General features: G+C 70.1%; 54 protein-coding genes and 1 pseudogene (1 of these 55 running past the window's edge). 35 read left to right on the forward strand and 20 right to left on the reverse strand.

Going from position 1 to position 55,565, the window contains the following annotated elements; translation table 11 throughout:
- The 3 genes from C693_RS0114835 to C693_RS0114845 all read left to right on the forward strand — a co-directional run.
- A partial coding sequence (locus C693_RS0114835) for a 3'-5' exonuclease (protein ID WP_198506882.1) occupies positions 1-837 on the forward strand: 837 nt, incomplete at its 5' end.
- Between the two features lie 88 nt (positions 838-925).
- On the forward strand, positions 926-1,264 hold the full coding sequence (locus tag C693_RS0114840; RefSeq protein ID WP_017463061.1) for a hypothetical protein: 339 nt from the start codon (positions 926-928) through the stop codon (positions 1,262-1,264).
- Positions 1,265-1,357: 93 nt separating this feature from the next.
- Positions 1,358-2,578 (forward strand): J domain-containing protein, encoded by a 1,221-nt coding sequence (locus C693_RS0114845; RefSeq protein WP_017463062.1) that lies wholly within the window; start codon positions 1,358-1,360, stop codon positions 2,576-2,578.
- Positions 2,579-2,603: 25 nt separating this feature from the next.
- Here the strand turns inward: C693_RS0114845 and C693_RS0114850 are convergent, their stop codons facing one another.
- Genes C693_RS0114850 through C693_RS0114860 form a run of 3 tightly spaced genes read right to left on the reverse strand, consistent with a single transcriptional unit; the run spans position 2,604 to position 5,770 of the window.
- Positions 2,604-3,857, reverse strand: coding sequence for a heme biosynthesis HemY N-terminal domain-containing protein (locus C693_RS0114850; RefSeq protein WP_017463063.1), 1,254 nt, complete (start codon positions 3,855-3,857; stop codon positions 2,604-2,606).
- Positions 3,854-4,966, reverse strand: coding sequence for a uroporphyrinogen-III C-methyltransferase (locus tag C693_RS0114855; protein ID WP_017463064.1), 1,113 nt, complete (start codon positions 4,964-4,966; stop codon positions 3,854-3,856). Before C693_RS0114855 ends, C693_RS0114850 begins: the two co-directional genes overlap by 4 nt.
- 36 nt (positions 4,967-5,002) lie before the next feature.
- Positions 5,003-5,770, reverse strand: coding sequence for a uroporphyrinogen-III synthase (locus C693_RS0114860; RefSeq protein ID WP_017463065.1), 768 nt, complete (start codon positions 5,768-5,770; stop codon positions 5,003-5,005).
- Between the two features lie 136 nt (positions 5,771-5,906).
- On the opposite strand from C693_RS0114860, the gene C693_RS0114865 reads away from it, so the two are divergent.
- From C693_RS0114865 to C693_RS21900, 6 genes are all read left to right on the forward strand, one after another.
- A complete protein-coding gene (locus C693_RS0114865) occupies positions 5,907-6,401 on the forward strand; it encodes a YiiD C-terminal domain-containing protein (RefSeq protein ID WP_017463066.1) in 495 nt (164 codons plus the stop codon).
- 74 nt (positions 6,402-6,475) lie between these two features.
- Positions 6,476-6,892, forward strand: coding sequence for a hypothetical protein (locus tag C693_RS0114870; protein ID WP_017463067.1), 417 nt, complete (start codon positions 6,476-6,478; stop codon positions 6,890-6,892).
- A gap of 91 nt (positions 6,893-6,983) precedes the next feature.
- Positions 6,984-7,424, forward strand: a complete 441-nt coding sequence (locus C693_RS0114875; RefSeq protein ID WP_017463068.1) for a rhodanese-like domain-containing protein — start codon at positions 6,984-6,986, stop codon at positions 7,422-7,424.
- Positions 7,425-7,625: 201 nt separating this feature from the next.
- Entirely contained in the window at positions 7,626-8,048 is a 423-nt protein-coding gene (locus tag C693_RS0114880) for a hypothetical protein (protein ID WP_017463069.1), read from the forward strand.
- 102 nt (positions 8,049-8,150) lie between these two features.
- Positions 8,151-8,990 (forward strand): alpha/beta hydrolase, encoded by an 840-nt coding sequence (locus C693_RS0114885; RefSeq protein WP_017463070.1) that lies wholly within the window; start codon positions 8,151-8,153, stop codon positions 8,988-8,990.
- Positions 8,991-9,107: 117 nt separating this feature from the next.
- Positions 9,108-9,650 carry a DUF1579 family protein gene (locus C693_RS21900; RefSeq protein WP_017463071.1) on the forward strand — a complete coding sequence of 181 codons (543 nt, stop codon included), beginning with the start codon at positions 9,108-9,110 and terminating at the stop codon, positions 9,648-9,650.
- Positions 9,651-9,823: 173 nt separating this feature from the next.
- On the opposite strand, the gene C693_RS23790 is transcribed toward C693_RS21900, so the two are convergent.
- Positions 9,824-10,468, reverse strand: coding sequence for a hypothetical protein (locus tag C693_RS23790; protein WP_157798640.1), 645 nt, complete (start codon positions 10,466-10,468; stop codon positions 9,824-9,826).
- Between the two features lie 155 nt (positions 10,469-10,623).
- Complete coding sequence (locus tag C693_RS0114900; RefSeq protein WP_017463073.1) at positions 10,624-11,676, reverse strand: 2Fe-2S iron-sulfur cluster-binding protein; 1,053 nt, start codon at positions 11,674-11,676, stop codon at positions 10,624-10,626.
- A 64-nt stretch (positions 11,677-11,740) separates the two neighbouring features.
- Between C693_RS0114900 and C693_RS0114905 the strand changes: the two genes are divergently transcribed.
- The 5 genes from C693_RS0114905 to C693_RS0114925 all read left to right on the forward strand — a co-directional run bounded on the left by C693_RS0114905 (position 11,741) and on the right by C693_RS0114925 (position 15,296).
- Complete coding sequence (locus tag C693_RS0114905) at positions 11,741-12,184, forward strand: hotdog fold thioesterase (protein WP_017463074.1); 444 nt, start codon at positions 11,741-11,743, stop codon at positions 12,182-12,184.
- Positions 12,185-12,197: 13 nt separating this feature from the next.
- Positions 12,198-13,145, forward strand: a complete 948-nt coding sequence (locus C693_RS0114910) for a serine/threonine protein kinase (RefSeq protein WP_017463075.1) — start codon at positions 12,198-12,200, stop codon at positions 13,143-13,145.
- Between the two features lie 128 nt (positions 13,146-13,273).
- The gene (locus C693_RS0114915) at positions 13,274-13,711 is read left to right on the forward strand and encodes a hypothetical protein (RefSeq protein WP_017463076.1); all 438 of its coding nucleotides are present in this window, start codon (positions 13,274-13,276) and stop codon (positions 13,709-13,711) included.
- A gap of 38 nt (positions 13,712-13,749) precedes the next feature.
- Positions 13,750-14,085: a VOC family protein gene (locus tag C693_RS0114920; protein WP_017463077.1), complete on the forward strand. Its 336-nt coding sequence runs from the start codon at positions 13,750-13,752 to the stop codon at positions 14,083-14,085.
- A gap of 38 nt (positions 14,086-14,123) precedes the next feature.
- The gene (locus C693_RS0114925) at positions 14,124-15,296 is read left to right on the forward strand and encodes a class I SAM-dependent rRNA methyltransferase (protein ID WP_017463078.1); all 1,173 of its coding nucleotides are present in this window, start codon (positions 14,124-14,126) and stop codon (positions 15,294-15,296) included.
- 31 nt (positions 15,297-15,327) lie between these two features.
- On the opposite strand, the gene C693_RS0114930 is transcribed toward C693_RS0114925, so the two are convergent.
- Positions 15,328-17,172, reverse strand: a complete 1,845-nt coding sequence (locus tag C693_RS0114930; RefSeq protein ID WP_198506884.1) for an aspartyl protease family protein — start codon at positions 17,170-17,172, stop codon at positions 15,328-15,330.
- Positions 17,173-17,341: 169 nt separating this feature from the next.
- Here C693_RS0114930 and rmuC point away from each other — a divergent pair, with 169 nt between their 5' ends.
- Positions 17,342-18,772, forward strand: a complete 1,431-nt coding sequence (gene rmuC, locus C693_RS0114935; RefSeq protein WP_017463080.1) for a DNA recombination protein RmuC — start codon at positions 17,342-17,344, stop codon at positions 18,770-18,772.
- Positions 18,769-19,359: an FUSC family protein gene (locus C693_RS21905; protein WP_017463081.1), complete on the forward strand. Its 591-nt coding sequence runs from the start codon at positions 18,769-18,771 to the stop codon at positions 19,357-19,359. The genes rmuC and C693_RS21905 overlap by 4 nt, the downstream gene beginning before the upstream one ends.
- Here C693_RS21905 and C693_RS0114945 read toward each other — a convergent pair.
- Positions 19,356-20,201, reverse strand: a complete 846-nt coding sequence (locus C693_RS0114945) for a hypothetical protein (protein WP_017463082.1) — start codon at positions 20,199-20,201, stop codon at positions 19,356-19,358. The two genes, C693_RS21905 and C693_RS0114945, sit on opposite strands and share 4 nt — an antisense overlap.
- A gap of 186 nt (positions 20,202-20,387) precedes the next feature.
- Here C693_RS0114945 and folE point away from each other — a divergent pair, with 186 nt between their 5' ends.
- The 8 genes and pseudogenes from folE to C693_RS0114985 all read left to right on the forward strand — a co-directional run bounded on the left by folE (position 20,388) and on the right by C693_RS0114985 (position 26,755).
- Positions 20,388-20,987 carry a GTP cyclohydrolase I FolE gene (gene folE / locus C693_RS0114950; protein WP_017463083.1) on the forward strand — a complete coding sequence of 200 codons (600 nt, stop codon included), beginning with the start codon at positions 20,388-20,390 and terminating at the stop codon, positions 20,985-20,987.
- A 2-nt stretch (positions 20,988-20,989) separates the two neighbouring features.
- Positions 20,990-21,343, forward strand: coding sequence for an EF-hand domain-containing protein (locus tag C693_RS0114955; protein ID WP_017463084.1), 354 nt, complete (start codon positions 20,990-20,992; stop codon positions 21,341-21,343).
- A 69-nt stretch (positions 21,344-21,412) separates the two neighbouring features.
- Positions 21,413-22,751: pseudogene (locus C693_RS21910) on the forward strand (TCR/Tet family MFS transporter).
- A complete protein-coding gene (locus tag C693_RS0114965; protein WP_017463086.1) occupies positions 22,748-23,254 on the forward strand; it encodes a DUF1993 domain-containing protein in 507 nt (168 codons plus the stop codon). The pseudogene C693_RS21910 and the gene C693_RS0114965 overlap by 4 nt, the downstream one beginning before the upstream one ends.
- Before the next feature lie 65 nt (positions 23,255-23,319).
- Positions 23,320-23,622, forward strand: a complete 303-nt coding sequence (locus C693_RS0114970) for a hypothetical protein (RefSeq protein WP_017463087.1) — start codon at positions 23,320-23,322, stop codon at positions 23,620-23,622.
- Between the two features lie 343 nt (positions 23,623-23,965).
- The gene (locus tag C693_RS0114975; RefSeq protein ID WP_017463088.1) at positions 23,966-24,190 is read left to right on the forward strand and encodes a hypothetical protein; all 225 of its coding nucleotides are present in this window, start codon (positions 23,966-23,968) and stop codon (positions 24,188-24,190) included.
- A 212-nt stretch (positions 24,191-24,402) separates the two neighbouring features.
- Complete coding sequence (locus C693_RS0114980; protein ID WP_017463089.1) at positions 24,403-26,034, forward strand: NAD(P)/FAD-dependent oxidoreductase; 1,632 nt, start codon at positions 24,403-24,405, stop codon at positions 26,032-26,034.
- 70 nt (positions 26,035-26,104) lie between these two features.
- Positions 26,105-26,755 (forward strand): DsbA family oxidoreductase, encoded by a 651-nt coding sequence (locus tag C693_RS0114985; protein WP_017463090.1) that lies wholly within the window; start codon positions 26,105-26,107, stop codon positions 26,753-26,755.
- Between the two features lie 7 nt (positions 26,756-26,762).
- On the opposite strand, the gene C693_RS0114990 is transcribed toward C693_RS0114985, so the two are convergent.
- Entirely contained in the window at positions 26,763-29,702 is a 2,940-nt protein-coding gene (locus tag C693_RS0114990; protein ID WP_017463091.1) for an EAL domain-containing protein, read from the reverse strand.
- Between the two features lie 132 nt (positions 29,703-29,834).
- Here C693_RS0114990 and dinG point away from each other — a divergent pair, with 132 nt between their 5' ends.
- From dinG to C693_RS0115020, 6 genes are all read left to right on the forward strand, one after another.
- Positions 29,835-31,940 carry an ATP-dependent DNA helicase DinG gene (gene dinG, locus C693_RS0114995; RefSeq protein WP_017463092.1) on the forward strand — a complete coding sequence of 702 codons (2,106 nt, stop codon included), beginning with the start codon at positions 29,835-29,837 and terminating at the stop codon, positions 31,938-31,940.
- Complete coding sequence (locus C693_RS0115000; RefSeq protein ID WP_017463093.1) at positions 31,937-32,500, forward strand: HutD/Ves family protein; 564 nt, start codon at positions 31,937-31,939, stop codon at positions 32,498-32,500. The genes dinG and C693_RS0115000 overlap by 4 nt, the downstream gene beginning before the upstream one ends.
- A 48-nt stretch (positions 32,501-32,548) precedes the next feature.
- Positions 32,549-33,127 (forward strand): NnrU family protein, encoded by a 579-nt coding sequence (locus tag C693_RS0115005; RefSeq protein WP_017463094.1) that lies wholly within the window; start codon positions 32,549-32,551, stop codon positions 33,125-33,127.
- A 45-nt stretch (positions 33,128-33,172) separates the two neighbouring features.
- The gene (locus C693_RS0115010; protein WP_017463095.1) at positions 33,173-33,373 is read left to right on the forward strand and encodes a hypothetical protein; all 201 of its coding nucleotides are present in this window, start codon (positions 33,173-33,175) and stop codon (positions 33,371-33,373) included.
- A 263-nt stretch (positions 33,374-33,636) separates the two neighbouring features.
- Positions 33,637-34,203 (forward strand): lipocalin family protein, encoded by a 567-nt coding sequence (locus tag C693_RS0115015; protein ID WP_017463096.1) that lies wholly within the window; start codon positions 33,637-33,639, stop codon positions 34,201-34,203.
- A gap of 73 nt (positions 34,204-34,276) precedes the next feature.
- Complete coding sequence (locus tag C693_RS0115020; protein WP_017463097.1) at positions 34,277-34,669, forward strand: YchJ family protein; 393 nt, start codon at positions 34,277-34,279, stop codon at positions 34,667-34,669.
- A gap of 7 nt (positions 34,670-34,676) precedes the next feature.
- On the opposite strand, the gene ligB is transcribed toward C693_RS0115020, so the two are convergent.
- From ligB to C693_RS0115040, 3 genes are all read right to left on the reverse strand, one after another.
- Positions 34,677-36,371: an NAD-dependent DNA ligase LigB gene (ligB, locus tag C693_RS0115025; protein WP_017463098.1), complete on the reverse strand. Its 1,695-nt coding sequence runs from the start codon at positions 36,369-36,371 to the stop codon at positions 34,677-34,679.
- Positions 36,372-36,514: 143 nt separating this feature from the next.
- Complete coding sequence (locus C693_RS0115030) at positions 36,515-37,279, reverse strand: NRDE family protein (protein ID WP_017463099.1); 765 nt, start codon at positions 37,277-37,279, stop codon at positions 36,515-36,517.
- A 259-nt stretch (positions 37,280-37,538) separates the two neighbouring features.
- Positions 37,539-38,408, reverse strand: a complete 870-nt coding sequence (locus C693_RS0115040) for a methylglyoxal synthase (RefSeq protein ID WP_017463101.1) — start codon at positions 38,406-38,408, stop codon at positions 37,539-37,541.
- Positions 38,409-38,577: 169 nt separating this feature from the next.
- Between C693_RS0115040 and C693_RS0115045 the strand changes: the two genes are divergently transcribed.
- Positions 38,578-39,945 (forward strand): hypothetical protein, encoded by a 1,368-nt coding sequence (locus C693_RS0115045; protein WP_017463102.1) that lies wholly within the window; start codon positions 38,578-38,580, stop codon positions 39,943-39,945.
- A 167-nt stretch (positions 39,946-40,112) separates the two neighbouring features.
- Here the strand turns inward: C693_RS0115045 and C693_RS0115050 are convergent, their stop codons facing one another.
- Positions 40,113-41,537, reverse strand: coding sequence for an FAD-dependent oxidoreductase (locus tag C693_RS0115050; protein WP_017463103.1), 1,425 nt, complete (start codon positions 41,535-41,537; stop codon positions 40,113-40,115).
- Between the two features lie 100 nt (positions 41,538-41,637).
- Positions 41,638-46,083, reverse strand: coding sequence for a glutamate synthase large subunit (gltB, locus tag C693_RS0115055; RefSeq protein ID WP_017463104.1), 4,446 nt, complete (start codon positions 46,081-46,083; stop codon positions 41,638-41,640).
- 294 nt (positions 46,084-46,377) lie between these two features.
- Here gltB and C693_RS0115060 point away from each other — a divergent pair, with 294 nt between their 5' ends.
- Both C693_RS0115060 and C693_RS0115065 read left to right on the forward strand, forming a co-directional pair.
- Positions 46,378-47,499 carry a murein hydrolase activator EnvC family protein gene (locus C693_RS0115060; protein WP_241762683.1) on the forward strand — a complete coding sequence of 374 codons (1,122 nt, stop codon included), beginning with the start codon at positions 46,378-46,380 and terminating at the stop codon, positions 47,497-47,499.
- 121 nt (positions 47,500-47,620) lie between these two features.
- A complete protein-coding gene (locus C693_RS0115065; protein ID WP_017463106.1) occupies positions 47,621-48,967 on the forward strand; it encodes a S41 family peptidase in 1,347 nt (448 codons plus the stop codon).
- Between the two features lie 10 nt (positions 48,968-48,977).
- Here C693_RS0115065 and C693_RS0115070 read toward each other — a convergent pair whose 3' ends face one another.
- The 5 genes from C693_RS0115070 to C693_RS0115090 form a co-directional block, all read right to left on the reverse strand.
- A complete protein-coding gene (locus C693_RS0115070; protein ID WP_017463107.1) occupies positions 48,978-49,445 on the reverse strand; it encodes a cupin domain-containing protein in 468 nt (155 codons plus the stop codon).
- Positions 49,446-49,449: 4 nt separating this feature from the next.
- Complete coding sequence (gene tatC / locus C693_RS0115075) at positions 49,450-50,214, reverse strand: twin-arginine translocase subunit TatC (protein ID WP_017463108.1); 765 nt, start codon at positions 50,212-50,214, stop codon at positions 49,450-49,452.
- Positions 50,201-50,641, reverse strand: coding sequence for a Sec-independent protein translocase protein TatB (tatB, locus tag C693_RS0115080; RefSeq protein ID WP_017463109.1), 441 nt, complete (start codon positions 50,639-50,641; stop codon positions 50,201-50,203). Before tatB ends, tatC begins: the two co-directional genes overlap by 14 nt.
- Positions 50,642-50,662: 21 nt before the next feature.
- A complete protein-coding gene (tatA, locus tag C693_RS0115085) occupies positions 50,663-50,914 on the reverse strand; it encodes a twin-arginine translocase TatA/TatE family subunit (protein WP_017463110.1) in 252 nt (83 codons plus the stop codon).
- Between the two features lie 64 nt (positions 50,915-50,978).
- Complete coding sequence (locus C693_RS0115090; protein ID WP_017463111.1) at positions 50,979-51,668, reverse strand: lipid-binding SYLF domain-containing protein; 690 nt, start codon at positions 51,666-51,668, stop codon at positions 50,979-50,981.
- A gap of 118 nt (positions 51,669-51,786) precedes the next feature.
- Here C693_RS0115090 and hemH point away from each other — a divergent pair, with 118 nt between their 5' ends.
- Complete coding sequence (gene hemH / locus C693_RS0115095) at positions 51,787-52,905, forward strand: ferrochelatase (RefSeq protein ID WP_017463112.1); 1,119 nt, start codon at positions 51,787-51,789, stop codon at positions 52,903-52,905.
- Positions 52,902-53,753 carry an alpha/beta fold hydrolase gene (locus C693_RS0115100; RefSeq protein ID WP_017463113.1) on the forward strand — a complete coding sequence of 284 codons (852 nt, stop codon included), beginning with the start codon at positions 52,902-52,904 and terminating at the stop codon, positions 53,751-53,753. The genes hemH and C693_RS0115100 overlap by 4 nt, the downstream gene beginning before the upstream one ends.
- A 205-nt stretch (positions 53,754-53,958) precedes the next feature.
- On the opposite strand, the gene C693_RS0115105 is transcribed toward C693_RS0115100, so the two are convergent.
- Together C693_RS0115105 and C693_RS0115110 are read right to left on the reverse strand one after the other, a co-directional pair.
- On the reverse strand, positions 53,959-55,164 hold the full coding sequence (locus C693_RS0115105; RefSeq protein WP_017463114.1) for an ABC transporter permease: 1,206 nt from the start codon (positions 55,162-55,164) through the stop codon (positions 53,959-53,961).
- Positions 55,161-55,565, reverse strand: the 3' portion of a protein-coding gene (locus C693_RS0115110) for an ATP-binding cassette domain-containing protein (RefSeq protein WP_017463115.1). The gene runs 330 nt beyond the window's last position; only the last 405 of its 735 coding nucleotides appear in the window; the start codon falls outside the window, past its right edge; it ends in the stop codon at positions 55,161-55,163. The genes C693_RS0115105 and C693_RS0115110 overlap by 4 nt, the downstream gene beginning before the upstream one ends.

Below are 55,565 nucleotides of genomic sequence, written 5' to 3' on the forward strand. Positions count from 1 at the left end.
ACAGGCTCTCGCAATGATCAAGAGCCCCCCTCACCCTACCCTCTCCCCCAAGCAAGCCTGGGGGAGAGGAATGAACAAAGCCTCACCCTGGCCGAGCAGATGGACCACGCCATCAGCCACACCGGCCTGCGCGACTTCTACGAGAAGGACAGCCGCGGCAACGCCGAGTCGCGCACCGAGAACCTGGACGAGCTGGTCAACGTGGCCAGCCGCTTCGAGCCGACCGCCGAAGACATCGACGCCGGCCTCACCGAGCTGGCCGCGTTCCTCTCGCACGCCGCGCTGGAGGCCGGCGAAGGCCAGGGCGAAGCCTGGGACGACTGCGTGCAGCTGATGACCCTGCACTCGGCCAAGGGCCTGGAATTCCCGGTGGTATTCCTGGTCGGCATGGAGGAAGGCCTGTTCCCCAGCCAGCGCTCGGTCGAGGACGAAGGCCGGCTGGAAGAGGAGCGCCGGCTCGCCTACGTCGGCATCACCCGCGCGCGGCAGAAGCTGTTCCTCACCCATGCCGAATCGCGACGCATGCACGGCACCGAGATGCTGGCACGACCCTCGCGCTTCCTCGCCGAGATGCCGGCCGAGCTGGTCGACGAGGTGCGCCCGCGCGTGCAGGTGAGTCGCCCGATGTACAGCGGCGCGCCGCGCTACGGTGGCAGCGCCTCGCTGGAAGAAGCCTTGCCGGTGAAGCTGGGCCAGCGCGTCAGCCACCCCACCTTCGGCGAGGGCGTGGTGCTCAGCGCCGAGGGCGCCGGTGCGCACGCGCGGCTGCAGGTGAACTTCGCCGACGCCGGCAGCAAGTGGCTGGTGGCGGCCTACGCCAACCTCACCCCGCTCTAGGGCGGGCCTGATCCGCCCCGAGGAACTCGTCGCGTCCACGTGGTCCAAGGCTCCGGTTTCCCCGGAGCCCACGACCGGAGCGCGCCCCATGCGCCGACAAGATCCCGCCAGCCGCCTGCTGGACTACGACCTGTGCGTGCACATCTTCACCGCCTCGGCGGGCATGGTCGGCGTGTGCCTGACGGTGATCGGCATCATCCGCGTGGTGATCTCGCTGCGTAAGGCCGACCTGTTCGTCGACGACCTGCTGGCCGGCGATGCGATCCTCTACCTCGCCGCCTGCCTGCTCGCCTACTGGGCGCTGCGCACCCGCCACCACAAGCGCAACCACCGGGTCGAGCGCACCGCCGACGTGGTGTTCCTGGTCGCGCTCACCCTCACCGCGGTCAGCGCCGGCCTGATCACCTGGGCGATCTCGGTGCGCTGAGGGCAACGCCGAAGCCCGGAGCCGCGCCCGCCACTGGGCGAGCGCCCCGGCGTCGCGCTAGCCTCGCATCACCTTCGCAAGCCAGACGAGCACATGGACGTCCCCTGGTATCTCCAGCACCTCGGCCTGCCCGCCGATGCCGACCAGCGCGCGATCAAGCAGGCCTATGCCAGGCAGCTCAAGCGGCTCGATACCGCCAACGACATCGAGGGCTTCACGCGCCTGCGCCAGGCCTACGAGGCGGCGCTGCGCGCGCTTGAAGGGGAGCCGGTGGCAGCGCCTGCCGCGCCCTCCCCTCCGCCGACGGGCACAGCTGCGTCCGCTTCCGGCGCACCTGCCGCACCGCTGGAGAACCCGATCGTCACGCAGGCCCGGCAAGCCCTGGCAAGGCTGCAGCAGGCCTTGTCATCCGGCACCCCGCCGACCGCGGCGCTGACCGACGTACTAGCCGCGGTCCGCCGGGGCCACCTGCAGCTTCCGGCCATCTTCGAGTGCTTGCTGATCGATGCTCTCGCCTCCGGCGCGCTGGATGCACCGCTGGAGGTGTTCAACGCGGCACGCGAGGCCTTCGACTGGATGGACGTGACCCGGCTGGCCCAGCTCGGCCCGCGCGGCCAGTGGCTGCAGCAGGTGATGCACGAGCAGCGCCACTGGGAACAGGCCACCGCACCGTGCCAGGGCGCCGGCTGGTTCGAACGCCTGATCCGCGGCGACCGCTCGCCGCCGGACCCCGACATGGCAGCGCAATGGCCGTTTGTCCTGCAGGCGCTGCGCCTGTTCCCCAACCTGATCCCACTGCGCGCGGGCCGGCCGATGCTGGAGGCCTGGCAGCAGGCATTCGCCGCGTTGCCGGAGCTTCAACGGGGACTGGCCGAGGAGCGGGCCAGTGCCGTGCCGGCCTCGCCGGCCGCCTATCGTCGCGCACAGCCTCGGCAACGCTCTCGCCAAGGCTTCCCCGGATGGGCGTTCGGGGTCGCCGTGTTCTTCGCGCTGCGCATGCTGCTCGATCTGGTGGGCAGTCATTCGTCACAGATAGCGTCGATCTGGAGTCCGCCCCCTCACCAGGTCGCCGAGCAGACCGCCGACGTGCCCCGACCCGTGTCATTGCTGGTCTCCGCACCACCGGCAACGGTCGACGGACCGGACTGCCAGCGCGTCGAATCCCGCGTACACGGACAGGGCTGGACGCCCCCGGCGTCCGACGACGAAAAGCGTCGACTCGGACACTACATCCGCCAGTGCGTGCAGTTGGGCTACTGGCCACACTGGCGCATGGCCGATCCCCGGCTGGCCAGTCTCGGCGTGGTGCTGTAGCGGACCCGCTCGCGAAGCGCGTGCGCTACTCGCGCAGACGCGGCATGCCGTGCTCGTTGCGGTCCTCGATGGCGATCGGGCGGGTGTCGATCGCACCCAGCGATGCCGTCGGCACGTTCAACACCGAGTCGCCGCGGGTCAGCGCCAGTGCGTTGCGGTAGCAGCGCTGCGCCATCACCGCGTCGCCCTGGCCGGTCCACATCTCGGCCAGCGCTTCCCATGCGCCGGCACTGGGGACGAGCGCGATGGAACGCTCCAGGTGCTTGCGCGCCTGGCCCCACAGCTTGAGCTTCACGCACAGCCGGCCCATCGCCAGCAGCAGGCCGGCATCGTTGGGATGCGCGTCGAGCCAGCCTTCGGCGCGACGCAGGCGCGCTTCCAGGTCCTCGTCACCCAACGCACCCCACACCTGCACCAGCGAGGACGACCACTCGCGGCGCAGCGCAGAGTCCAGTTCGTCCATCGCCGGCAGGATCATGCCCAGCGCCGCAGCACGACGGGCATAGGCCTCGATCACCGCCGGCGTCCGTCGCTGGTTCTTCGGCAGCTGCGACCACAGCTGGTTGAGCGCCGCGGCATCCGGCGCGGCGGCCACGCTGGCGACCAGCACCTGGGTCTCCAGCGCCTGGTAGCTGCGGGTGCCGAGCGCCGAACTCTTCTGTAGCGGAGCCAGCGCGGCGCGGGCACGACGGGTATCGCCGGCGGCCAGTGCAGCAAGCGCGAGCTCGCGCCAGCCGCCCGGGGTCAGCTTGCCGTTGTCGGCTTCCGGCGCCAGCAGGGCGACCGCCTCGGCCGGCTTGCCCTCACGGCGCAGCAGCGAGGCGCGCAGCACGCGCGCGGCCGGCGGGACATCCTGTGCGGCCTGGTCAAGGAATTCGCGGGCCCGCGTGGTCTCGCCGCGGCGGGCGGCGGCTTCGGCGGCGGCGAGCAGCGCCGGGCCGCGCAGCGCATCCAGCCGCGAGGCGCGGGCCAGGTCGCGCTCGGCGTCGCCGTGACGGCCTTCGGCCAGTGCCACCAGGCCATCGGCCAGCCGGCGCCGACTGACCCGGCGATGCCGCCGGGTGAACGCGCCCAGCGGCCAGCGCACGAGCTGCCACAGCGCGCCCAGTACGGCCCACAGCAGCAGCAGGATGACGACCGCTGCCAGCACGGTGGTTTCGGCATACCAGCCACGGATGCGCACCAGCACGTAGCCGGGGTCTTCGGCGACCCAGTGCCAGCCGAACGCCGCCAACGCGGCGATCAGCACCAGCAGGAGAATCCAGCGCCACAGCTTCACGGGCGTGCTCCGTTCGCGGCGGGCTTGGCCGGGGCGGCGCCAGCCGCCGGCTTGAGCGCGTGCACCGCACGCAGATTGCGCAGCTCGGTGAGCGCCTCACCCAGTTCCACCGGCGTGCCGGGCGCGGCGTCCTTGATGAGGCCGGCCAACGTGTCGCGTGCCGCCTTCACCGTCGCATCGGCGGCGTCGAACTGGCCAGCCAGGCTGGTGTCGGCCCGCTGCAGGGCGGCGCGATAGGCCGTGCCGTCGTGCGCGAGCAGTGCGGCCTCGGCCTGGGCCAGGTCCAGCGCCACCAGCTCGCGCGACAGACGCGCGTCAGCCACGGCCATCGGCGCGCCGTTGTCGCGACCGATCCGCACCACGCCGGACAACGCCTGCCCGATCCGCGCCCACGTGCCACTGCTCGACGACGAGGCCGGGGCGTCCAGCGGACGCAGCGGCAGGCCACCGATCTGGCCACGCAACTGCTGCAGCCTGGCCAGCGCCGCGCCGTCGTGGCTGGCGGCGGCACGATCGAGCGCCTCATGTTCGGCGGCCACGCTCTGGCGCAGGCCATAGAACGCGGCGTCGTCCACGCCGGACAGCGCCTGGTCGGCCAGGCCGTAGGCGGTGGCGGCGCCCGCGGCGTCGTGGAACAGCTCGTAGCGCTCCTTGCCCATGCGCAGCAGCGACTCGGTCTCGTCCAGCAGCATCGCGTCGTGGCTGGACAGGCTCTTTTCCGACAGCTTGGCCACCGCGTCCTCGAGGTTGCGCAGGCGCTCGTTCTGGCCGAGCACCTCCTCGCGCAGGCCGCGGTTCACGTCGTCGGCGTCGCGCAGGCGCGCGCTGAGCGAGCGGCGATCGTCATCCAGCGCCTTCAGGCTGGTTTCCAGCGTGGCGACGCGGGTATCGAGCTGGGCCACGGTACCGGCGGCAGCGGCATCGCCGCGGGCCCGCTGCCACTGCTGCCAGCCGACGTAGGCCGTGCCGGCGATGGCCAGCAGGGCGAGCAGGAGCGCCAGGGCAAGCGCGCTGCCGCCGCCCTTCGGCTCGGACGGACGCGACGCGACGGGGCGCGAGGAAGCGGGGACGACCTTGGCGGTCTCGTTCGGAGCGGCATCGTTGTTCATGCGCGCATGCTAGCAGCGGCGGCCCACCGGGCCGTATCAAGGCAACGTGAAGTCCCCGCCGGCGGCCGCCAGCAGGTCGGTAGCGCCGGCCGAGCGGGCCAGCGCCATGCGGGAAAATCCGGCCTTGCGGGCGGCCTCGGCCAGCCGCTCGCTGCTGACCACGGCCACCGCCCGCTGCAGGACCGCCCAGGCCTCCGGCGGCAGCGAACGGGCGAGGTTGTGCAACGCCTCGGCGCTGGACAGCAGCACCCGGGCGTCGGCCGGCAGGGCGTGCACGGCCGCGATGTGGCGACGATCCAGCCGCGGCGCGCCGCGCGTGTATACGTGCACCTCGTCCAGCCGCGCACCGCGCGCCAGCAGCGTTTCGCGCAGCAGCCCGCGTCCGCCGGCCGCGCCGACCAGCGCCACGGGCCGGCCGGTCAGCGCCTGCAGCGCCGGCAGCACCAGCACGCCCTCGCTGTCCTGCCGGGCCGGCGATTGCGGGTCGGTCACGCCGGCCCGCCGCAGCGCGCGTGCAGTGCCCTGGCCCACGCCGATCGCCGCGCAGTCGGCCGGGATCGGTGCCAGTGCCGCCGCAAAGCGCACCGCGGCCGGACTGGTGAAGACCACCGCCGCCGCCCGCAGCGCCCGGACCAGCGCCGCCCGCGTCGCCTCATCGTCGATCGCATGCAGCGACAGGCCCGGCAGCAGCAGCGGCCGGCCGCCCTGCGCACGCACCCGTCGCGCCAGGCTGGCACCGGTGCCGGCCGGACGGGTGATCACCACCACGCGACCATGCAGCGACGGGACAGGCGATCGGGACATGGCGATGGGTTCCTCGCGTTCGGGGGAGGTCGGCGACGATGCGCGGCAGGGTCGCAGTCTAGCGTTGCCGCCACTTACACTGGCCTGCCCCGCCCGGCGCGCCGGGCTGCTGTCCTCCCTGCACCACGAGATATCGATGTCGACTTCCTCCCCCGTGCCCTCCCGCGCCCGCGACGCCACCGCCGAGGCGCTGGTGCAATTCATCCGCGACGAGATCCCGCTGGCCCGCGCGATGGACCTGCATCTGGACACCCACACCCCGGATCGCCTCAGCCTAGCCGTGCCGCTGGCACCCAATGTCAACGACAAGGGCTGCGCCTTCGGCGGCAGCCTGGTCAGCCTGATGACGCTGGCCGGATGGGCGTTGGTGGAACTGGCGCTGCGCGAGCGTGGCGAGGAGTGCGATGTGTTCGTCGGCGAGTCCACCGTGCGCTACCTGGCCCCGGTGTGGTCGGATTTCCGCGCCGACGCCGTGCTGGCGCCCGAATCGGACTGGGCCACCTTCTTCGCCACCCTGGCCGCGCGCGGCCGCGCCCGCATCGAGGTGAGCTGCGCCGTCCCGGGCGAGGACGGCAAGCCCGCCGCCACGCTGGCCGCGCGCTTCGTCGCCAAGCGCCGCTCAGGTTGCTGAGCCGTCGTGCGGGCTTGCCCGCACGGCGTCATCCGGCACAATGGCCGACGCCCATTCTGCGAAGAGAACGCGCCATGCGCCGTATCGCCCGCATCACCGCCGTCGCCGCCCTGCTACTGGTGGCCGGCTGCGCCACCGACCAGCGCAACCAGACGCTGACCGCCACCCTCAACGCCTACGCCAGCACGGTCCGCTGGGGCAACCCGGCCAACGCCGAGCAGTTCGTCGACCCGGCGATCCGCAAAGAGCACCCGCTCACCCCGATCGAGCTGTCCCGGTTCACCCAGTACCGGGTGAGCGACTACGACGACGGCTCCGGACCGGTTCCCACCGGCGAGAACGAGGTCAAGCAGGTGGTGCGCATCGGCATCGTCAACGTGCACACCCAGGTCGAGCGCACCCTCGTCGACCGCCAGACCTGGAAGTACGACCCGCAGGCCAAGCACTGGTGGCTGACCACGCCCCTGCCCGATTTCGCTCCCGCGGAGTGATGCCGCAGGGGCAGGTTCGCCGCTTGCCCCTATAATCGCGATCCTTTCCGCATCCCCAGGCGACCCGAGCGGTCGCGCCAATCGAGTCCCGATGAACGATTTCCTGCACAAGCTGCCCACCTTCCTGGGCAACCACCTCGCGCTCTCTGCGCTGTTCGTCCTGCTGCTGCTGGCGCTGATCGTCACCCAGCTGATGACCCTGCTGCGCAAGTTCAAGGAGCTGACGCCGGCCGGCCTCACCCTGCTGATGAACCGCGAAAATCCGCTGCTGGTGGACATCTCCCCGCGCGACAGTTTCGAGAAGGGCCACATCCCCGGCGCCAAGCACGTGCTGATGAGCCAGTTCGACCCGGAGAGCAAGGACCTGGCCAAGGCCAAGGAACTGCCGGTGGTCGTCATCTGCCGCTCCGGCCAGACCGCCCAGGGCGCCGCCCAGCGCCTGGTGAAGGCCGGCTTCCAGAAGGTGTTCTACCTCGGCGGCGGCATGGGTGCATGGACGCAGGCGCAGTTGCCGGTGGTGAAGGGGAAGTAGCACGACGGCCGATCGAACCCCGCGTCGGTCCAATATCGGCCGGCACAGGAGACCCGCCGAGGCCACCGGGCCGAAGCGGGTTTCTTTTTGGGCGCTGTACGGCTGACACTGCCGCTGGCGCCCTGCGGTGATGCCGCAGCAGAGGCCGACCCGCAGGTGCCGTCGCTACCGTCTTTCCGCTCGCCCGGACATTCCGCCAGCATGCCCATCGTCACCGGCACCTACGCATTCGCGCCCGCACTGGGACCCGACGGCAGCCGCGTCCGCCGCGACGGCACCACCACCGACGGGTGGTTGATCGTGCGTTTCGATCGCGAGGTCGGTCGCTACCTGCGCCATCTCTACCGGCTCGCATCGCCCGCCGAAGCCGCCATCAGCGAGCCGCTCTGGGGTCCGCATGTCTCGATCGTCCAGGGCGAGCAGCCCCCGAACCTGCAGCACTGGAAAGACCGGGAGGGACAGCCGGTGGAGATCGAGTACGCGCAGGATCCACGCGAGACGGACGGCTACGTCTACCTGCCCGTCGCCTGCGAGGCGGCGCTGGCCTACCGCGAGCTGCTCGGCCTGCCGCGGGAACCGCGCTGGCCGCTGCACCTCACCATCGGCAACCGCAAGCGTGGCTGATCTCCCGTCCGCATCCGCCCCGGCGCACCCGCGAGGGGCCAACCGGGCCGCACGATATCCGGTCAGAGCCGCGCGAGGCCGGAACCGCCAACCGGACCGGCCGTGAAGCTGCGCGCACTCCTGCTCGCAGCGATAACGCTCCCGGCAAGCTATTTCGCCGCAGGCGCTTGTGCGTTGCGGTTCGCGCTCGACCCGCTGGTATTCCTTCATATCGCCCCCTCCGGCCACGCGGCGACTCCGCCGCTCTTGCGCATCCCCGGTCCCGGCGGGAGCGCGATGCTGTTGCGTCGCTACGGCACAGCGGAAGTGGGCTGCGTGCTCTTTTTCCCCGGTCGGCACGGTCTTCTTCCCGCTTATGAGAAAGGGCTGTTCGAGGCGCTCACCACGCATGGCATCGCCGTTCTGGCCGTCGCCTACCCTGGCCAGAACGGCGCGCCGGGTAATACGCACCTGTCGGACATAAGCGCGCTGGCGACGCAGGCAGTAGTTGCCGCCCGGTCAGCCTGTCCGGGGCACCAGGTCGTGGTCTACGGCCGCTCCCTGGGCTCGATGGTCGCCGCCTATGCCGCCGGGCAGTCCCATCCTGCCGGACTCGTCCTGGAGAGTGCCGCGCCATCGCTATCGTCGGCGATCCGTCTTCGCCTCCGCGAGCACTGGTATCTGGCACCACTCGCATTACTGCCGCTCTCCCGGATCATCCCGCACGACTTTTCGCTGACCGAAGCCCTGTCGGATACCCGCCGGATGCCCTCGATCGTGTTCCAGGGAACAGCGGACATCGTGACCCCTCTGCCCGCCCTGCGCGCCGGCGGCATACCACCGGGCCTGCAGCTGGTTACGGTTCCCGGGGGCGGCCACTCGAACACCTACGTGCTGGCGCAGGACCGTATCGTCCGGACCGTACGCTGCATGCTCCTGGCGCCACACACCGGCGCGAAGTAAGGCCGGAACACACCGGTGACACGGAAAGGCTTTTTCCCGATCATCGTATGGACAACGTCTCGGTGCCCGGCCACGCCGGACCGATCAAACCAGGCATGGATCGCGGGGAGCGTTTCGATGCGCAAATTTGCAGCCCTGGGCTTGCTGACCTATCTCGTGTCGAGCGTCGCCATCGCGCAGAGCCACCCGGAGATACCGAAGAGGCCGCAAGCACTGAGGGAACTGGACGGCCACTGGATCATGTCCGGTGACGTGATGGGCAAACCGGTCACCTACCGGATGACCGCGGGCCCGACCCTGCAAGGGGCCTTCACCGAAATGCACATGAACGACGTGCAGCGGCCATCGCAATACGAGGCGCGCGTACTCATCGGCTACGACCCGAAAGCTGACCGCCTCATCGTCCACTGGATAGACAGCTTCGGCGCCGCCTATTCCATCCCGCACGGCAGCGGGAGCATCGACGGCAACACCCTCCGCTTCACCTTCGCCTACCCCAGCGGGCCGTTCCGGGACACGCTCGCCTTCCACCCCGGCTCGAAGACCTGGACCCTGGTGATCGAGGCATCGAAGGCGGATGGCAGCTGGCAGCATTTCGCGCGTTATGACATCCGGCGGGAACCAGCGAAGCCAGCCGGTCCGTCCGGAAAGCCGCACTGAAACGCGCGGACGGAGGCTTAATTACCTCCGCCCCCTTTTAGCCACTGAATGAGGAAGCCCTTGAAGGAGAAGGCTGGCTACTGGCCACGCGCGGATCCGTTGCATAAGTTGATCGCGCCGCTGGTTACGCAAAGCGCAACAAGGCAGGTCACTCGGTTTGCTTGAGCTAAGCGCTAGTCATCGAGGTAGGAAAGAAGCAAGTCGATGTCGTCCGAAATCGGGCTCAGGCAGCCGTACAACAAGTTATGCGCCTGACCGCTTTCGCATGCTTTGCGAAACCTCGCAGGGTCTGATACGACAACCCGGAAAATCGCTTCCTTCAACATCACAACCTGTCTTCTAAGAGCTTCCCGAGCATCGATTGCAGTGATGGCAACGCGAGGATCACCATGGCCGGTGAAAGCCATCATCCGCTGACCGACTCGATCGATGACCTCAACGATTCCGCTCAGCGAGCTCTTAAGCCCTTCGATCCTCCAATCCATTTGGTCGGCGTCCGCTGGCAACGTGCCATCGACACTCTTTGCATGCCGGAGCGCCCCTTCGAGGTGGCTCTCGATTTCTCGCAGGGATATCTCGATAAGGCGAGCAGAATCTTGTCTGGACGCTGTCGCTTGTCTGTTAGCAAGGTAAGCGGCTCCAGCTATGGTCAAAACTGCTCCACCAGCAGCCCCCAAAATATTCGCAGCACTATCTTCGAGCGGCGGGAGGAGTGGAAGATGCATCGCTGCACCGACAAGAACCCCAAGCGCGAAGCTGAAATAAGCCGCCGGATTCTTTTCAAGACTACGGACAGTCTTGGCGACGATCTTATTCATGCTGGGCCCTTAGTTTCATCGTGAGTCAAGTATGACTTGATGCGACTGCCATGCAGAACTTGCCCTAGCCGAAAAGGGCCAAGCGTCCGAACAGGATTAGGTTCATTTAATCAAGCAAAGTGGCGATTGGACGACTGGATCCAATGTAGCCCCCCTCACCCCTTCGCCCGGATTCCCGCCCGTCCCGCCAGGATCTGCGCCAGCACGTCCGGCGCGTACTCGAACGAGTCGTAGTAGAGCCGGTCTTCCGGCAGGCCGGCGTCGACGAAGCGGTGGCGGGCGCTGTCGATCATGGCGGGCGGGCCGCTCATGTAGAGGTCGTGGGCGGAGAGGTCCGGATGGTCGGCGAGCACGGCTTCGTGCACCAGACCCGTGCGTGCGCTGGCGTCGCCGGCTTCGGACAGCACCGGGATGAAGACCAGGTCGTGCGCGTCGCGCTGCCACTGCTCGGCGAGCTCGCGCAGGTACAGATCGCCGCTCTGGCGCGCGCCCCAGTAGACGCTGATGGCGCGGCGGGTGCCGAGCGCGAGGAAGTGCTCCACCACCGCCTTGACCGGCGCGAAGCCGGTGCCGCCGGCCATGAAGATCATCGGCCGCTCGGAATCCTCGCGCGGCACGAAGGTGCCCAGCGGGCCCTCGATGCGCAGCGTGTCGCCCACCTGCGCCCGGTCGCTGACCCACGAGGTGAAGCCGCCGCCGGCGACATGGCGCACGTGCAGCTCCAGGCTGCCGTCGGGTGCGGGCATGTTGGCGATGGAGAACGGGCGACGCTTGCCCTCCTCCAGCAGCACGTCGAGGTACTGCCCGGCCAGGTGGCGCAGCGGGCGCTCGCCGGGAGCCGGTTCCAGCCGCAGGCCGATCACCTCCGGCGCAAGCCGGCGCTTGTCGACGATGCGCACGTCGAGCGCGCGGCGGGCGATGTCCTCCACCGAGGTGACCTCGCGCGCGGCGATCAGCAGGTCGCTGGTGGCTACCGCCTGGCACAGCAGCACGGCGCGGTGCGCGCGCTCGCCGGCGTCCAGCGCCAGCGGCGGATGGCGCGGATAGTCCACCTGGCCCCCCAGCAGAATCGCCTTGCAGCTGCCGCACACGCCCGAGCGGCAGGAATACGGCAGCGCGATGCCGGCGCGCTGCGCCGCTTCGAGCACGGTTTCCCCCGACTGCGCCGCGAAGCGGTGGCCGGTGGCCTGGAGGGTGATGGTGAACACTTGCGAGATTGTCGCCGCGACGGGTGTCAGCCGACAATGCGGGTTCGTCATACGGGGTTCAAGCATGGGTATCTGGAAGCAGGACATCAGCGTCGACACCATCAACGACTGGTCGAAGCACACGCTGATGGAGGCGCTGGGCATCCGCATCACCGAGCGCGGCGAGGATTTCCTGCGCGGCACGATGCCGGTGGATGCGCGCACCCACCAGCCCTACGGCCTGCTGCACGGCGGCGCCTCGGTGGCGCTGGCCGAGACGCTGGGTTCCACCGCGGCGATGCTCACGCTGGACCCGACGCAGGAACTCACCGTGGGCCTGGACATCAACGCCAACCACGTGCGCGGCGTGCGCAGCGGCACCGTCACCGGCACCGCGCGGCCACTGCACATCGGCCGCACCACCCAGGTGTGGGAGATCCGCATCGAGAACGAGGACGGCTCGCTGGTGTGCATCTCGCGCCTGACCATGGCGGTGGTGCCAGCCCGCGTGATCGGCAACAAGGGCTGAGCCGCCCGCCCCGATGCCGAACGAAGCGCCCTACGCACAACTCACCCCCGACCTGGTGCTGGATGCCGTCGCCGCCTGCGGACTGTGGCCGGACGGCCGCCTGCTGGCGCTGAACAGCTACGAGAACCGCGTGTGGCAGGTCGGCATCGAGGATGCCGCGCCGGTGATCGCCAAGTTTTACCGACCCGGCCGCTGGAGCGACGCGGCGATCGAGGAGGAACATGCCTTCGCGCAGGAGCTGATGGACGCGGAGATCCCGGTGGTCGCACCGCTGCGCTTCGACGGCCGCAGCCTGCTGCTGCACGGCGGCTACCGCTATGCGCTGGCGCCGCGCCACGGTGGGCGCGCGCCGTCGCTGGAATCGCGCGACCAGCTGGAGTGGCTGGGCCGCCTGATCGCCCGCATCCACGCGGTGGGGGCGCGCACGCCGTTCGCGCATCGCGGCCGGCTGGACCGCGCCACGATGATCGCCGCGCCGGTCGCCGCCGTGCTGGCCTCGCCGCTGCTGCCGCCGTCGCTGGAAGGCGCCTACCGCGCCGCCACCGGGCGGCTCGACCGGGCCGTGGCCGACCGCCTCGATGCGGTCGGCCCGGTACGCACACTGCGCCTGCACGGCGACTGCCACCCCGGCAACGTGCTGTGGACCGACGCCGGCCCGCACTTCGTCGACCTCGACGACGCGCGCACCGGCCCGGCGGTGCAGGACCTGTGGATGCTGGCCAACGACGAGGCGGCGATGGAGGCCCTGCTCGAGGGTTACGCCACGATGCGCGACTTCGACCCGGCCGAGCTGGCGCTGGTGCCGGCGCTGCGCGCGATGCGCCAGGTGCACCACGCTGGCTGGATCGCCCAGCGCTGGCACGATCCGGCGTTCCCGCTGGCGTTCCCGTTCGTCGCCGAGCCGCGCTGGTGGGAGCAGCACGTCACCGACCTGCACGAACTGGCCGACGATCTGGAATGATTCGCTGCCTCGGGTAGGAGCGCCCTCGGGCGCGATGCTGTTGGCGCTTGTTGTCTCAGCAACCGCAAGAGCATCGCGACCGAGGTCGCTCCTACAGAAACGATTTCCCACTTGTTCTGGAGCACTGCATGCGTTCGTTCCTGTTCCGCCTGATCGGCATCATCGAAGTAGCCGGCGGCTTCCTCGGCGTGGTGGCGATGATCCGCCGGCTGCTGCCGCTGGGCTCCACCTACGAAACGCTGATGGCGGTGATCGGCCTGGCGCTGTTCGGCTTCATCCTCGTTGCCGGCGTGCTGCTGCTGGAAGGCAGCGAGCGCGGCGTGTCGCTGTCGCGCGTGGCGCAGCTGCTGCAGCTGCCGCTGATCGCCACCCCGGTGTTCAGCTACGCACTGCATGCGGGTGGCTTCGTCAACGTGTTCGCGGTGATCCACGACGGCATGCGGCTGGGGCTGGACTACCACATCGGCTCGCACGGCTTCGTGCTGGCGGTGGCTGGCCCCGGCGTGTCACGGATCGGCCTCAACCTGCTGGCGCTGCTGTCCTGGCTGGTGCTCAAGCTGCGCTGATCTTCCGGAACGATCGTCAACCACCAAGGAGAGGTTTCATGGCACGACCCTGCTACATCGAGCTGCCCGCCGCCGACATCGCAGCGTCCAAGGCCTTCTACACCCAGGCCTTCGGCTGGGCGCTCGCCGACTTCGGCCCAACCTACGCGGCAACCACCACCGGCGACGTCGACGTCGGCCTGCAGGGCGACGCCAGCGAGGCACCGGCCGCGCCGCTGCCGGTGATCCAGGTGGACGATCTCGAGGCCGCGCTGGCCGCCGTCACCGCGGCCGGCGGCACCGTGGTGCGGCCGATTTTCGGTTTCCCCGGCGGCCGCCGCTTCCAGTTCCGCGACCCGCATGGCAACGAACTGGCGGTGATGCAGGCCGACTGATCCAGCCGGCCGGTGGGCCCTGCCGGTAGAATGCGGCGATGAATACACCCGCCACGCTCCCCGTCATCCAGCTCAAGTCCGACCGCACGCCCGGCCACCCGTGGGTGTGGTCGGCGCAGGTGCACAAGCCGGAGGGCAGGCTGCCGCCGGGCAGCGTGGTGGAGGTGGTGGACGCCAAGGGCCGCTTCGTCGGCCGCGGGTTCTGGAACGGTCACGCGCGCATCGCGCTGCGCCTGCTCACCAACCAGCCCGACGAGTCCATCGACGCCGACTGGATCGCCCGCCGCATCGGCGAGGCGGTGCAGCTGCGCCGCGACTGGCTGCAGCTCGATGGCGCCAGCGATGCCTGGCGGGTGGTGCACAGCGAGGGCGACGGCCTCTCCGGCCTGATCGTCGACCGCTATGCCGACATCCTGGTGGTGGAGTATTTCGCCGCCGGCATGTGGAAGTTCCGCGAGGCGATCCACGCTGCCCTGCTGGCGCACTTCCCGGGCGCGCGGCTGTACTGGTTCGCCGAGAACCACGTGCAGAAGCAGGAATCCTTCGACTGCCGCAGCCCCGAGCCGCCGCAGCCGGTGCAGGTGCACGAGCACGGCCTGGCCTTCCACGCCGCGCCGGGGCTGGGCCACAAGACCGGCTTCTTCGCCGACCAGCGCGACAATCGCCGCCGCTTCGCCGAACTGGCGAAGGGCCGCCGCGTGCTCGACCTGTGCTGCAACGCCGGCGGTTTCGCCGTGCACGCGATGGCGGCCGGCGCGCAGTCGGCGATCGGCGTGGACATGGACGCCGGCATCCTGGAGATCGCCCGCGCCAACGCCGCGGCAAACCACTTGGACATCGCCTTCGAGCAGGCGGACATCTTCGACTGGGTGCGCGCGGCGGTGGCCCGCGGCGAGAGCTACGACGCGGTGATCCTCGACCCGGCCAAGCTCACCCGCGACCGCAACCGGGTGATGGACGCGCTGAAGAAATACTTCGCGATGAACCGCATGGTGCTGGACGTGATCCCGTCCGGCGGCCTGCTGCTCACCTGCTCGTGCACCGGCCTGGTCGGCGAGGCGGATTTCCTGGAGATGCTGCGCCGGGTGTCGCTCAACGCCGGCCGCGAGATCCAGATCCTCGACGTGCGCGGCGCCGGCCCGGATCACCCGGTGCGCGCCGACGTGCCGGAAAGCCGCTACCTGAAGGCGGTGTTCTGCAAGGTGCTGTGAGCACCGCCGCGCACTCGCGGCGGCGCGTCGTTCAACGCGGTGGCGGCACCCGGTCGGTCAGCACCAGGTCGAGCTCTGCCGCGCGCCCGCCGCGCAGGTAGTCCATCCGCAGCCGCGTGCCCGCTGGCAACTGGCGCAACCGCTGGCGCCAGGCGTCCAGGCTGCGTCGGCCGACCGGCTCGCCACCGATCGCGGTGATCCGGTCGCCCACGGCCAGCCCGGCAGCTGCCGCGGCCCCGGTGACCGCCATCACGTCCAGCCGGTCCCCGTCGGCAAGCAGCCAGCAGCCGCAGCGGTCATAGTCGTCGGGGCGACGGGCGTCCGCATTGGGTTTGAGGTACATGCGGCTGTGTGCGTAGTCGAACGCCACGGTGAAGCGGCGCAGCAGCCCACCACCCACATTGGCGTCGATGTCCGGATCGGCGAAGGCGCCGCTGTCGCGCACGTAGATGTCGCCGACCAGGCCGTCGAGCGGGATGCCGCCCAGGTCAAGCCGACCCAGCCGCGCCGGGCGCCCATAGGAGGCCCCGCCGATGCCCCACCCCACCACCGCCTCGGCCGCCGCGTGGTAGCGCGCGACCAGGTCGTGGCGGCGCGCGAACGGCGCATGCAGGGTCACCGTGGAGCGCGAGCCGGTGTCGATGCTGACCCGCATCGGCACGCCGTCGAGCGTGCCGTGGACCAGCGGGATGCGCTCTTCCAGGGTGAACGGCAGCATCGCCGACCCCGCCGGCGGCTTGAAACGGTCCGGCCGGACCAGCGTCAACGTGCGCGCGGCGTAATCGATGGTCACACCGAACCGGCGGAACAGTTCGTAGCCGACCAGGCCATCGACCCGCGTGCCCTCGACCTGGTCGAGCTGACCCAGGTCGATCACGTAGAGCACCGGCTTTTCCATCAGCGCGTCGCCCAGCCGCAGCGTGTCGGCACGCGCCAGCGCGACGTCGGTCTGCTTCTGGCCGGCGCCGCGACCGCGCATCCGCCCCTCGGTCGCCAGACCCAGTCGGCGCGCGGCGGCGGGCGTGAGCAGGTTGAAGCCACCGGTGTCCACCAGCAGGTGTACCGGCTGGCCGTTGATGCGGGCGTCGACGAACAGGTGGTTGTTGATCACCTGCAGCGGCACCGTGGCGACACCGCGGGCGTTGTCGATGCGCACGCTGTCGTCCATCGACGGCGTGGCATAGAGCGCGTCTCGCACCGGGCGATGAATCGCCACTTCGCGCAAGGTCAGCCGCTGCACCGTGCGCGGGTCGCCGCGATCTTCCACGCGGCGGAACGGCAGCCGCAAGCCGTCCACCGTACGCCAGTCGGCGTAACGGGTGGTGCGCATGTCCAGCCCCTGCTTCATGCGCGTGCGCACCAGCAGGCCGCTGGCCCGATCGAACCACAGCTCCACCGCCACGCCGTCGCGTGGGGTGGCGTGGATCACCTCGTAGCGATGGCCGTCCTCGCTGCGCGATTCGGCGGCGTCGAGCTGCGCCGGCCAGCGCGTGGGGAACCAGTAGCCGCGCGCAACCAGCCAGGCTTCCGTGCGGGCACGGGCCTGCTCACTGGCGCTGGTGGCAAGACTCACTTCACCGCCCGGGTCGCGCTGCCACGCGCTGCTGCCGTCGTAGCCCTCGGCCAGCTGCAGCTGGCCGAGCCGGCCGCGGCTGGCCCAGCGCCCGGTGCGCGGGTCCTGCCACTCGGTCACGTCGCCGGCCAGGCCACTGGCCACGAGCCGGCCCCGCATCTCGATGCCCCCCACCGTGTTCCAGCGGTCGCCGCCGCTGGCCGCCCTGGCGCGGGCCAGCACCGCCGCGGTATCGGTGGCATGCAGCGGCATCGCCACCGTGCAGATGGCGACCAGCGCCCAGTTCGACCAGCTTCGCGACACGCCATGGCTCCGATTCACCCGTTCGGGCGGGACGCGCAGCATCGCTGCCGGCATGCGATGGCCGCATCGGCCCAAAGACACAGCGACCAACGGCACATGCCGACCGGCCGTCTCCGGATCCGAGACGGCAGCGCGTAGACTTCGCGTCTCGTGCTCCATGGAATCGCCGATGTCTCCCGAACGGATCCTCCTCGTCGCCCTGCTGCTGGTCGCACTGGCCGGGCTGGTGCTGCAACTGGTGCTGCTCCTGCGCGGACGGGGCGACACCGACCTCGCCGCGCGGCTGGACGCGCTGAAGGACGACAACGAGCGCCTGCAACGCGTGCTGCGCGAGGAGCAGCGCGCCGGTCGCGAGGAGCTGCAGCAAGGCTTCGACCGCTTCCGCGGACACGTGGGCGAGCAGCTCGGCGCCGCGTCGCTGCAGCAGCTGGAGCGCATCGATGCATTCGGCCAGCGGCTGGCCACACTGACCGACCGCACCGAGCGCGGCCTGGACGCCCTGCGCAACGGACTGGCCGAGGACGCCCGCAAGTCCCGCGAGGATCAGCGCCAGACCCTCGGCCAGTTCGGCGAGCAGATGCAGGCGCGGCTGGCTGCGGTGGCCGAGGGCAACGAGCGTCGCATGGTCGAGGTGCGCGGCACCCTCGACGCCCAGCTCAAGGCGCTGCAGCAGGACAACGCGCAGCAGCTGGAGAAGATGCGCGCCACCGTCGACGAGAAACTGCATGCCACGCTGGAGACGCGACTGACCGAGAGCTTCGGCAACGTCACCAAGATGCTGGCGCAGGTGCACCAGGGTCTGGGCGACATGACCAAGCTCGCCGCCGACGTCGGCGGCCTGCAGCGCGTGCTGACCAACGTGAAATCGCGCGGCGTGTTCGGTGAGGTGCAGCTGGCCGGCCTGCTCGAGCAAGTGTTCACGCCGGACCAGTACGCCGCCAACGTGGCCACCGTGCCGGGCAGCGCCGAGCGGGTCGAGTTCGCGGTGAAGTTTCCCGGCTCCAGTCCGGAAGCGCCGGTGTGGCTGCCGATCGACGCCAAGTTCCCGCGCGAGGACTACGAGCGGCTGCTCGACGCACAGGAGCGCGCCGACGCCGACGCCGCCCGCGCTGCGGGCGACGCGCTGGAGCGCCGCGTGCGCGAGGAGGCCAAGCGGATCCGCACCAAGTACGTGGCGCCGCCGCACAGCACCGAGTTCGCCGTGCTGTTCCTGCCCACCGAGGGCCTGTACGCCGAGGTGCTGCGCCGGCCCGGCCTGTTCGAGGCGATGCAGCGCGAGCACCGCATCACCCTGGCCGGCCCGACCACCCTGCTGGCGCTGCTGACCAGCCTGCAGGTGGGCTTCCGCACGGTGGCGATCGAGAAGCGCTCGTCGGAGGTGTGGCGCATCCTCGGCGCGGCCAAGACCGAGTTCGGCAAGTTCGGCGACGTGCTGGACAACGTGAAGAACAAGCTCGACCAGGCCAGCAAGCAGATCGACCAGACCGGCGTGCGCACGCGCGCGATCGAACGCAAGCTGCGCGACGTGGAATCGCTGCCGGGCGAGGATGCCCCGGGCCTGCTCGGCAACGGCGAGAGCGAAGCAGACAACGACGCATGAGCGAGACCCCGCGCCCGCTGGCCGAGCTGCTCCGGCGCGTCGAGCAGGTGGGCGAGGAGGTGGCGCAGCTGCGCCGCGCGCTGTCGCGGCGCGACCGGCTGCTGACCGGGCTGGCCTATGCGTTGCGCGCCGTCGCCGCCGCCGCGCTCGGCTACTACGGCGCGCTGGCGGTGGGGCTCACGCAGGGCTTCTGGGCGGCGATCACCGCGATCTCGGTGACCCAGGCCAGCTATGCGGAAGTGAGCCATTCCTCGCGCGACCAGTTCATCGGGGCGATCATCGGCGGTGTGGTCGGCATCGCCGCCGCGGCGCTGGTGCACAACCAGTTTCCCGCCTACGCGCTCGCGCTGGTGGTCGGCCTGACCCTGTGCTGGATACTCGACCTCGGTGCCGCCGGACGCGTGGCCGGCGTCACCGTCACCATCGTGATGCTGGTGCCGCACGAGGGCACCTTCCTGCAGTTCGCGCTGTTCCGGCTCGGCGAGGTGGTGCTGGGCGCCGTCGCGGCGCTGCTGGTCACCCGGCTGTCCGCGCCGATCGAGCGGCGACTGCTAGGGCCAACCGGCCTACCGGGCGACCACCGCTAGCTGCCCATCGGCGACTTGAGGCGCAGACCGGCACCCAGGGTCTGCGTGCTGCCGTTCGGCACTGCATCGGGCGCACCCCCGGCCAGGCGCTTGCCAGCCCACGGCGCCTGCTCACGCGGGCCGGGGATGTAGCGCTGCCAGTGACCGTACGCCAGATCCTTGCCGGGGCCACCCTCGCCACCCAGGTTGAAGTGCACAGGTATGCGCGCGACCCAGAACGGCGCGCCGGCCCGGGGCCCGACGGTAGGTATGCGGAATGTCCACGCATGGGCGGCATCCAGCGATGCATCCGCCAGCAGTCGGCGGAAATAGCGCATCTGCAGTTCGGTGCCGTACTGGTCGAGATTCACCTGTTCGGCGATGGCATCGAGCACGTGGCCATCCCGTCCCACCTGCACCAGAAGATAGACGGTGCCCGAGACACCTGCTTTGGCGGCGCCGCGCGGATAGATGGGTGCCCTGCGCGTGAGCAGCGCAACCGCCTCGCCGGAATTGGGCGGACCACCGAACGAGCTGCCCGCGATGGTCAGCTTGTAGCTTCCGTCATCCTGAGGGCGCGCCAGTACCCGCAGGCTCATCGACGAATCGACCACCTGACTGTCCGAACCGGTGGGCTGAAACGTCCAGTGCGGCAGCAGTTTGCCGATCAAGGCCTGCACCGGTGCCGGCAAGGCCTGCCAGTGATCGATGGTGTAGCCCTGCATCGTGCCATCCGGCTTCACCTGAACATGGCCGGTCACCAGCATGCTGGCCTCGGCGGTCCTGCGCACGGCACGGGCATCGGCATGCGCGACACCGCACGCCACCAGGGAACCAAGCAGGATCAGAGCAGTACGCTTCATCATCGACTCCTTTCGTGGATGAGCCGCAAGTCTAGGCTCGCCCGACGGTAGCGACAACGCGTCGTTTCGCATCCGACCAGCAACGCCCCACGTATGCCTCCAGCCCGCCCCTCATTCGGCCCCGGCCGACCCCGGTTCGAAGGCATCCCGCTAAACTCTCCCGCTTGATCTGACCCAGGAACACGCATGAGCGACCATCCCACGCGCAACGACGTCACCCGCGAGCAGGCCGAGGAAGCCGTGCGCACCCTGCTGCGCTGGGCCGGCGACGACCCGTCGCGCGAGGGCCTGCTGGACACGCCCAAGCGCGTGGTGAAGGCGTACGGCGACTGGTTCTCCGGCTACGTGGAAGACCCCGCCGAGTACCTCAAGCGCACCTTCGAGGAAGTCGAGGGCTACGACGAAATGGTGGTGCTGCGCGACATCGAGTTCGAGAGCCACTGCGAGCACCACATGGCGCCGATCATCGGCCGCGCGCACGTCGGCTACCTGCCGACCGACCGCGTGGTGGGCATCAGCAAGCTGGCCCGCGTGGTCGACGGCTACGCACGCCGCTTCCAGGTGCAGGAAAAGATGACCGCGCAGATCGCCCAGTGCATCAACGAGACACTGCAGCCACGCGGCGTGGCGGTGGTGATCGAGGCCAGCCACGAGTGCATGACCACCCGCGGCGTGCACAAGCGCGGCGTGTCGATGGTCACCAGCCAGATGCTCGGGGTGTTCCGCGAGGATCCGCGCACGCGTGCCGAGATCCTGCAGTTCCTCGGCATCCAGCGCACCTGCTGAGGATGCGCCAGCACGCCAGGTATCTCGCCATCGCCATCGCCATCGCCATGGCCGTGCTGGCCGCGGCCGGCGCACGGGCGCAGTCCTCGCGCAGCGCCTACCTGGCGATGTTCGACCGCAACGGCGACGGCCGGGTCAGCGAGGCCGAATACGTCGGCTATCTGGACCGCGGCTTCATTTCCATGGACGCGAACCACGATGGCACGCTCGAACCTTCGGAGCTGCCCGGTGGCCGCGGCCGCGCGGTGACCCTGGCACGGCACGAGGCGGATCTGCGGCGGCAGTTCCGCCGACTGGACCGCGACGGCGACGGCTTTCTCGACGCCCGCGAACTGACCGCTCCGCCCGGACCCTGAACCCCGGCACTGCCCGCGCACCCGGCGCTGGGCTATCGTGCGCGCTTTGACCCTGCCTCCCCGGACGCCTTGGATACCGCTTCCGCCTCCCCGCGTCGCGCTGCGCTCGCCTTCATCTTCGTGACGGTGCTGCTGGACATGCTGGCTTTCGGCATCATCATCCCGGTGCTGCCGCACCTGGTGGAGCAGCTGATCGGCGGCGGCACCGCCCGCGCCGCCTGGTGGGTCGGCGTGCTCAGCACGGTGTTCGCGATCACCCAGTTCATCTTCTCGCCGATCCAGGGCGCGCTGTCGGACCGCTTCGGCCGGCGGCCGGTGATCCTGATCTCCAACTTCGGGCTGGCGATCGATTTCTTCGTGATGGCGATGGCGCCGACGCTGTGGCTGCTGTTCGTCGGCCGCACCGTGATGGGCATGACCGCGGCCAGCTTCAGCACCGCCAACGCCTACATCGCCGACATCACGCCGAAGGAGACGCGCGCCGGTGACTACGGCCTGCTCGGCGCCGCGTTCGGCGTGGGCTTCGTGCTCGGCCCCGGTCTCGGCGGCTGGCTCGGAGCGATGCACCTGCGGCTGCCGTTCTACGTGGCCGGGACGCTGGCGCTGTGCAATTTCCTCTACGGCCTGTTCGTGCTGCCCGAGTCGCTGCCGAAGGATCGCCGCGCGCCGCGCTTCGAGATGCACAGCGCGCACCCGATCGGGGCGCTGAAACTGCTGCGCCGCACGCCGACCCTGCTTGGCCTGGGCGCCGCGAGCTTCCTGGTGTTTCTCTCCCCACTACGCACTGCAGATCACCTTCGTGCTGTACGGCGATTACCGTTACCACTGGGGCCCGCAGGCAGTCGGCCTGGTGCTGATGCTGGTCGGTGCCTGCGACGGTCTGGTGCAGGCACTGCTGACCCGGCGGCTTACGCCGCGCTTCGGCGAACGACCGGTGCTGCTGTTCGGCATGCTGTGCGGCATCGCCTCGTTCGTGCTGATGGGACTGGCCAGTACCGGCGGGGTGTTCCTGCTGGGCATCCCGCTGATGGCGTTGTGGGGGCTGTCCAATCCGCCGCTGCAGTCGATCATGACCCGTCAGGTCGAAGCGACCGAGCAGGGCCGGCTGCAGGGTGCCAACACCTCGCTGGGCAGCTTCGCCGGCATCTTCGGCCCGTATCTGTTCGCCCAGGTGTTCGCCTGGTCGATAGCGCCGGGCAATCCCATGCACGTACCCGGCGCCGCTTTCCTGCTGGCCGCTGCACTGCTGGCGGTGGCATTGCTCACGGCGATGCGCGCCACCCGCGGACTGGCGACAGCCATCGTGCCACCGCTCGCCGCCGATCCGGCCCATGCCGCGCATGCCTCGGCGCTGGCGGTATCGGCACCTGAATCCCCCTCCCCCGAACCCACGGAGCACCACCCATGACGCTTTCGATGTACCAGGCCTCGGTTCCCGTTTTCGTGCGCGCGCTGGACAACCTCACCGCCGTGCTCAAGAAGGGCCACGCCCACGCCCAGGCCAAGGGCGTGGACGATGCCGTGCTGCTGCAGACGCGGCTCATTCCGGACATGCTGCCGCTGGTCAAGCAGGTGCAGATCGCCTGCGATATGGCCTGCCGCGGCGCGGCCCGCCTTGCCGGGGTGGAGCCGGCCTCGTTCGAGGACAACGAGACCACGTTCGAACAGGTCTACGACCGCATCGCCCGCGCTGTCGCCTACGTCAAGGGGTTCGGCGCGGAGCAGATCGACGGCAGCGAGACGCGTGCGATCCACCTGAAGATGCGCAGCGGCGAACTGCACTACGACGGCCAGGCCTATCTGCTTGAATTCGTGCTGCCCAACGTGTTCTTCCATTGCACGACCGCGTACAACATCCTGCGCGAGGCCGGCACCGAGATCGGCAAGCAGGACTTCATCGGCCGCCACTGACGACCGACGGCCGTCCGGCGCCTCAAGCCGGACGGCAGCCCTCCAGCAGTAACCGGGAGTGCGCCATGAACACGGACGACCTCGCCCAGATGCTCCGATTGATTTCCGCCCGCCAGCAGGCGGACAGCGTGGTGATCGCCGCGCTGCTCACCGCCCACCCGGACCCCCGGATGGTCCTGGACCGGCTGAGCCGCCTGGCCGATGCCGACTCCGAAGACGCCGAGCTCAACCAGCCGCCGGACCCGGAAAGCATGGCGATGTACCGCGAGCGTCTGACCCATTGGATCGGATTGGCCCGGCGCTGCGTCATCGACCGGCCACCACCGCTCGACCCGTCCGATCCGGACCCGACCGACCGGAACGGGTGACGCGGAACGTCAGTCCGGACCTGTTTGGTCGCATTCGAACGTTCCGATCGCCCATCAGGGCCACCTTTCCCGGGCGCGCAAGGCCCTTCCGGGTCGGCGACCCCCTCTCCGCCCGCCCGAAGGGGCCGCTTTCCGGCCGGTATCGACCCCGGACCGATGACCGATCCGGGGACACGGGTCGCAGCACGTTTCCGAAGTGTGATCGATCCCGCAATTGCACCTGCTTCGCTGGCGCGGCCCCTGCTTCCTTTCAGCCAGGACAGACCGGCGGCTCCCCCCATCCCCCCCGACGGTCTTCCCGGTGCGATCAAAGGATGCTCCCTCGCCAGTTGAGGACAGGACCATGGAAACCATCATCGAGTACGTCATCGTCGGAGGCCCGCAACACGGCATGACCTGCCGCCACCCGCTGCCGTCGCTGCCCGCCGAGGCCATCGCCATCGCGACCGGCGACGGAGAGCTGTGCCGCGCCGCCGCGCGCCGGCACACCCGCGGTCCCGGTCCCCGCATGCTGCTGCTCCATCCCAAGGCCACGGGCGACCAGTTCCTCACGATGCTGGCGGCCTGACCCGCACCGATTCCCCTTTCAGCGCCCGGCGGAGCAAGGCATCCCCCTACCCCCGCCAGCCCTCCGCCGGCCGCTGATTTTTTCCAGCCCTCCTCCCCCCTCGCGACCCGCCCTGGCGGGCCGTGCCTTGTCCGCGTCCCGCCCGGCCCCGACAATGCGCGCCTGCGGCCCATGCGCCGCCGCCATCCCGCCGAATACGCGAGCGCGCCGACATGCTGCGACTGACCGACCTCAAGCTGCCGCTGGACCACACCGAGGCCGATCTCGAGCAGGCGATCCTCGCCCGCCTCAAGCTCGGCAGGAACGCGCTGCGCGGCTACAGCGTCGCCAAACGCAGCACCGATGCCCGCAAGCGCGGCGCGATCGCGCTGATCTACGCATTGGACGTGGACCTGGTGGACGAGGCCGCCGTGCTGGCGCGCTTCGCCGACGACCGCCACCTCGGCCCCACCCCGGATACCAGCTACCACTTCGTCACGCAGTCGCCGGCGAAAAGCCCGCACCGGCCGATCGTGATCGGCATGGGCCCGTGCGGCCTGTTCGCCGGACTGGTGCTGGCGCAGATGGGTTTCCGTCCGATCATCCTGGACCGCGGCAAGGCGGTGCGCGAGCGTACGAAGGACACCTGGGACCTGTGGCGCAAGCGCAACCTGCATCCGGAGTCGAACGTGCAGTTCGGCGAGGGCGGCGCCGGCACCTTTTCCGACGGCAAGCTGTACAGCCAGATCTCCGATCCGAAGCACTACGGCCGCAAGGTGCTGACCGAGTTCGTCAAGGCCGGCGCGCCGGAGGAGATCCTGTGGATCAACAAGCCGCACATCGGCACCTTCCGACTGGTGTCGATGGTCGAGCACATGCGCGCGACGATCGAGTCGCTGGGCGGCGAGATCCGTTTCAGCCAGCGCGTCGAGGACCTGCTGCTGGACGCCGAAGGCAACGGCCGCCAGCAGGTGCGCGGCGTGCGCCTGGCCAGCGGCGAGGAGCTGCGCAGCGACCACGTGGTGCTGGCGGTGGGCCACAGCGCGCGTGACACCTTCGCCATGCTGCACGCGCGCGGCGTCTACGTGGAGGCCAAGCCGTTCTCCGTCGGCTTCCGCGTGGAGCACCCGCAGTCGGTGATCGACCGCGCCCGCTACGGCCCGCAGGCCGGCCACGAGCGGCTCGGCGCGGCCGACTACAAGCTGGTGCACCACGCGAAGAACGGCCGCAGCGTCTACAGCTTCTGCATGTGCCCGGGCGGCACCGTGGTGGCGGCAACCAGCGAACCGGGCCGCGTGGTCACCAACGGCATGAGCCAGTACTCGCGCAACGAGCGCAACGCGAATGCGGCGATCGTGGTCGGCATCGATCCGGCCGACTACGCCGCGTTCGATCCCAGCGGCAGCCCGCTGGCCGGCATTGCCCTGCAGCGCGCGCTGGAGAGCCGGGCCTACGTGCTGGGCGGGGAGAACTACAACGCGCCGGGCCAGCTGGTCGGCGACTTCCTCGCCGGGCGGGCCTCGCGCGAGTTCGGCGAGGTGCTGCCCTCGTTCAAGCCGGGCGTGACGCTGGGCAGCCTGGACAGCGCGCTGCCGGACTATGCGATCGCCGCGATCCGCGAGGCGATGCCCGCGTTCGACCGGCAGATCCGCGGCTTCGGCATGCACGACGCCGTGTTCACCGGAGTGGAGACGCGCACCTCCTCGCCGGTCCGCATCAAGCGCGACGAGTCGCTGCAGAGCCTGAACACCACCGGCCTGTACCCGGCCGGTGAAGGCGCGGGCTACGCCGGCGGCATCCTCTCGGCAGGGGTGGACGGCATCCGCGTGGCCGAGGCGGTGGCGCTGAGCCTGACCGGCGGTTGAGCCGGCGTCGATCCGCCTCCATCTGCAGCGGATCGGCCAGCATCGTGCTGGCGCCCAACGGAATCCCGCCATGTCCGAATCCCAGCCGCTGCGTATCGACTTCGTCTCCGACGTGGTGTGCCCCTGGTGCGCCGTCGGCCTGGCCTCGCTGGAGCAGGCGCTTGCCGCGCTGGATGGCCAGGTACAGGCCGAGATCCATTTCCAGCCGTTCGAGCTCAATCCGCAGATGGCGCCGGAAGGCGAGGACATCGCCGAGCACCTGGGCCACAAGTACGGCCTGAACGCCGCGCAGCTGGCGCAGAACCAGGAAGCGATCCGCCAGCGCGGCGCGGCGGTGGGCTTCACCTTCGCCAACCAGGACAAGCGCCGCATCTACAACACCTTCGACGCGCATCGCCTGCTGCACTGGGCCGAGGCGGCGGGTCGCCAGCACGCACTCAAGCGCGCCCTGCTGGTCGCCTATTTCACCGACGGCCGCGACGTCAGCAACCACGAGGTACTGGCGGACGTGGCCGGTTCGGTGGGGCTGGACGTCGTCGAGGCCCGCGCCGTACTGGCCAGCGACCGCTACGCGGAGGACGTGCGTGGCGACGAACAGTTCTTCCTGCGCGCGGGCATCCGTTCGGTACCGGCGGTGATCGTCAACCGGCAGCACCTGATCTCCGGCGGCCAGCCGCCGGAAGTCTTCGAGCAGGCACTGCGGCAGATCGCCGGCAGCTGAAGCGGGCTCAGGCCGGCTCGACCACCCAGTGCTCGACCGGCTCGGGCCGGCCGAGCAGGAAGCCCTGGCCCAGCTCGCAGGCCATGTTGCGCAGCAGGGAGCGCTGGCGCTGCGTCTCGATGCCCTCGGCGATCACGTGGATGTCCAGCGCCCGCGCCAGCGCCAGGATCGCCTCGACCACGGTGGAACTGTTGGCATCGCCGGCATCCAGCGCCTGCACGAAGCTGCGGTCGATCTTGAGGATGCGCAACGGCAGCGAGTGCAGGTAGTTGAGCGAGGAATACCCGGTGCCGAAGTCGTCCAGCGCCGCCCCCACGCCGGCCAGGCGCAGGCGCTCGAGGATGTTGCGCACGCGGTCGGGATCGTCCAGCAGCGAGCCCTCGGTCACCTCCACGATCACCCGCGACGGCGACACGCCCACGCGCTCGATCATGCCCAGCAGGCGATGGTCGAAGTCGCCATGGCGCAGGTGCTGTGCCGACACGTTGAGGGTGAGGAATTCGCTGTCTCCCGGCAGTCGAAGGAGCGCCTGGCAGGCGCGTTCGAACAGTTGCCAGTCGATCGCCTCGATCTGTCCGCAATCCTCGGCCACCCGCAGGAAGGCGCCGGGCAGCAGCGTGCCGCGCTCGGGATGGTGCCAGCGCAGCAGCGCTTCGTAACCGACCAACTCGCCGGTTTCCAGCCGGCAGATCGGCTGCAGGTAGGGCTGGAACTCGCCGCGCTGCAGGCCCTGGCGCAGCTCGCCCTCCATGCTCAACTCGTCCACCAGGTTTCTTGCCAGGGTGTCGTCGAACATCGCGTAGCGCTTGCGACCGAGTTCCTTGGCGCGATAGAGCGCCTTGTCCGCGTCGCGCAGCAGCTCGTCGGCGTGGGTGTAGCGGCTGTCGCCCAGGGCGATGCCCAGGCTGGCGCTGGGCTGCAGCTCGCGGCCGGACACCGGCAGCGCGTGGCCGACCGCGTCGAGTACGCGCTGGGCCACGCGGGCCGCGGACTCGGGGGTGTCCACATGCTCGAGCAGGATCGCGAACTCGTCGCCGGCCAGCCGCGCGACCACGTCCGGTTCGCGCACGCAGGCCTGCAGGCGCTGCGCGACCTCCTTCAGCACGGCGTCGCCGGCCAGGTGGCCGAGGCTGTCGTTGATGATCTTGAAGCGGTCCACGTCGATGTAGAGCAGCGCGCAGCGGACCTGCGGGTCCAGCGCCATCCGCTCCAGCGCGCGGTCGATGCGACCGCGCAGGAAGTCGCGGTTGGGCAGGCCGGTGAGCGGATCGTGCATCACCTGGTGGCGCAGCTGCTGCTGCATGCGCTCGCGCTCGCGGATCTCGCGGCGCAACTCGCGGGTGCGCTCGTGCACGCGCTCCTCGAGCTGCGCATAGGCATGCTGCAGGGCATCGGCGACGCGGCGGCGCTGCAGGCTGGTGGCGATCTGCGAGGCGACGAAGCCGAGCAGCTCGAGCTCCGAGGGGCCATAGGTCTCCGGGCCGGTGTAGCTCTGCACGGCGACCACACCGATCGTGCGGTCGCCGTCGCGCAACGGCACGCCGAGCCAGCACAGCGAGGGCGTGCCGGTGTTGTGGACGTCGATCATCCCCCGCCGGCGCATGTCATCCATCGCGTCGGCATCGAGCAGCAACGCGCCATGGCCCAGCACGTACTCGCACAGGCCGCGTCCGAGCGGTCGCGGCGCATAGGATTCGCCGGTGATGTCCACCGCATAGGGGAACTCGAGCATGCCGGTCGTCTCGTCGACCAGGGCGATGAAGAAGTTGCTGGCCTCGATCAGCCCGCCGACCGTGGCGTGTACCTCGCGATAGAAGGCCTGGCGGTCGATCTCGTCGGTGGCCAGGCGGGCGATGCGGAACAGGGTGCCCTGCAGGCGCTCGGCGCGCTGGCGCTCGGCCACCTCCTGCTTGAGACCCCGGTTCAGCGTGTCCAGCTCGGCGGTGCGCTCACGCACGCGCCGCTCCAGGTCCTCGCGCCCTTCCCGGCGCTGCAGCGCAGTGAGCATGTGGTTGCCGACGAACTGCAGCAGCGCCTGGTCCTCCTGCGTGTAGCGGCTGCCCGGTTCGTAGGTCTGCACGACCAGGGCACCGCAGACCGCTCCCTCGCACAGCATCGGCACGCCCAGCCAGTAGACGCATTGCGGCCCGACCAGCCGCAGCGTGGCACCGAGCTCGCGCTCGATCTCCTCCGGCGTGCCCCGCAGTGGCTTGCCGGCGGTGAGCAGGTGCCAGGTCCAGGTGCCCGCCAGGCGTTCCAGCGGAGTTTCCTCGGCCGGCTGCCCCTCCTCGTCGAGGGTGTCGGCGTAGTACAGGAAGCGCAGCGTGCCGCGCACCGGATCGTGGCGAACGATGAAGAAATTCTCCGCGTACATCAGGCCACCGACGATGTCGTGGATGGCCTGCATCATGTCCGGCATCTCCAGCTCCGAGGCGGACAGCTCGGAGATGCTCAGCAGGGCGCGCTGCAGCAGTTCCGAGCGCTCCAGCTGGTCATGCGAACGCTGCAGGTCGGTCAGTTCCAGCGTGCGCTGGAGCTGGCGACCGGCCAGTTGCAGCAGGGCCGAGGGCAGGCTCGCCATCGCCTGCGCCGGATCCCGTCGGGCCTCGCGCCAGCGCAGCAGCAGCACCGCACGCGCCGGCCGACACAGTCGCCACGCCAGCAGCGAGCCGTCGGCGTTGCTGTAAACCCGCTCCGGTCCCATCACGGCCTGCACGGCGTCGGTCGCGTCGGCGTCCAGGCGCATCGGTGGCCAGCATTCCGGCTGCATCTGCCCGGGCATCCACCACAGCACCCAGGCAGCCTCGACCTCCGGCGCACTCAGTGCCATGTCCGTCACCACCCCGGCCACGGCCGAGGGGCTGGGGGCTTCCAGCAACCGCTCCAGCCACGTCAGTGGGCTGGCGACGGGCGTGCTCGGCATCTCGTCGTGCGGTAGTGGTTTCATCGGGTCTCGTTGCTCCATGGCCATGGCCGGGGCCTGCCGGGATCGATCCGATACACTGGTCCGCCCGCGTGCCTGCCTTCGCTTCCACGCCCCATCGCCCCTTATCGACCGCATCTCCGCTGGCTTGACCCTGTGCTGACCGACGCCATCAAGGACACCATCCGCGCCGCCTACACCCGCCTGAAAGACGGCCTGCCCGGGTTCCGGCCGCGCGCGTCGCAGGGGCGGATGATCGCCGAGGTGGCCAAGGCGCTGGCCGAGGAAGGCGGTGGTGCGGTGATCGAGGCGCCGACCGGCACCGGCAAGTCGATGGCCTACCTGATCGCCGGCCATGCCGTGGCGCGGGCGCAGAAGAAGAAGCTGCTGATCGCCACCGCCACGGTCGCCCTGCAGGAGCAGCTGGTGCAGCGCGACATCCCGCTGTACCTGTCGCTCAACGGCATCGAGGCGAAGGTGGCGCTGGCCAAGGGCCGCGGCCGCTACGTCTGCCCGCGCAACCTGCTGATGGCCGGCAACAGCCTGGCCGCCGACGCGCAGCTGGGGCTGGGCTTCGACACCGACCTGGCGCTGTGGAGCAAGCCGCCGGACGCGCGCGACAAGGCCGCGCTGGGCAAGCTGGTCACCGCGCTGGACACCGGCCGCTGGGACGGCGACATGGACGCCGCGCCGGAGCCGGTCGGCGACATGGTGCGCTCGATGATCACCACCAGCGCCGGCGGCTGCACCGGCCGCCGCTGCGCGCAGTTCATGGGCTGCCCGTTCTTTGCGGCGCGCCGCGCGGTGGCCGACGCGGAGATCATCGTCGCCAACCAGGACCTGGTGCTGGCCGACCTGACCATGCCCGGCAGCGAGGAGGACAGCTGGGGCGGCGTGATCCTGCCCAAGCCGGACGAGACGCTGTACGTGTTCGACGAGGCCCACCACGTGGCCGCCAAGGCGATCGACCGCGGCACCGCCGAGGTGTTTCTCGGCGCGGCGGTGCGCCAGCTGAGCCGGCTCGGTCGCCAGGTGCACGCGGCGTACTCGCTGACCGACAAGGAATCGCTGGGCCGGCTCACCCTCGACCAGGGCGACGCCAGACTGCAGGAGCTCAGCGACGCGCTGGAGGAACTGGAGCGCGAGATCCGCCTGGCCTGGGTGCCCGATCCGGGCGAGGACGAGCCGATGTACCGCGGCTCGCTCGGCCAGCTGCCGGAACAGTGGACGGTGCATGCCGAGCACCTGGCCGTGCTCACCGGCGAGGTGCAGCGCTGGCTCAACGCGGTGCGCCGCGCGGTGGTGGAGATGAGCGAGGGCGGCCCGACCCAGGAGGCGCTGGCGCGCGAGCTGGGCATCGCGCTGGAGCGGCTGGAACGGCAGAGCCGCTGCTGGCGCGCCTGGTCCACGCCCGACCGCGAGCACGCGCCGCCGCTGGCGCGCTGGGTCACCCTGGCCGGCGACCAGCAGCTGGTCTGCCATGCCTCGGCGGTATCGGCCGCGGGCCTGCTGCGCAGCGTGCTGTGGGGCAACGCCAGCGGCGTGGTGATGACCTCGGCCACGCTCAGCGCCGGCGCCAATTTCCGCCATTTCGCCGACGCGGTGGGCCTGCCCGACGAGGCGGTCACGCTGAGCCTGCCCTCGCCGTTCAACCTGGCCGAGCAGGCGCGGCTGGAGGTGCCGGCGATGCGCACCCTGCCCGACGCCCGCGATGCGCACGCCGAAGAGGTGAGCGAATGGCTGGCGGAACATCTCGACTGGGACGCCGGCAACCTGGTGCTGTTCACCTCGCGCGCCAAGCTCGACCGCGTGCTGCAGAAACTGCCGATCGCGATGGTGCGCAAGGTGCGTGCGCAGGGCTCGCTGGGCAAGTCGCAGCTGGTCGCCGAGCACATCGCCGACATCGAGGCCGGCAAGGGCAGCACGCTGTTCGGCCTGGCCTCGTTCGGCGAGGGCCTCGATCTCCCCGGCAAGCTCTGCGAGACGGTGGTGATCACCCAGCTGCCGTTCGCCGTACCGACCGATCCGGTCGGCGCCACCTACGCCGAGTGGCTGGAATCGCGCGGGCGCAATCCGTTCATCGAGGTGACCATCCCCGAGGCCACGCGGTTGCTGATCCAGTACTGCGGCCGCCTGATCCGCAGCGAGGCCGACCGCGGCCGCATCGTGCTGCTGGACCGCCGCGTGGTGGTCAAGCGCTACGGCGAACGCATGCTTCAGGCGCTGCCGCCGTTCGAGCGGGTGATCGAGCGCGCCGCATGAGTGCCGGCCGCCTCCTGCGCGCGGAGCAACTGCAGCCGGTGCCGTGGCGCAACGGCCAGGGCATCACCCGCGAGCTGGCGGTGATGCCACCGGGCGCGGGCATGGACGATTTCCTGTGGCGCGTGAGCCTGGCCGACGTGGTCGGCGCCGCGCCGTTCTCGCGCTTTCCCGGCGTGGACCGGACCATCGTGCTGATCGACGGTGCCGGCTTCCGCATGACGCTGGACGGCGCGCAGGTCCACGACCTCACCACGCCGTGCGTGCCGTTCGCCTTTCCCGGCGAGGCCGGGGTGGCGGTGGCGCTGGCCGGCGGACCGACCCGCGATTTCAACCTGATGCTGCGGCGCGGTCGCGCCACCGGCGGCATCGAGGTGTGGAACGACACCGCCACGCAGGCGGTTCCGCCGGACCTGGTGCTGCTGCACCTGGTGCACGGCTGCGCCCGCACGCCGGCCGGCGATCTCGGCCCGGGCGACAGCTGGCTGCCCGGCGGCACGGCGACCGGCCCGGTCGGCATCGACGGCGTGGCACTGGCGGTGCGGGTGGTGGCCGCCGGCTGAGCCGCCCTACACTCGTGGCCTTCCCCCCTGGGCGCGGAGCAACTTTCGATGGCGATGCTGATCCTCGGACTGGTGCTGTTCCTCGGCGTGCACTCGGTGCGCGTATTCGCCGACGGCTGGCGCACGCGGCAGATCGCCCGACTCGGAGAGAAGGGCTGGAAGGGGCTGTATTCCATCCTCTCGATTGCCGGCTTCGCGCTGCTGGTGTGGGGCTTCGGTCTGGCTCGCCAGCATCCGGTGCTGGTGTGGGTGCCGCCGATGGCGCTGCGCCATCTCAACGCGCTGTTCACCCTGGTGGCCTTCGTGCTGCTGGCGGCGGCCTACGTGCCCGGCAACGCGATCAAGGCGCGCCTCGGCCACCCGATGCTGGCTGCGGTGAAGCTGTGGGCGTTCGGCCACCTGCTGGCCGCCGGCATGCTGCACGACATCGTGCTGTTCGGCGCGTTCCTCGCGTGGGCGGTGGTCGACTTCATGGTGTCCCGACGCCGCGACCGCGCGGCCGGCGTGCGCTACCCGAAGGGTCCGGCCTCGCGCACGGTGCTCACCGTGGTGGTCGGCGTGGCGACCTGGGCCGCCTTCGCGTTCTGGCTGCATAGGCTGATCGTTGGGGTGAGCCCGTTCGGCTGACGGCGTATCATCGGAGGCCTTCCCCACCCGAGCGCGAGGTGCGCCATGGTCGGTTTCCTGCTCTGGTTGCTGCTGCTGGTGTTCTGCTGGCCGATCGCCCTGCTCGCGCTGGTGCTGTATCCCATCGTGTGGCTGCTCGCGCTGCCGTTCCGGCTGGTCGGCATCACCGTCGGCGCGGTGTTTGCCTTCCTGGGCGCCTTGCTGATGCTGCCCGCGCGCGTGCTGCGGGGCCGTCCCGCCTACTGATCCCGCAGGGCAGGCGTCCCCCGCCTGCCCGCCCACCGCTTCCTCCGGGTGATCGCCCACCGGTCGTCTGACCGGCGCCGGGCCGCGCCGGGTGTTCGTGGGCATCCGTTCCGCCGCTCAAGCTTCCTTGTCTTGTGCCGATGTCCTTGGGCAGTGCCCGCGCGTCGCGCATGCCCGGGTGCCTGCAGAGCGTCGTCCGCGGCCGTATCCGCGGGCGACGGACACCCGCTGCGTGCGGGCCGGCTGCATCCAAGGAACGCGACATGAACTGGTCCCACCCGTCCTCCCTGCCGATCACGCTGACCACCGGTGTGGCGCTGTCCGTGTCCACCCCGGGCGTGATGAAGGCCGTACCGCAGCTGGACATGGCGCGGATGCTCGGGCGCTGGCACGAGATGGCGCGCCTGCCCTCACCCCAGCAGCACCCGGCCGACCGCGATATCCGCCTGGACCTGGAGGAGCTGGAGCCCGGACTGCTCCGGATGCGCCGCACCTCGACCGAGCCGAACGGCAGCGAACGCGTCCACGACGCGCAGGTCCGTCGCCGCTTCGCGGTGGAGGAGCCGGGCCAGTTCCAGCGCTCCGCCGCACCGGCCTGGGCGCAGTGGCTGCCCTCGGCCTGGAAAGACATGTGGGTACTGGCCAACGATGCCGACTATCAATGGTTGATGCTGGGCGAACCGCGCCGGCGCGAGCTGTGGATCCTGTCGCGCGAGCCGACCATGGAACGCCAGGTGCTAGAGGCGTTGAAGTCGGTCGCCCGCGGCCTGGGCTACGACCTGGCGCCGCTGGTGGTCAGCGGCCGGCTGCAGACCTTCCACGTACTCTGACCTGCAACACCTTGGCAGGACGCCCCCCGGCGCGCACCATCGCCGATCCCTGGCCCAACCCCCGTCCGGTGCGATGCCTGCCCTTCGCGATCCCTGTCCCTGCGGCCTGCCGCGCACCTATCTGCAGTGCTGCGGTGCGCTGCACGCCGGCGCCCCGGCCGCCGATGCCGAGGCCTTGATGCGCTCGCGCTACAGCGCCTACGTGCGCCGCGACGAGGCCTATCTGCTGGCCAGCTGGCACGCCAGCACGCGGCCGCCGTCGCTCGATCTCGCCGCACAACAGCCGGCACCGACCTGGCTCGGGCTGGACGTGAAACGCCATGTCCCGGAGGGCGACCGCGCCGTGGTCGAGTTCGTCGCGCGCCTGCGCTACGGCGGCGGCAAGGCGCAACGCATGCACGAGGTGAGTCGCTTCGTGCGCGAGGACGGCCGCTGGTACTACCTCGACGGCGACCTGGACGACTGAGCGGCGGTCAGAAGCCCGCCACGCCAATCTCGTGCAGGCGGGCAGCCAGCGCCATGACCTCGGGATGCCGGAAAAAAGCGTGCAGACGATGCGCGCGGACGGCGCCTATTCCAGGCTGCGCCTGCCACTGGGCCTCGCTGCGCGATGCCAGCGTGGCCCAGTCCGGAGCGGATGCGTCGCCCATCGGCGGTGGCGCCAGCGCTGCCAGCCAGCGCTGGAATCCGGCCCGGCGAGCCGCGGCGAACGAGCTCGCGATGGCGCCGGCACGGGCCGGCCCGATGCCGTCGACCTGCGCCAGCTCGGCCGCATCCAGCGCCAGCCAGTCCAGCAATCCGTTCAACTTGCCGGCATCCAGCAGGCGCTGCCAGGTGCCCTCGCCCACCCCGTCGAGGTCCAGCCCGTGGCGCCCACCCAGCCAGTCCAGCCGGGCGAGGAACTGCGCCTGGCAGTCACGGATGTACCGCCAGCAGTCCATCGGGCCATGACGCGCGGGCGGCTGCGGCGATGGTCCGCGCTGCGCCGGACGCCAGGCCACGCCGTCCAGCCGGGGAATGGTCAGGCCGGCCAGCGAGAGACCGACGCGATCGCCGGGACGTACGTCCAGTCGCCGCCAACGGGCCAGCGAGCCGGCACTCACCCGTCGCACCCGGTGATCGCCCAGCTGCACCGGATCGAGCACCAGCACCACACTCACCCGTCCGCTGCGGCCGGTGCGGAACTCGACCGCCCGCACCGTGGCGAGCGCCTGCGCAGCGGGGTATTTCCAGGCCACGGCCCAGTCCGGCGGCGTGGCCTGCCAGGTCCCGGCAGCCGGCCGGGTACCCTGTCGCAGCACCACCCCGTCCGCGGCGAACGGCAGCCCCTGCCGGTACCAGCGCTCGCGCCAGGCGGTAGCCTCGGCGAGATTCGCGACCGGCTCGGTCAGTGCGGCACTGGCGGTCAGCCCCATCGCACGCAGGCCGGCGAGGCGATCGCGCATGGCGGACGGGCCGCTCGGCCAGTCCCAGACGAACAGGCCGATGTGCGCTGCAGTGGCATCGTCCAGGGAGCTTCGCGCCAGTGCGCCCGCAACCCGCGAGCGGGCGCTGTCGCCACCGTCGCGCGCCTGCACGTGCCCGGGCAGATGCCACACCAGCTCGCCCTGCAGCACCACCCGCGGCGGGGCGTTCGGCAGGAAGTCCGGCACGGCGGCAATGCGGTGCGCCGCGGCGGTCCAGTCCGAGCCGCGCGTGCCGTCACCGCGGCTCACTGCCTCGCGCAGTTTGCCGTGCTCGTAGAGCAGCGTGACGGCCACGCCGTCGGCCTTCGGCTGGATCCACAGATCGTGGCCGCCACGCGCAGCCATCCACGCGCGCACCGCCGCCGCATCGGGCAGCTTGGCCAGCCCGGTCTGCACCACCGGTGCGCGCACCCGGCCACTGGCGTCGGCCAGGTGCGGCAGCGCGGCCGGCGCCTGCGACGGGAAGCAGTCGCGCCAGGCACGGTACTGTGCCAGCGACTGGTCGTAGACCGCATCGCTGACCGGCGACGAGCCGTCCACCCGATACGCGTGGTTCCAGGCGGCCAGCCGGTCGTGCAGCCCCTGCAGCTCCTGCCGGGCGCGCGCGGGCGGCCACGCCGGGCAGCCGGCCTGCGCCGCGCCATTCGTCATCCATGCCAGGGCCAGCAGCACGCTGCCGACCGGTTTCGCTGTCCATCGCATCGCCGCTCTCCACCGGCGCGGTCCATCCGCCGGCCACCGGTCACCCTAGCCGTCGTTGCCGACCCGCGGCAGCCGGCGGAGCGGTGGATCGCTGTGGGCGCCGGCGGATGCCTGAGGCCGGTTGCCGCCGTCGGCCGTGCCGGTCAGCCGCCCGATCCGAAGCGCAGCGTCGTCTGCCCGGCGCCCTGTCCCTGCGGGCCGAAGCGACGCTCGACGATGGTGCCCGCGCCGTCATGGCCGATCAGCACCACGGTGCTGGCCCGCGTGCCGTATCGCTCGCCGCGGATGAAGGCCGAGGACAGCCAGCGCTCACGCTCCAGCCCGATCCCCGTATCGGGCAGGAGATCGTCCGGAGCCTGATGCTCGTCGGCCAGCGCGGCGAACAGCGGCTCGATGTCCTGTGCGTCGCGCGCCAGCCAGGTCTCGATGCACGCCATCAGCGCACGGGTCTTCGGCCATGGCGTATTGAAGTCGGCATTGGACAGGCCATGCACGCCCGGCGTGACCGCCTGCACGCGCGGCTCCGGCCGGTTGCCGAGGTAGAACCCCGCCTGCGCGTCGAAGGTAAGCAGATTGAACGGCCGGTAGTGCGCCGCATCGGCATGCAGGCGCGCGGCATGCGTCGGCGCGTCGTCTCGGCCGGTGAGGTAGTCCAGCGCCAGCAGGCCGCGCGAGCGACCCAGTTGCGGATCGCGCGGATCGCGCACGTTGGTCACCACCGCGCAGCGGCCGTCATCGGTCACCCCGAGCCAGGTGCCGCCCGCTTCGAGATCGCGCCCGGCGGCCATCGTCGTATCCGGCCAACGCGCCAGCGGCACGGCAGGCCGCTGGTGGAACTCGTCGCGATTGCCGGCGAGCACCAGCCGCCAGCGGGGATGGGCGTTCCAGGCGAAACCGATCAGGCACATGGGGCGAAAGGGCGAGGAGTGAGTGAAGAGGAGTGAGAAGTGAGAGAGGGGATCGCTCGCTTCGCGCGACAACGGGTATCCGGCAGCTTCCTGCCCGTCATCCCGGCGAAAGCCGGGATCCAGCGCCTGGACGCCATGAACCGGAAAGACGCTGGATTCCTGCCTCTGCAGGAATGACGAACAGCATCGTAAGCGCTGTCATGACGGGACCAGCGCCAAGCTTCCTCTTCTCCATCTCTCACTTCTCACTCCTCTTCACTCACTCCTTCGCCCTGCGCCTTGCCGCCTCCCCCCAGCGCGCTGCGACCCTCGGCGTGGTCATGCACACCGCTTCGTCGGTGACGGTGGTGACGGCACGTTCGAGCAGCTGGATGTCGGCCTCATGCTGGCGCGGCACGTGCGGATCCTCGAAGAAGATCGCCCGCTGGCAGCGGTGCTCCAGCACCAAGTCGGCGATCTGCGCGTCGCCGCCCATCGGACCGCTCTGGTAGCGCTGTACCCATTCCCGGTCGGTCGGCCAGCCGCGGCTCCAGGCCAGTTCGTTGAGCCGCTGGCCGGTGGTGCCGGTGGCCACGCGACCGGCGAAGCGCGAGAGCACGTCGAACTGCTCGGCGGCGAAGGCCAGCATCTGCGGCTTCATCGCATCGTGGGCGATCAGCGCCAGGGTCTGGGACTCCAGCGCGTACAGCGCGTCGGCGCCGGGGTCGGCCGGCAAGCCCGCGTGCACGCGCTCCATCTCGATCCAGTCACGCGCCGAGGCCACGGTGGAGATGAACGGCTTGCCGTGGATCACGCACTGGCGCTTGAGCGCCACCGCCTCGGGGAAGATCGATGACGGATCGACCGGGTCGATCAGGTAGATCGCCCCGTCGAGCGTGCGCTCCGGCCCCATCCCGACCACTTCGGCCACCAGCTTCATCAGGCCGCCGGCACGACCGTAGGGGTAACGCTTGAGGCCCTCGTAGCCGAACAGGATGCGCTCGCCGGCGAGCGCGTCGTAGGTGCGGCCGACCGCATGCAGGTCCACGCCCAGCTCGCGGATGCCGCGCTCGCAGGCGCGCAGCCAGCGGAACAGCGCCGCCTCGCGGTGGCTGTGGTGGAGACGGTTGGCGGCAAGGCCCATGCGCATCCGGAGCTACTCCTCGCAGCAGTGGTGGATCGGCGGAGACGCGACGAGCGGCATACGCGGCGCCGGGCCCCACGTGGCATTCTCGGTCAGGCGACGACACCATGGCCAGCCGGTTCGGCCCCAGGCGTCGATATCGCTTGCCTGGCGAAGCGTGGCGGAAGGAGATCGCATGCGTTGCAGTCGGTTCACCGGTTTACTCGCAACCGCCCTCATGCTGGCGCCGGCGCTGCTGCGCGCCCAGAACGACGACGCCTGGCGCAGGGCACAGGTTGCCGCGGCGGAACGCTCCGAGCGGATCATGGCGTCGGCGACGCGCCGCAAGACCCTGCTCGGCGAATACCTCGTGATGATGGACGCCGCGGCCAAGGCGTCGCCGGAGGACCGCGCGTTCAACGTGATCTTCAGCCAGTACCTGAGCTGGTTCCAGACCTATGTCGGCGACTACCCGGATGCGGCGATCAGCTATTCGATCGCGCAACCGGCCCAGGCCGGCGATGCGGCCTCGCCACTGTCCGGCGGCTGGGTGCCGGAACCGGCAACGCAGGCGCTGATGCCGCTCGTGCACGGGCGTCAGGCGGTGTTCTTCAACGAGGCACACAACATCCCGCTGACCCGCACGCTCACCGTGGCCATGCTGCCTGCACTCCGGCGCGAGGGTTTCGACTACCTCGCGGTGGAGACGCTCTACGACGATGACACGCATCTGGCCACCCGCGGCTATCCCACCGCGGACAGCGGCTTCTACGTGAACGAGCCGATCTACGGCGAGATGGTGCGCAGCGCGCTGAAGCTGGGCTTCAAGGTGGTGGCCTACGAATCGGACCAGCCCGGCACGCCCGATGCGCGGGAACGGGCGCAGGCGCACAACCTCTACGAGCGGATCTTCCGCAAGGACCCCAAGGCCCGTGTGGTGGTGAATGCCGGCTACGCGCACATCCTGAAGAGCGGCCGTTACCTTGGCGGCAAGAGCATGGCGGAGTATTTCCAGTCGATCACCGGCATCGAGCCGCTGTCGATCGAGCAGACCATGATGATCCCCCACCCGGAACCGGACAGCGACCATCCCTGGTACACCGCGGTGGTCAAGACCCGGGTTCCCGACGTGCCCTTCGTGTTCGTCCACCCGGACGGCAAGATGTGGTCGCTGCGCCCGGGGTACGACGTGAGCGTGTTCTTCCCGCCCGCGAAGATGCGGCGGGAGCGCCCGACCTGGCTGAATCTGCTCGGCCTGCGCAAGCATGTCTTCGTCAACGGCAAGCGCCTGTGCGACAACACCTGGCCCTGCCTGGTCGAGGCGCTGTACGCAGACGAGGGGGACGATGCGGTGGCCGCGGACCGCGTACTGTTCGAGCCTCCGCCCGATCCGCTGCCACTGCACGATCGCCTGCGTTCGCTGCGCGGCGCCCCCCAGGCCGAGCTCTACCTGCGGCCCGGCGACTATCGGTTGCGCGTCACCGAAGGCGATGGCCTGCCCCAGGTGAAGCAGACCATCCACGTGGCCACGAATACCCGGACCGCGACGCCCGACGAACACTAGCCAGGTACGTCGGAACCGGCCACGGGCGGCAGCAGCACCCGCCTGTGGTCGGCGTGGGCGTCGTGCGCCGGGGTGAACGGCTCGCAGGCCGGCGCACTCCGCCCGGACCGGACGCCATGGCGACGCTCGCCCCGGCGGGCGCCGGATCCGGGCTCGCCGCGCCCGGCTCAGGCGGCGGCGACGCTGGCCTGCGCCAGCATCCGGGCGATCGACACGGCCGCCTCGCGACCGTCGTACACCGCGCGCACCACCAGGTCCGCGCCGCGCACGTTGTCGCCGCCGGCAAAGATCTGCGGGTTGGCCGTCTGCAGCGGCAGCGCGCCGTCGGCACCGGTGATCACCCGGCCGTTGCGCTCGAGGGTGACGCCGTGCGCCTTCAGCCAGTCCGGTGGGCTGGGCAGGAAGCCGAACGACTGGATCACCACGTCGGCGGCGATCTCGGTCTCGCTGCCCGGCACGTTCTGCGGACGCGGGCGGCCGTGGCCATCGGCGACCAGCTCGGTGGCGATCACCCGCACGCCGCGCACGTGGCCCTGGCCGTCGTCGAGGATTTCCAGCGGCTGGCGCTGGAACACGAATTCCACGCCTTCCTCGCGGGCGTGTTTCACCTCGCGCGCCGAGCCGGGCATGCTCGCCTCGTCACGGCGGTAGACGCAGCTCACCGCGGAAGCGCCGAGGCGCACCGCGGTACGCACGCAGTCCATGCCGGTGTCGCCCCCGCCGAGCACCACCACGCGCTTGCCGTTGAGGTCGATCGGCGAGGGCTCGTCGCGCAGCAGGCGCTCGGTGTTGGCAATCAGGAACGGCAGCGCGTCATGCACGCCGTGCAGCGCGCGACCGGGCAGCTCGCCATTGACGAAGGTGTAGGCACCGGTGCCGACGAACACCGCGTCGTAGTCGTCCAGCAGCTGGCCGAACTCGATGTCGCGACCGACCTCCTTGTTGAGATGGAAACGCACGCCCATCTCCTCCAGCACGGCGCGGCGCGTGCGCACCACGTCCTTTTCCAGCTTGAACGGCGGGATGCCGAAGGTCAGCAGGCCGCCGATCTCGCTCTGCCGGTCGTAGACGTCGGCCGCAATGCCGGCGCGGCGCAGGCGGTCGGCGCAGGCCAGGCCGGCCGGGCCGGCGCCGACGATGGCGACGCGCCGGCCGGTCTCGCGCACGTGGCTCAAGTCCGGGCGCCAGCCCTGGCGCAGCGCCTCGTCGGTGACCCAGCGCTCGATGCTGCCGATGGTGACCGCGCCGAACGCAGTCTGCTCCAGCGTGCAGGCGCCTTCGCACAGGCGGTCCTGCGGGCAGATGCGGCCGCAGATCTCCGGCAGCGGGTTGGTCTCGTGCATCAGCGTGGCCGCTTCCATGATGCGGCCGTCCTGCACCAGCTTGAGCCAGTTCGGGATGTAGTTGTGCACCGGGCAGGCGTGCTCGCAGTACGGGTTGCCGCAGTCGATGCAGCGACCGGCCTGCGCATCGGCCTGGCCGGCGTCGAAGCCGCCGGCGATCTCGCCGTAGCCGAGCACGCGCACGTTGACCGGCACGGTGCGCGGCGACTGGCGCGGCAGGTTGAGGAACTGGAAGGTCTTGTCGGTCATGCTTTGAACCCGGAAGTGAGTGCAGAGGAGTGAGAAGTGAGAGAGAGCATGGGGAGTGCGGATTTCTCTCGCTCCTCACTTCTCTCCCCTCGCTCCTGCTTCATGCGGCGCTCCTCAGCTCGTCCGCCAGCGCCGCCAGGCTCGCGGCCTTCGGCTTGACCAGCCAGAACTTGTACTGCAGGCCACGGAAGTCGCGCAGGATCTGCCGCCCCCACGCGCTGCCGGTGTATTCGACGTGGCGCATCACCAGGCCGCGCAGGTGCTGCATGTAGTGCTCCATGCCCTCCGGCGAGATGCGCAGGATGTCCACCAGCTCGTGGTTGTAGCAGTCGACGAAATCGCGTTCGAGGTCGAGCACGTAGGCGAAGCCGCCGGTCATGCCCGCGCCGAAGTTGAGGCCGACCTTGCCCAGCACCGCCACCACGCCGCCGGTCATGTATTCGCAGCAGTGGTCGCCCGCCCCTTCCACCACCGCCAGCGCACCGGAGTTGCGCACCGCGAAGCGCTCGCCGGCGCGGCCGGCGGCGAACAGCTCGCCGTCGGTGGCGCCGTACAGGCAGGTGTTGCCGATGATCGCCGCGTCCTGGCTGGCGAACGGCGAGTCGGCCGGCGGCCGCACGATGATCCGTCCGCCGGCCATGCCCTTGCCGACGCCGTCGTTGGCCTCGCCGGTCAGCTCGATGTGCACGCCGCCGGCGTTCCAGGCGCCCAGGCTCTGCCCGGCGGCGCCGGTGAGCTTGAGCGTGATCGGCCGGTCGTCCATGCCGTGGTCGCCGTACAGCCGGGCCACGTCGCCGGACAGCCGCGCGCCGATCGCGCGGTCGGTGTTGACGATCGGGTAGCTGAACGTGCCGCCGCGACGGGCCAGCACCGCTTCGCGCGCGTCGGCGCTGATCCGGGCAGCCAGCTCGGCCGGGTCGCGCATCGGATTGCGCGGCAGGGTGCAGGCCGTGTCGACACTCGCGCCGAGGCCACGGCCGTCGGTGAGCGGCGTGAGGTCCAGCCGGTGCTGCACCGGCGTGGTGCCCTCGGCCTGCCGGAGCTGTTCGCTGCGACCGATCAGCTCGGCCAGCGAGCGCACGCCCAGCCGGGCCAGGTGCGCACGCACGTCCTCGGCGATGAAGCGGAAGTAGTTCATCACCATCTCGGGCAGGCCGACGAAGTGGTCCTTGCGCAGCACCGGATGCTGCGTGGCCACGCCGGTGGCGCAGTTGTTGAGATGGCAGATGCGCAGGTACTTGCAGCCCAGCGCGACCATCGGGCCGGTGCCGAAGCCGAAACTCTCCGCGCCGAGCATCGCCGCCTTGATCACGTCCAGGCCGGTCTTCAGGCCGCCATCGGTCTGCAGCCGCACGCGGCCACGCAGTTCGTTGCGGCGCAGGGTCTGCTGGGTCTCGGCCAGGCCGAGTTCCCACGGCGTGCCGGCGTACTTGATGGAGGTCAGCGGGCTGGCGCCGGTGCCGCCATCGTGGCCGGACACGGTGATCAGGTCCGCACCGGCCTTGACCACGCCCGCGGCGACGGTGCCGACGCCGGCATGGCTCACCAGCTTCACCGAGACCAGCGCCTCGGGGTTCACTTCCTTCAGGTCGTGGATCAGCTCGGCGAGATCCTCGATCGAATAGATGTCGTGGTGCGGCGGCGGCGAGATCAGGCCGATGCCGGGCTTGGCGTAGCGCAGCCGGGCGATGGTGGCGTCGACCTTGTGGCCGGGCAGCTGGCCGCCCTCGCCGGGCTTGGCGCCCTGCGCCACCTTGATCTGCAGCACCTCGGCGTTGACCAGGTAATGCGGGGTGACGCCGAAGCGGCCGGAGGCGACCTGCTTGATCTTGGACATCTTCTCGGTGCCGTAGCGCGCCGGATCCTCGCCGCCCTCGCCCGAGTTGGAGCGCGCGCCGAGCCGGTTCATCGCGGTCGCCAGCGCCTCGTGCGCCTCCGGCGAGAGCGCGCCCAGCGACATGCCGGCCGAGTCGAAGCGCTTGAGGATGACGTCCACCGGCTCGACCTCGTCCAGCGGGACCGGCGCGCCCAGCGGCTGCGGTTCGAGCAGGTCGCGCAGCGCCGAAGGCGGGCGGCGGTCGACGTGATCGGCGTAGACGCGGTAGTCGTCCTGGTTGCCGGTGCGCACCGCCAGCTGCAGGCTGCCGATCACGTCCGGGTTGTACATGTGGTACTCGCCGCCGTGGATGTACTTGTACAGGCCGCCGGCGCGCAGCGGCAGCGCCTCGTCCCAGGCCTCGGCGGCGAGCAGGCGCTGGTCGTGTTCCAGGTCCTCGAAGGTGGCGCCGCCGATGCGCGACGGCGTACCGGGGAAGCACAGGTCGACCACCTCCTTCGACAGGCCGACGATCTCGAACAGCTGCGCGCCGCGGTAGCCGGCGATGGTCGAGATGCCCATCTTGGAAAGGATCTTCAGCAGGCCCTTGCGGATGCCGCGGCGGTAGCTGCGGCCCACCTCGGCGCGGTCGGCGTCGATGTGGCCCTGCCGGCCCAGCTCGAACAGGCTCTGGTAGGCCAGCCACGGGTAGATCGCGGTGGCGCCGTAGCCGATCAGGCAGGCGAACTGGTGCGGGTCGCGCGGGGTGGCGGTCTCCACGATCAGGTTGCACTGGCAGCGCAGACCCTCGTCGATCAGGTGCGCGTGCACCGCGCCGGTGGCCAGCAGCGCATGGATCGGCAACTTGTCGCGCTCGGGGTAGCGGTCGCTGAGGAACACCAGCTGGTGGCCGTCGCGCACCGCCTGCGCGGTCTCCCGGCAGAGCCGCCGCAGCGCCTGCTCCAGGCCTTCCTCCGGCGCGTACATCAGGTCGAAGCGCGGCGTGCCGGCAAACTGCGGCAGCGCCAGCAGCTGGCGCAGCTTGCGCTGGCTGAGGATCGGCGAGTTGATCAGCGTCTGCTTCGCGTTCTCCGCCGACAGCTCGAACGGATTGCCCTCCGGACCGAGCTGGGTCACCAGCGACATCACCAGCTTCTCGCGCAGCGGATCGATCGGCGGATTGGTGACCTGGGCGAAGGCCTGGCGGAAGCGGTCGCACAGCGGACGCACCTGGCGCGACATCGCCGCGATCGGCGTGTCGTCGCCCATCGAGCCGGTGGCCTCGGCCTCCAGGTCGGCCATCACCTTGAGCACCGACTCGCGTTCCTCGCGGGTCAGGCCGTAGAGCTTCTGGTAGCGGTGCAGCTCGTCCGGCGGCAGCGGCTCGGCAGCCAGCGACGGATCGATCAGGTCCGACTCCAGGTAGCTGACGCCGGCGCGCAGCCAGTCGCGGAACGGCGCGCGCGAACGGTTGATCGCATCGATGTCGGCATCGCGCAGCAGGCGGTGCGCCTTCAGGTCCACCGCGATCATCTCGCCCGGTGCCAGCCGACCCTTGGCCACCACCTGGGCGGACGGCACGTCCCACAGGCCCGCCTCGGAAGCGACGATCAGGTGGTTGTCGGCCGACAGCGCCCAGCGCGCCGGGCGCAGGCCGTTGCGGTCCAGCGTGCAGGCGGCGTACTGGCCGTCGCACATCACCAGCCCGGCCGGACCGTCCCAGGGCTCGGAATGCAGCGCGTAGTACTCGTAGAACGCGGCAAGATCCTCGTCGATGCCCTCGCGCGCGGCGAACGCCGGCGGCACCAGCACGCGCATCGCGGCGAGCATGTCCAGGCCACCGGCGAGCAGCACTTCCAGTGCGTTGTCCAGGCTTTCGGAATCCGAACCGGTCTGCCGCACCAGCGGCCCGATGTCGCTCAGGTCGACCCGTGGCGAACGCAGGATCGCCTCGCGCGCCTGCATCCAGCGCCGGTTGGCGCGGATGGTGTTGATCTCGCCGTTGTGCGCCAGCAGGCGGAACGGCTGCGCCAGCCGCCACTGCGGCATGGTGTTGGTGGAGAAGCGCTGGTGGAAGACCACCGCATCGGACGTCAGCGCCGCGTGCTGCAGGTCCGGATAGACCTCGCGCAACCTGCCCGGCGCGGCCATCGCCTTGTAGCCGACCACGTCGGCCGACAGCGTGATCACGTAGAAATGCTCGTCGTTGCGCAGCGCGTGTTCGGCGCGGCGACGGGCGCGGAACAGCGCCAGCTCGAAAGCCTCTTCGGCCATGCCCTCGCCCGGCTCGACGAAGATCTGCCGCACCCGCGGCTGCGCCGCGGCGGCGAGCGGGCCGCAGGCGTCCGCATTCACCGCCACCTCGCGCCAGCCGGCGGTGTCCACGCCTTCCTCGCGCAGGCTGCGCTCCAGCTGCACCGCCGCGGCGTCGCCGCCAGCCGGATCGAGAAACACCACGCCGGCGGCGAAACGCTCGCCGAGCGCGATGCCGGCCGACTTGGCCAGCGCGCGCAGCCACGGCTGCGGGCGGTGGATCAGCACACCGCAGCCGTCGCCGCTGACGCCATCGGCGTTCACGCCGCCGCGATGGGAAAGTTTGGCCAGCGCCTCGAAAGCCGTATCCACCACCCAGGCGCTGGCGCGCCCGTCCACGTTCGACACCAGGCCGAAGCCGCAGCTGTCGTGTTCGAAACTCGCGTCGTACAGGCCCGGGGTGGTGTGTTGTCGCAAGGGTGCCTTCCTCTCTCGATTCGCCAGGTGGAACGGTGGGAGACAGCAAAGCCTGCGGCGCACGCGCCGCAGGCGATTGACAAGACGTGCCCCCCGACTGTACGCACAAATGACGCGCCGCGTCAAAGACATTTGGGCGTCTAAACGTAAAAACGCGGGTAGTGCCCGCAAGGTGTTCCGGACCGGTCCGATCCGGCCCGCTCGCCGCGGTCACGGCGCTCGGCGATAATCGACCGCATGCCCAATGCCGCCCGACGTCACCTGCCCCTGCTGCCGCTTCTCGCCGGCCTCCTCATGCTCCCCGTCCCGCCCGTCCTGGCCCACGCCAGCGGCCAGAGCGCGGCCGAAAAGGCCAAGGCGGAGCAGCGCCTCGACGACGTGCGCAGCCGCATGGAAGAGCTGGCCAAGAGTCGCCAGCAGACCGCCAGCGAGCGCGACAAGATCAATGCCGAACTGGCCCGTCGGGCCCGCGCGCTGGCCGCGGCGGCGAGTGCGGTCCGCGCGACCGAACAGCAGATCGCCGCCAAGCAGAAAGACCTGGAACAGTTGCAACAGCAACGATCCCAGCTACAGGGCAAGCTCGACCGGCAGAAGGAGGCGATCGCCGAGCTGCTGCGCGCCACCTATGCACTCGGCCAGGGCTCGGACCTGCGCCTGCTGCTCGGCGACGAGGACGTGGCACGCATCGCCCGGTCGCTGGCCTATTCGAAGTATTTCCAGCAGGACCGGGTGCAGCGCGTGCAGCAGCTGATGGCGGACCTCGCCAAGCTGCAATCGCTGCAGGATGCGATCACCCAGGAACAGCAGGCGCTGGAGGCCACGCGTGCCCAGCAGGCCGAGCAGGCCAGGGTGCTGGGCGCCCGGCGCGCCGAACAGAAGAAGCTGGCCAACGCCATCGATGCCACCTACCGGAGTGAAGGCGATCGGCTGGCCGCACTGAAGCAGGACGAACGGTCGCTGACCTCCCTGGTAAGCAGGCTGCAGGCGGCCATCGACAAGGCGGCTCGCGAAGCCGAACGGCGCAACGGCCCGGGCAGCAGCAAGGGACAAGTGCTGGCGAACATCCGCGGCAGCCTGCCCTGGCCGGCGCCCGGCGAGGTGCACAGCTACGGCAACGGCGTGCTGATCCGCGCGCCGGGCGGCAGCGAGGTGCACGCGGTGGCGAAGGGCCGGGTGGTCTACGCCAACTTCCTGCGCGGTTACGGGATGCTGGTGATCCTCGACCACGGCGGCGGCTGGATGAGCATGTACGGCAACAACGAGGCTTTGCTGCACCGGGTCGGGGACACCGTGGAGGCCGGCGAAGCCGTCGGTACCGCCATGGCGCCGACCGGCGTCAATACCGGGGCCTACTTCGAGCTGCGCCACGCCAACAAGCCGGTCGACCCGCGCAGTTGGCTGGCCCGTCACCGTTGACGCAGCGCGAGCCGTCGCGCAGGCTGGCCGGCGCGACGTGCGACGGAATTTCCGCCCCTCTTTCGTGGTCCAATCGGGAACGCGCGAAGCGCCCCCAAGCCTGGCAGTCCGGAGTCCCCCGATGCGTGTTTTCCCCTACGGCCTGATCGCCCTGTTGCTGCTCGCCCCGACCGCCTGGAGCCAGGCCGCTCCTGCCGGCGCTTCCGGCGGCGACGCTCCGGCGGCGGCCAGTTCGACGGCCGGCAGCGATCCGGTCGATCTCGAGGACATCCGCAACTTCAGCCGGGTCTACGAGGTCGTGCGCCAGGCCTACGTGGAAAAGGTGGACAACAAGACGCTGATGAAGGCGGCAATCACCGGCATGCTGGCCGGCCTCGACCCGCACAGCGAGTACCTGGACAAGGAAGGTCTGGCCGAGCTCAACGAAGACACCACCGGCGCCTACAGCGGCCTGGGCATCGAGGTGATCGAGGACGGCGACACGCTGCGCATCGTCGCGCCGATCGACGACACCCCCGCCTCCCGTGCGGGGATCAAGCCCGGCGACGTGATCGTCAAGATCGACGGCAAGCTGGTCACCGACGAGAACATCGACAAGATGTTCAAGGATCTGCGTGGCGCACCGGGCACCAGGATCACCCTGACCATCGTGCACGAGAACAGCGACAAGCTGGTCGACCTGCCGCTGGTCCGCGAGAAGATCTCGGTGCCCAGCGTGCGGGTCCGCGAGATCGAGCCCGGCTACGCCTACATCCGCATCAGCCAGTTCCAGGAGGACACCGCGCCCGACCTGGAGAAGAAGCTCGGCGAACTGATCGCCAAGCACGGCCAGCCGAAAGGCGCGATCCTCGACCTGCGCTCCAACCCCGGCGGCCTGCTGACCTCGGCGGTGGCAGTCAGCGACGACTTCCTGAATTCCGGCACCATCGTCACCACCAAGGGCCGGCTGGCCGACGCCAACATGGACTTCAGCGCCCACCCGGGCGACCTGCTCGACGGTGCGCCGCTGGTGGTGCTGGTGGACAACGGCACCGCCTCGGCCGCCGAAATCGTCTCCGGCGCGCTGAAGGACAATCACCGCGCGCTGATCGTCGGCCGCCGCACCTTCGGCAAGGGCGTGGTGCAGACCGTGCTGCCGCTGGATGCCGACCACGCAGTGAAGATCACCACCGCGCGCTACTACACGCCCAACGGCACCTCGATCCAGGCCGAGGGCATCAAGCCGGACATCGCGCTGGCCGACCTCAGCGTGCGCAAGGCCGACAGCGCACCGCAGCTGATCAGCTCCGAGGCGGACCTCAGCCATCACCTGGCGAACGAAGACGGCAGCAACGGCAAGGACATCAACAACGACGGCAGCGCGGAGAACGCCAAGCTGGCGACCAAGGATTACGCCCTGTCGCAGGCGATGAACGTGCTCAAGGGCCTGGCGTTGAACCGCCCGGCGGCGACGCCCGCATCGCGTTGAACGCCGTGGGTCAGCGCCGGATCTGTGGCGCCCGTTCGCCCAGCCGCGCGGCCAGTTCGGGATCGTCGAGCAGGGTGAAGCCGGCGAACTCGAATGCCGGGGCCACCAGGCAGGTACACAGCGCGTAGTCGCCCAGCGGCCGGGCTGCCTGCCAGGCACCTGCAGGCACCACATGCACGGGTTCGGCTGCGCCGCTTCCGTGCCCGAACGGCCCCAGCCGGAGGCATTCCAGCCGATCCTCCGCGGCGTGGTAGACCAGCAGCTCCAGCGGGTCGCCCTCCACGAAATGCCAGGCCTCGTGGGCATCCACCCGATGCCAGGCGCTCTGCTCGCCTGCCGCGAGCAGGAACTGGATCGCGCTAAGTGGTGACCGCTCACCGTCGGGAACGGCAGCGGTGTGGATGCGACGGAAGTGCCCACCCTCGATGTGCGGCGCCAGCGCCAGCTGTCCGATCAGCTGCGCCGCGCGCGGATGCATACGGTCAGGCCGCCTTGTCGGCCGGCGGCTTCGGTTGTGGCTTTAGCAACCAGGCCACGGCAAGGATGCCCAGCTCGTAGAGCAGGCACATCGGCACCGCCAGCATGATCATCGAGGTAATGTCCGGCGGCGTGATGAAGGCCGCGACGGTGAACGCGCCGACGATCGCGAAGCGGCGACCGCTGCGCAGCTTCTCCAGGCTCACCAGGCCGATCGCGGCAAGGATCACCACCGCCACCGGCACCTCGAAGCACAGGCCGAAGGCGAAGAACATCAGCATCACGAAATCGAGGTAGTGGCTGATGTCGGTCATCATCTCCACGCCCTCGGGCGTCACCGCGGCGAGGAAGCGGAATGCCGCCGGCAGCACCAGAAAATAGGCGAACGCGCAGCCGAGGTAGAACAGCACCAGCGCCGCGCCGAGCAGGGGGCGCGCCAGCCGCTTCTCGTGCTTGTACAGGCCCGGGCTGACGAAGGCCCACAGCTGGTACAGGATCATCGGCATCGAGATGAACAGCGCTGCATAGAACGCCAGCTTCAGCGGCGTCACGAACGGGCTGGCCACCTCGGTCGCGATCAGGTGGGCGCCGTGCGGCAACCGGGCCACCAGCGGCGCGGCCAGCTCGGTGTACAGACGGTTGGCCAGCGGCACCAGCGCCAGCAGCACCAGCAGTACGGTGACGCTGGCGCGCACGATGCGCGAACGCAGTTCCAGCAGGTGCGAAAACAGCCCCTGCTCCAGATCGATGGATTCGTCAGCCTTGGCCACGCGGCACCTCGTCGGACGACGGGTTGGATGGCGCCGCCGTCGGCTTGCCGGTCATCAGCGGCGCCTCCGCCGGATTCGGTGCGGCAGTGTCCGCCGTCGGCTCTGCCGCCGGGTCGGCCTGCGCCAGCGTGGAGACATCCGCCGCCGCCTGCCCCGCCTTGCGCGCCGTCTCGTCGACCCGCGCCTGCACCTGGTCGAGTTTGGCCTGGGCCGCCTCGGCCTGCGCGGCGGCTTCACGGGCGGCGCGGCGGATCTCCTCCACCTGCAGCTCGCGCTCGACCTCGGCGCGCACGCTGTCCCAGCCCGAGCGCAGTCGTCGCAGCAGGGTGCCGGCGGTACGCGCGGCCACCGGCAGCTTCTCGGGTCCGAGCACGATCAACGCGATGACGGCAAGCAGCAGCAGCTTGCCGAAGCTGATCTCGATCATGGCCGCACGCCGTCGACGTGCTTACTTGGCGTCGCTGGAGTCGCGCTGACTCTGCGTCGTGCCGGCGTTGGTCGACGATGGCGGCGGGTCGGCCCGCAGGCGCTCGTCATCCTGGCGCGCCTTGGCATCGGCATCGGACGCATCGTCGCCGTTCAGTCCCTTCTTGAAATCGCGGATCGCGCCACCGAGGTCGGAACCGACGTTGCGCAGCTTGCCGGTGCCGAAAATCACCACGACCACGACAAGCAGGATGATGAGATGCCAGATGCTCATGATGTCCTCAGAAAGCCCAACTGGTGGGAGGGTGGACCCCGCAGGGCGGGGTCGCGCCATCCGATCAGTGTGAAGTGTACTCCTCCAGGCGGTCGCGGAAATCGACCACCGGACCAGGCACGTTGCTCACGCCGCCCTCGAAGATGCGCCGCGGGGTGATGCCGGCACCGTACACGGCGGCGTTGGCGTCGTAGTCGATGCGCAGCACCGAGCCGTCCAGCGCCACGCCGGCAAACAGGCCACGCGAACGCGAATACGAGTAGATCTCCGCCTTCATCTGGCCGTCGGTGGCGGCGGTGGCGGTACGACCGACCGGGCCGGCGGCCGCCGAAGCATCCGCGCCAAGGGTGAATTTGCCGTTGACGATGGAATCGACCCCTCGCTGGGTGCGGAACACCAGGATGACGTCGGTGGAGGACACGCCGGCCTGGAAGCCGATGCTGCCGCCGGTCATGGTGATGAAGCTGGGGTTGGACCAGGTGCCGTCGCGGGTCTTCACCGAGATCAGGCCCTCGCCGCGGCGGCCGCCGAAGATGAAGCCGGCCTTGACCATGTCCGGGATCACCGCGATCGCCTTGGCATCGCGCAGCAGGTCCTGCGGAATCGCCTTGTCCGGCGCCTGCATGATCTCGTTGAGCACGCGCACGGCGTTGTGCGCGCGGTCCAGCGGGGCGTCCTCGGCGCGCGCGGCCATCGCCGGCAGCAGCAGGACCAGGGCAAGCAGCGACCATCGACGCAGGGAAGCTTTCAGCATGGGGTGGCTCCGCAATTTCTTGAAGGTTGGGGTGACGATCGTGCGGTCGCGGACCTAGCGGGCCGGAGCCGGCCCTGTGGCAGACTGGAAGGCCCTTTCCAGACCGACGCCGACGCACATGAGCCGCCACTATACCGGCCTGGCCGGATACGCCCACGACCAGCCGCCCAAGGCTGGCGTATTGCTGGTGAACCTTGGCACACCGGAAGCCCCCACGGCCGCCGCCGTGCGCCCCTACCTGGCGGAATTCCTGGGCGATCCGCGCGTCATCGAGTATCCCCGCTGGCTGTGGTGGCTGATCCTGCACGGCATCATCCTGCGCGTTCGACCCAGGCGCTCGGCCCACGCCTACGCGCGCATCTGGACCGAGCACGGCTCGCCGCTGCGCACCGGCAGCGAAGGACTGGCCCGCGCGCTGCAGTCGGAACTGGCCGGGCGGCTGCCCGGGCCGGTGCGGGTGGACCTGGCGATGCGCTACGGCCGGCCCTCGGTGCGCGAACGGATCGAGGCGATGCAGCGAGAAGGCGTGCGGCGTCTGCTGGTGCTGCCGCTGTACCCGCAATATTCCGCGACCTCCACCGGCTCGGTGATCGACGCGGTGGCCGACACGCTGAAGACGCTGCGCTGGCCGCCCGAGCTGCGCCTGGTCAACGACTACCACGACCAGCCGGCGCACATCGACGCGCTGGCGCGCAGCATCGAAGCGTTCTGGGCAGAACGCGGCCGCGGCGACAAGCTGCTGCTGTCCTTCCACGGCATCCCCGAGCGCTACCTGCGCGCAGGCGATCCCTACTTCTGCCAATGCCACGCCACGGCGCGACTGCTGCGCGAGAAGCTGGGGCTGGGCGAGGACGCGGTGCTGGTGAGCTTCCAGTCACGTGTGGGCCGCGAGCGCTGGCTGCACCCGTACACCGACCAGACGGTCAAACAACTGGCGAAAGATGGCGTGAAGAAGCTCGACGTGATCTCGCCCGGCTTCGCCGTGGACTGCCTGGAGACGCTGGAGGAGATCGCGATGCAGAACCGCGAGTTCTTCCTCGCCGGCGGTGGAACGGACCTGCGCTACATTCCCGCGCTCAACGATTCGCCCGATCAGGTGAAGGCCATGGCCGACCTGGTGCAGCGCCACGCGCAGGGCTGGCCCGAGTTCGCCCCGGACTACGACGCCAAGGCCGCACTGCTGCGCCAGAACGCAGCCAAAGGCCGCGCCGACGCGATGGGTGGCCGTACCGGATGAAGACCGGGGATTCGCCGCGCGAACGGCGCATCGCCCTGCCCACGCTCACCCTTGCGGCGCAGTGCTGGGGCGACGAGCAGCTGCCACCGCTGCTGGCCCTGCATGGCTGGCTGGACAACGCCGGCAGCTTCGCCCGGCTGGCGCCACGCCTGGCGGCGAGCCACCACGTGATCGCATTGGACCTGCCCGGGCACGGGCACTCCGATCATCTGCCCGAGGGCGCCAGCTACCACTGGCCCGAGTACGTGCGCGCCGTGCTCGCCGCGGCCGACGCGCTGGAGCTGGACCGCTTCACGCTGCTCGGCCATTCGCTCGGTGCAGGCGTCGCTTCGATGGTCGCCGCGGCGCGGCCGGAGCGGATCGAGCGACTGCTGCTGATCGAAGGCCTGGGCCTGCTTGGCGACGACGGCACGCAGACCCTGCAGCGGTTCCGCAATGCACTCGCCGCCGAACCGGCCAGCAAGCGGCTGCGCACATTCACCAGCGTCGAGCAGGCGATCAGCGCGCGCACCCTGGCCACCGGCCTGCCTGCGGACCAGGCCCGACCGATCATCGAGCGCGCCGTCCGCGCGGTCGACGGTGGCTGGCAATGGCGCAGCGATCCACGGATCAATCGCCTCACCCCGATGCGCCTGGCCGAGAGCCAGATCCATGCCCTGCTCGCCGGCATCGAGGCGCCGACGCGCCTGCTGCTGGCCCATCCGGCCACCTCCTACCTGCCGAGCGGCCCGATGCAGCGCCGGGCCGGCTGCGTGCGCGCGATCCGCGTCACGCACCTGGCCGGCGGGCACCATCTGCAGCTGGAGCACCCGGAGGCAGTGGCGGATTGGGTCTCGGATCAGAAGTGAGTAAAGAGGAGTGAGAGAGAGCAAAAGCAAAGCCTCGCGCTTGCACTACCTCATTCGCCTGCCCGCACTTGCGGCGACGTGAGTGGCAAAAGGAGCAGGTGAGCGATAAGTGCGCGCACCACGCTTTTCTCTCACTCCTCACTCCTCACTCCTCTTTACTCACTCCTCACTCCTCACTCCCCTCCGCTCACTCCTCGCTTTTCAGTTAGCCGGAAATGGCCAGCCGCTCCGAGCGGTACAGCTGCATCGTGATACCCGCGGCGATCACCGCGGCGACCGCGCTGCCGCCCAGGCACAGCGCCAGGTGCAGCGGACTGACGCCCGAGCCGCGGACCAGGTCGAGGATGCCCAGGTGCTGGCCCAGCAGCGGTACCGAGTACATCCAGTCCTGCGGCTTGATCGGCATCACCATAAGCACCACGCTGGGCAGGATCGGCAGCATCATCAGCAGCGACACGTAGGTCTGCGCCTCGCGGTAGCTCTTGGCGAACGCCGCCACCAGCGACTGCAGCGAGGCCAGCAGCACGATCATCGGCGCCTGCAGCAGCAGCACGTGCAGGGCGAACGACGGCCCCAGGTGCAGCTCCATGCCGAGCTTCTCGGTGGGTACGAAGCGGCCGACGACGCTGAAGCCGACCAGGCAGATCACCAGGCTGGCGGTGGAGAACGCACAGATCGCCGCCAGCTTGCCCAGGAAGATCTTCCAGCGCGGCACCGGGTTGGCGAACAGCGGTTCGAGCGACTGCCGCTCGCGCTCGCCCGCGGTGAGGTCGATCGCCAGGTACATGCCACCGATGAACAGCGTCAGCACGAACAGGTACGGCAGGATGTTGAACAGCAGCACCGCTCGCGACTGCGCCGTGGCCTGGTCGCGCCTGGCTACCACCAACGGCGTGGCCGTGGCCGGCGACAGGCCGCGGGCGACCAGCCGCATCGCGCCCTGCATCTTCGAGTAGTGCTCGATCAGGTCGGTGACACGGTCCACCGGCGTGCGCGAGTCGCGCTGCGAGGAGTCGTAGATCAGCTCCACCTGCACCGGCTGGCCCTTGCGCCAGGCCTCGGGATAATCCTTGCGGATGCGCAGGGCCAGGTCGATCCGCTGGTCGCGTACTGCCTGCTCCGGATCGGCCACCGGCGGCTGCGGCACCACGCCGCCCTCCTTCAGCGCGTTGATCAGGTTGGGCGCGTACTGCGCGCCGATCACCGGCACCTTGAGCGGCTGCTCGGCCTTGTCCAGTTCGCGGTTGATGCTGAAGTTGATCAGCATGACGAACATCAGCGGGGTCAGCAGCGGGCCGGTGAGGAACGCGCTGGTCAGCGTGCGGCGGTCGCGCAGGTTCTCCCGCACTTCCTTGAGGAACACGGTGAGCACGGCACGGGCGCGGCGTACGGGAGTCATCGGGGCATTCATGCGGCCAGACCCTCCTCGCTGCCGATCAGTTTCACGAAGGCTTCCTCCAGGTTGGCCTCGCCGGTCTGCTCGCGCAGCTCGTCCGGCGTGGCGTCGGCGACCACGCGGCCGCGGGCGATCACCACGATGCGGTCACACAGCGCACCGACCTCCTGCATGATGTGGCTGGAGAACAGCACGCAGCGCCCCTCCGCCTTCAGGTTGCGCATGAATTCGCGCAACGCGCGGGTGGCCATCACGTCCAGTCCGTTGGTCGGCTCGTCAAGGATCACATTGCGTGGATCGTGGATCAGTGCGCGGGCGATCGCGGTCTTCACCCGCTGGCCCTGCGAGAAGCCCTCGGTGCGCCGGTCGGCGATATCGGCCATGTCCAGCGCCGACACCAGTGCCTCGCGGCGCGT

This window comes from Dyella ginsengisoli LA-4 (assembly GCF_000334915.1).
GTDB lineage: Bacteria > Pseudomonadota > Gammaproteobacteria > Xanthomonadales > Rhodanobacteraceae > Dyella_A > Dyella_A ginsengisoli_A.

What these genes read in the sequence shown, in the direction of transcription:
- C693_RS0114840 (WP_017463061.1), top strand. Translation starts at nt 926, where the DNA reads ATGCGCCGACAAGATCCCGCCAGCCGCCTGCTGGACTACGACCTGTGC.
- C693_RS0114845 (WP_017463062.1), top strand. Translation starts at nt 1,358, where the DNA reads ATGGACGTCCCCTGGTATCTCCAGCACCTCGGCCTGCCCGCCGATGCC.
- C693_RS0114855 (WP_017463064.1), bottom strand. Translation starts at nt 4,966, where the DNA reads ATGAACAACGATGCCGCTCCGAACGAGACCGCCAAGGTCGTCCCCGCT.
- C693_RS0114860 (WP_017463065.1), bottom strand. Translation starts at nt 5,770, where the DNA reads ATGTCCCGATCGCCTGTCCCGTCGCTGCATGGTCGCGTGGTGGTGATC.
- C693_RS0114865 (WP_017463066.1), top strand. Translation starts at nt 5,907, where the DNA reads ATGTCGACTTCCTCCCCCGTGCCCTCCCGCGCCCGCGACGCCACCGCC.
- C693_RS0114870 (WP_017463067.1), top strand. Translation starts at nt 6,476, where the DNA reads ATGCGCCGTATCGCCCGCATCACCGCCGTCGCCGCCCTGCTACTGGTG.
- C693_RS0114875 (WP_017463068.1), top strand. Translation starts at nt 6,984, where the DNA reads ATGAACGATTTCCTGCACAAGCTGCCCACCTTCCTGGGCAACCACCTC.
- C693_RS0114880 (WP_017463069.1), top strand. Translation starts at nt 7,626, where the DNA reads ATGCCCATCGTCACCGGCACCTACGCATTCGCGCCCGCACTGGGACCC.
- C693_RS21900 (WP_017463071.1), top strand. Translation starts at nt 9,108, where the DNA reads ATGCGCAAATTTGCAGCCCTGGGCTTGCTGACCTATCTCGTGTCGAGC.
- C693_RS23790 (WP_157798640.1), bottom strand. Translation starts at nt 10,468, where the DNA reads ATGAATAAGATCGTCGCCAAGACTGTCCGTAGTCTTGAAAAGAATCCG.
- C693_RS0114905 (WP_017463074.1), top strand. Translation starts at nt 11,741, where the DNA reads ATGGGTATCTGGAAGCAGGACATCAGCGTCGACACCATCAACGACTGG.
- C693_RS0114910 (WP_017463075.1), top strand. Translation starts at nt 12,198, where the DNA reads ATGCCGAACGAAGCGCCCTACGCACAACTCACCCCCGACCTGGTGCTG.
- C693_RS0114915 (WP_017463076.1), top strand. Translation starts at nt 13,274, where the DNA reads ATGCGTTCGTTCCTGTTCCGCCTGATCGGCATCATCGAAGTAGCCGGC.
- C693_RS0114920 (WP_017463077.1), top strand. Translation starts at nt 13,750, where the DNA reads ATGGCACGACCCTGCTACATCGAGCTGCCCGCCGCCGACATCGCAGCG.
- C693_RS0114925 (WP_017463078.1), top strand. Translation starts at nt 14,124, where the DNA reads ATGAATACACCCGCCACGCTCCCCGTCATCCAGCTCAAGTCCGACCGC.
- rmuC (WP_017463080.1), top strand. Translation starts at nt 17,342, where the DNA reads ATGTCTCCCGAACGGATCCTCCTCGTCGCCCTGCTGCTGGTCGCACTG.
- C693_RS21905 (WP_017463081.1), top strand. Translation starts at nt 18,769, where the DNA reads ATGAGCGAGACCCCGCGCCCGCTGGCCGAGCTGCTCCGGCGCGTCGAG.
- C693_RS0114945 (WP_017463082.1), bottom strand. Translation starts at nt 20,201, where the DNA reads ATGAAGCGTACTGCTCTGATCCTGCTTGGTTCCCTGGTGGCGTGCGGT.
- folE (WP_017463083.1), top strand. Translation starts at nt 20,388, where the DNA reads ATGAGCGACCATCCCACGCGCAACGACGTCACCCGCGAGCAGGCCGAG.
- C693_RS0114955 (WP_017463084.1), top strand. Translation starts at nt 20,990, where the DNA reads ATGCGCCAGCACGCCAGGTATCTCGCCATCGCCATCGCCATCGCCATG.
- C693_RS0114965 (WP_017463086.1), top strand. Translation starts at nt 22,748, where the DNA reads ATGACGCTTTCGATGTACCAGGCCTCGGTTCCCGTTTTCGTGCGCGCG.
- C693_RS0114970 (WP_017463087.1), top strand. Translation starts at nt 23,320, where the DNA reads ATGAACACGGACGACCTCGCCCAGATGCTCCGATTGATTTCCGCCCGC.
- C693_RS0114975 (WP_017463088.1), top strand. Translation starts at nt 23,966, where the DNA reads ATGGAAACCATCATCGAGTACGTCATCGTCGGAGGCCCGCAACACGGC.
- C693_RS0114980 (WP_017463089.1), top strand. Translation starts at nt 24,403, where the DNA reads ATGCTGCGACTGACCGACCTCAAGCTGCCGCTGGACCACACCGAGGCC.
- C693_RS0114985 (WP_017463090.1), top strand. Translation starts at nt 26,105, where the DNA reads ATGTCCGAATCCCAGCCGCTGCGTATCGACTTCGTCTCCGACGTGGTG.
- C693_RS0114990 (WP_017463091.1), bottom strand. Translation starts at nt 29,702, where the DNA reads ATGAAACCACTACCGCACGACGAGATGCCGAGCACGCCCGTCGCCAGC.
- C693_RS0115000 (WP_017463093.1), top strand. Translation starts at nt 31,937, where the DNA reads ATGAGTGCCGGCCGCCTCCTGCGCGCGGAGCAACTGCAGCCGGTGCCG.
- C693_RS0115005 (WP_017463094.1), top strand. Translation starts at nt 32,549, where the DNA reads ATGGCGATGCTGATCCTCGGACTGGTGCTGTTCCTCGGCGTGCACTCG.
- C693_RS0115010 (WP_017463095.1), top strand. Translation starts at nt 33,173, where the DNA reads ATGGTCGGTTTCCTGCTCTGGTTGCTGCTGCTGGTGTTCTGCTGGCCG.
- C693_RS0115015 (WP_017463096.1), top strand. Translation starts at nt 33,637, where the DNA reads ATGAACTGGTCCCACCCGTCCTCCCTGCCGATCACGCTGACCACCGGT.
- C693_RS0115020 (WP_017463097.1), top strand. Translation starts at nt 34,277, where the DNA reads ATGCCTGCCCTTCGCGATCCCTGTCCCTGCGGCCTGCCGCGCACCTAT.
- ligB (WP_017463098.1), bottom strand. Translation starts at nt 36,371, where the DNA reads ATGCGATGGACAGCGAAACCGGTCGGCAGCGTGCTGCTGGCCCTGGCA.
- C693_RS0115030 (WP_017463099.1), bottom strand. Translation starts at nt 37,279, where the DNA reads ATGTGCCTGATCGGTTTCGCCTGGAACGCCCATCCCCGCTGGCGGCTG.
- C693_RS0115040 (WP_017463101.1), bottom strand. Translation starts at nt 38,408, where the DNA reads ATGCGCATGGGCCTTGCCGCCAACCGTCTCCACCACAGCCACCGCGAG.
- C693_RS0115045 (WP_017463102.1), top strand. Translation starts at nt 38,578, where the DNA reads ATGCGTTGCAGTCGGTTCACCGGTTTACTCGCAACCGCCCTCATGCTG.
- C693_RS0115050 (WP_017463103.1), bottom strand. Translation starts at nt 41,537, where the DNA reads ATGACCGACAAGACCTTCCAGTTCCTCAACCTGCCGCGCCAGTCGCCG.
- C693_RS0115060 (WP_241762683.1), top strand. Translation starts at nt 46,378, where the DNA reads ATGCTCCCCGTCCCGCCCGTCCTGGCCCACGCCAGCGGCCAGAGCGCG.
- C693_RS0115065 (WP_017463106.1), top strand. Translation starts at nt 47,621, where the DNA reads ATGCGTGTTTTCCCCTACGGCCTGATCGCCCTGTTGCTGCTCGCCCCG.
- C693_RS0115070 (WP_017463107.1), bottom strand. Translation starts at nt 49,445, where the DNA reads ATGCATCCGCGCGCGGCGCAGCTGATCGGACAGCTGGCGCTGGCGCCG.
- tatB (WP_017463109.1), bottom strand. Translation starts at nt 50,641, where the DNA reads ATGATCGAGATCAGCTTCGGCAAGCTGCTGCTGCTTGCCGTCATCGCG.
- tatA (WP_017463110.1), bottom strand. Translation starts at nt 50,914, where the DNA reads ATGAGCATCTGGCATCTCATCATCCTGCTTGTCGTGGTCGTGGTGATT.
- C693_RS0115090 (WP_017463111.1), bottom strand. Translation starts at nt 51,668, where the DNA reads ATGCTGAAAGCTTCCCTGCGTCGATGGTCGCTGCTTGCCCTGGTCCTG.
- hemH (WP_017463112.1), top strand. Translation starts at nt 51,787, where the DNA reads ATGAGCCGCCACTATACCGGCCTGGCCGGATACGCCCACGACCAGCCG.
- C693_RS0115100 (WP_017463113.1), top strand. Translation starts at nt 52,902, where the DNA reads ATGAAGACCGGGGATTCGCCGCGCGAACGGCGCATCGCCCTGCCCACG.
- C693_RS0115105 (WP_017463114.1), bottom strand. Translation starts at nt 55,164, where the DNA reads ATGAATGCCCCGATGACTCCCGTACGCCGCGCCCGTGCCGTGCTCACC.